33 protein-coding genes and 3 tRNA genes are annotated in these 44094 nt (G+C 43.5%); 6 read left to right on the top strand and 30 right to left on the bottom strand.

Features of this window, described 5'->3' with window-relative positions; all coding sequences use genetic code 11:
* Positions 1 to 219: 219 nt before the first annotated feature.
* From ACT3TU_RS05315 to rimO, 12 genes are all read right to left on the bottom strand, one after another.
* Positions 220 to 1572: a sodium-dependent transporter gene (locus tag ACT3TU_RS05315; protein WP_192523290.1), complete on the bottom strand. Its 1353-nt coding sequence runs from the start codon at positions 1570 to 1572 to the stop codon at positions 220 to 222.
* Positions 1573 to 1852: 280 nt separating this feature from the next.
* Positions 1853 to 2632, bottom strand: coding sequence for an acyl-ACP--UDP-N-acetylglucosamine O-acyltransferase (gene lpxA / locus ACT3TU_RS05310; RefSeq protein ID WP_192523291.1), 780 nt, complete (start codon positions 2630 to 2632; stop codon positions 1853 to 1855).
* A gap of 348 nt (positions 2633 to 2980) precedes the next feature.
* Positions 2981 to 3490 (bottom strand): 3-hydroxyacyl-ACP dehydratase FabZ, encoded by a 510-nt coding sequence (gene fabZ, locus ACT3TU_RS05305; RefSeq protein WP_192523292.1) that lies wholly within the window; start codon positions 3488 to 3490, stop codon positions 2981 to 2983.
* Between the two features lie 61 nt (positions 3491 to 3551).
* Positions 3552 to 4568: a UDP-3-O-(3-hydroxymyristoyl)glucosamine N-acyltransferase gene (gene lpxD, locus ACT3TU_RS05300; RefSeq protein WP_192523293.1), complete on the bottom strand. Its 1017-nt coding sequence runs from the start codon at positions 4566 to 4568 to the stop codon at positions 3552 to 3554.
* 154 nt (positions 4569 to 4722) lie between these two features.
* Positions 4723 to 7146: an outer membrane protein assembly factor BamA gene (gene bamA, locus ACT3TU_RS05295; protein WP_192523294.1), complete on the bottom strand. Its 2424-nt coding sequence runs from the start codon at positions 7144 to 7146 to the stop codon at positions 4723 to 4725.
* A gap of 261 nt (positions 7147 to 7407) precedes the next feature.
* The gene (gene rseP / locus ACT3TU_RS05290; protein ID WP_192523295.1) at positions 7408 to 8784 is read right to left on the bottom strand and encodes an RIP metalloprotease RseP; all 1377 of its coding nucleotides are present in this window, start codon (positions 8782 to 8784) and stop codon (positions 7408 to 7410) included.
* A 68-nt stretch (positions 8785 to 8852) separates the two neighbouring features.
* Positions 8853 to 10061 (bottom strand): 1-deoxy-D-xylulose-5-phosphate reductoisomerase, encoded by a 1209-nt coding sequence (ispC, locus tag ACT3TU_RS05285; protein ID WP_192523296.1) that lies wholly within the window; start codon positions 10059 to 10061, stop codon positions 8853 to 8855.
* Between the two features lie 289 nt (positions 10062 to 10350).
* Positions 10351 to 11160: a phosphatidate cytidylyltransferase gene (locus ACT3TU_RS05280; RefSeq protein WP_192523297.1), complete on the bottom strand. Its 810-nt coding sequence runs from the start codon at positions 11158 to 11160 to the stop codon at positions 10351 to 10353.
* 144 nt (positions 11161 to 11304) lie between these two features.
* Positions 11305 to 12069, bottom strand: a complete 765-nt coding sequence (gene uppS / locus ACT3TU_RS05275) for a polyprenyl diphosphate synthase (RefSeq protein WP_192529121.1) — start codon at positions 12067 to 12069, stop codon at positions 11305 to 11307.
* 221 nt (positions 12070 to 12290) lie between these two features.
* Positions 12291 to 12845, bottom strand: coding sequence for a ribosome recycling factor (gene frr / locus ACT3TU_RS05270; protein ID WP_192523299.1), 555 nt, complete (start codon positions 12843 to 12845; stop codon positions 12291 to 12293).
* 108 nt (positions 12846 to 12953) lie between these two features.
* Positions 12954 to 13679 carry a UMP kinase gene (pyrH, locus tag ACT3TU_RS05265; protein ID WP_192523300.1) on the bottom strand — a complete coding sequence of 242 codons (726 nt, stop codon included), beginning with the start codon at positions 13677 to 13679 and terminating at the stop codon, positions 12954 to 12956.
* Between the two features lie 184 nt (positions 13680 to 13863).
* Complete coding sequence (gene rimO, locus ACT3TU_RS05260) at positions 13864 to 15447, bottom strand: 30S ribosomal protein S12 methylthiotransferase RimO (protein ID WP_192523301.1); 1584 nt, start codon at positions 15445 to 15447, stop codon at positions 13864 to 13866.
* A 416-nt stretch (positions 15448 to 15863) separates the two neighbouring features.
* Between rimO and ACT3TU_RS05255 the strand changes: the two genes are divergently transcribed.
* Positions 15864 to 15948: transfer RNA gene (locus ACT3TU_RS05255), tRNA-Leu, on the top strand.
* Between the two features lie 175 nt (positions 15949 to 16123).
* The gene (locus ACT3TU_RS05250) at positions 16124 to 16636 is read left to right on the top strand and encodes a hypothetical protein (protein WP_192523302.1); all 513 of its coding nucleotides are present in this window, start codon (positions 16124 to 16126) and stop codon (positions 16634 to 16636) included.
* Between the two features lie 6 nt (positions 16637 to 16642).
* Here the strand turns inward: ACT3TU_RS05250 and ACT3TU_RS05245 are convergent, their stop codons facing one another.
* Positions 16643 to 17698 carry a serine/threonine-protein kinase gene (locus ACT3TU_RS05245; protein WP_192523303.1) on the bottom strand — a complete coding sequence of 352 codons (1056 nt, stop codon included), beginning with the start codon at positions 17696 to 17698 and terminating at the stop codon, positions 16643 to 16645.
* 189 nt (positions 17699 to 17887) lie between these two features.
* Here ACT3TU_RS05245 and ACT3TU_RS05240 point away from each other — a divergent pair, with 189 nt between their 5' ends.
* Positions 17888 to 18865: an ATP-binding protein gene (locus ACT3TU_RS05240; RefSeq protein ID WP_192523304.1), complete on the top strand. Its 978-nt coding sequence runs from the start codon at positions 17888 to 17890 to the stop codon at positions 18863 to 18865.
* Positions 18866 to 18901: 36 nt separating this feature from the next.
* Here ACT3TU_RS05240 and ACT3TU_RS05235 read toward each other — a convergent pair whose 3' ends face one another.
* The 9 genes from ACT3TU_RS05235 to ACT3TU_RS05195 all read right to left on the bottom strand — a co-directional run bounded on the left by ACT3TU_RS05235 (position 18902) and on the right by ACT3TU_RS05195 (position 29821).
* A complete protein-coding gene (locus tag ACT3TU_RS05235; RefSeq protein WP_192523305.1) occupies positions 18902 to 20047 on the bottom strand; it encodes a ribonuclease Z in 1146 nt (381 codons plus the stop codon).
* 28 nt (positions 20048 to 20075) lie between these two features.
* Entirely contained in the window at positions 20076 to 20321 is a 246-nt protein-coding gene (locus ACT3TU_RS05230) for a hypothetical protein (protein WP_192523306.1), read from the bottom strand.
* A gap of 93 nt (positions 20322 to 20414) precedes the next feature.
* Positions 20415 to 21083 (bottom strand): glutathione S-transferase, encoded by a 669-nt coding sequence (locus ACT3TU_RS05225; protein WP_192523307.1) that lies wholly within the window; start codon positions 21081 to 21083, stop codon positions 20415 to 20417.
* 299 nt (positions 21084 to 21382) lie between these two features.
* Positions 21383 to 22453 (bottom strand): EamA family transporter RarD, encoded by a 1071-nt coding sequence (gene rarD / locus ACT3TU_RS05220; RefSeq protein WP_192529122.1) that lies wholly within the window; start codon positions 22451 to 22453, stop codon positions 21383 to 21385.
* Positions 22454 to 22754: 301 nt separating this feature from the next.
* Complete coding sequence (locus ACT3TU_RS05215; protein ID WP_444752597.1) at positions 22755 to 23456, bottom strand: IS1 family transposase; 702 nt, start codon at positions 23454 to 23456, stop codon at positions 22755 to 22757.
* Positions 23457 to 23552: 96 nt separating this feature from the next.
* Positions 23553 to 24623, bottom strand: a complete 1071-nt coding sequence (rarD, locus tag ACT3TU_RS05210) for an EamA family transporter RarD (RefSeq protein ID WP_192524100.1) — start codon at positions 24621 to 24623, stop codon at positions 23553 to 23555.
* A 108-nt stretch (positions 24624 to 24731) separates the two neighbouring features.
* Positions 24732 to 27551 carry a DNA gyrase subunit A gene (gene gyrA / locus ACT3TU_RS05205; RefSeq protein WP_192524099.1) on the bottom strand — a complete coding sequence of 940 codons (2820 nt, stop codon included), beginning with the start codon at positions 27549 to 27551 and terminating at the stop codon, positions 24732 to 24734.
* A gap of 305 nt (positions 27552 to 27856) precedes the next feature.
* On the bottom strand, positions 27857 to 28036 hold the full coding sequence (locus ACT3TU_RS05200; RefSeq protein ID WP_192524098.1) for a hypothetical protein: 180 nt from the start codon (positions 28034 to 28036) through the stop codon (positions 27857 to 27859).
* 108 nt (positions 28037 to 28144) lie between these two features.
* Complete coding sequence (locus tag ACT3TU_RS05195) at positions 28145 to 29821, bottom strand: alpha/beta hydrolase family protein (RefSeq protein ID WP_192529373.1); 1677 nt, start codon at positions 29819 to 29821, stop codon at positions 28145 to 28147.
* A gap of 500 nt (positions 29822 to 30321) precedes the next feature.
* Here ACT3TU_RS05195 and ACT3TU_RS05190 point away from each other — a divergent pair, with 500 nt between their 5' ends.
* A complete protein-coding gene (locus tag ACT3TU_RS05190; RefSeq protein ID WP_192524096.1) occupies positions 30322 to 31188 on the top strand; it encodes a methyltransferase domain-containing protein in 867 nt (288 codons plus the stop codon).
* A 67-nt stretch (positions 31189 to 31255) separates the two neighbouring features.
* Here the strand turns inward: ACT3TU_RS05190 and ACT3TU_RS05185 are convergent, their stop codons facing one another.
* The 7 genes from ACT3TU_RS05185 to ACT3TU_RS05155 form a co-directional block, all read right to left on the bottom strand.
* Positions 31256 to 32497 (bottom strand): ABC transporter ATP-binding protein, encoded by a 1242-nt coding sequence (locus ACT3TU_RS05185; protein ID WP_413038384.1) that lies wholly within the window; start codon positions 32495 to 32497, stop codon positions 31256 to 31258.
* Between the two features lie 261 nt (positions 32498 to 32758).
* Positions 32759 to 34447, bottom strand: coding sequence for an ABC transporter permease (locus ACT3TU_RS05180; RefSeq protein WP_192524094.1), 1689 nt, complete (start codon positions 34445 to 34447; stop codon positions 32759 to 32761).
* Between the two features lie 114 nt (positions 34448 to 34561).
* The gene (locus ACT3TU_RS05175; RefSeq protein ID WP_192524093.1) at positions 34562 to 35698 is read right to left on the bottom strand and encodes an extracellular solute-binding protein; all 1137 of its coding nucleotides are present in this window, start codon (positions 35696 to 35698) and stop codon (positions 34562 to 34564) included.
* Between the two features lie 370 nt (positions 35699 to 36068).
* Complete coding sequence (locus tag ACT3TU_RS05170) at positions 36069 to 36809, bottom strand: 16S rRNA (uracil(1498)-N(3))-methyltransferase (RefSeq protein WP_192524092.1); 741 nt, start codon at positions 36807 to 36809, stop codon at positions 36069 to 36071.
* Between the two features lie 32 nt (positions 36810 to 36841).
* Complete coding sequence (locus tag ACT3TU_RS05165; RefSeq protein WP_192524091.1) at positions 36842 to 38455, bottom strand: 3-deoxy-D-manno-octulosonic acid transferase; 1614 nt, start codon at positions 38453 to 38455, stop codon at positions 36842 to 36844.
* Positions 38456 to 38579: 124 nt separating this feature from the next.
* Positions 38580 to 40079, bottom strand: a complete 1500-nt coding sequence (locus tag ACT3TU_RS05160) for a tetratricopeptide repeat protein (protein WP_192524090.1) — start codon at positions 40077 to 40079, stop codon at positions 38580 to 38582.
* 104 nt (positions 40080 to 40183) lie between these two features.
* Positions 40184 to 41824, bottom strand: coding sequence for a cardiolipin synthase (locus ACT3TU_RS05155; protein WP_192524102.1), 1641 nt, complete (start codon positions 41822 to 41824; stop codon positions 40184 to 40186).
* A gap of 459 nt (positions 41825 to 42283) precedes the next feature.
* Between ACT3TU_RS05155 and ACT3TU_RS05150 the strand changes: the two genes are divergently transcribed.
* Together ACT3TU_RS05150 and ACT3TU_RS05145 are read left to right on the top strand one after the other, a co-directional pair.
* Positions 42284 to 42359, top strand: a tRNA-Val gene (locus ACT3TU_RS05150).
* Positions 42360 to 42412: 53 nt separating this feature from the next.
* A tRNA-Asp gene (locus ACT3TU_RS05145) sits at positions 42413 to 42489 on the top strand.
* Between the two features lie 504 nt (positions 42490 to 42993).
* Here ACT3TU_RS05145 and ACT3TU_RS05140 read toward each other — a convergent pair.
* Positions 42994 to 44094: M20 aminoacylase family protein (locus ACT3TU_RS05140; RefSeq protein WP_444752771.1), on the bottom strand; the 1101-nt coding region annotated here is incomplete at its 5' end.

Raw genomic sequence — 44094 nt, 5'->3', positions numbered from 1 at the left:
AAGTATAAAAAAAGGCCTAAGAGTTATCTTAGGCCTTTTTTTATTCACTACATATTGACGCTTATAGTAGATTCATTTTAAAAACGATACAGTGCTATTGGCTATAAATTTTTGCAGCCTCTGTCACGCCTGCGAACAGCAAGCAAGAAAAGATTATAGCAATAGTACATTATTATCATCGTATTCCTTTCATTTTTAACTGATTATACCAATAAGCTATTAGCCCATTAGTGTTGCAATAAATACTGCAATGATCGCTATTGGGGCGACAAACTTAGCAATGATTTGCCATACCTGCCAAGTAGTACCAGATAAATTAAGCTCCTGTTGGATACTACGTTGATCCATTCTCCAAGCAAAGAAGATAATACCTGCAAGACCAGTCAATGGTAATAAGAACTTACTGGTCACCTTATCTAACGCATCAAAGATACCATTACCCATGATGGTAAAGTCAGACCATAGGTTAAATGATAATAATGCCGCGATACCAAGGAGCCAAATAACGGTACTGGCAACGATGGTCGATACCGTACGGCTCATTGGCGTACGCTCTTCTAGGAACTCAACCGTTGGCTCAAGTAACGAGATTGATGACGTAATTGCTGCAAAAGTAATGAGTAAGAAGAACAGCGTACCAATAATGGTACCTCCCGTCATACTACCAAAGGCAATCGGTAAGCTGACGAAAATAAGACCTGGACCTGAAGAAGGGTCAAGACCATTACTAAAGATAATCGGGAAAATGGCTAAACCAGCGGCCAGTGCAATCACCGTATCTAAAATGACAACGGTACGCGCTGTTTTTAGTAGATTAACTTCACGGCCTAGATATGAGCCGTAAGCAACCATGATACCCATACCGATGGATAGTGTGAAGAAAGCATGACCTAGAGCGGCTAACATGACCTCCCCAGTTAGTTTGCTCAAATCAGGAGCGAATAGATAAGTCACTGCCTCACCAAAACCACCATTCACCACGTTATAGCCAACGATGACGAATAAAATAAGACCTAATAGTGGCATTAAAATTTTAGCAGTGGTTTCGATACCGCGAGTCACACCAACACCGACAATCAGCGCAGTGACTATCATAAACACCGTATGCCAAATCGTTAGCGTACCAGCTGAAGCCAACATAGCATCAAAGGTAGCACCAACCGCATCACCATCCTGACCAGAAAAACTACCAGCCCCTGTTTTGGTGATATAGTTAAGTGCCCAACCACCGATCACACTATAGAAGGATAGAATGAGAAAACCACCTAGAATACCTGTCGCGCCCACAATTCCCCAGCTAGGTGATTTACCTTCACTAACAGCAACGTCTGTAAAACTATTGACAGGGTTTTTTTGCCCGCGGCGACCGATTAGCCATTCAGCCACTACTACCGGAAAACCAACCAATGCAATACAAAATAAATAAGCAATAACAAAAGCAGAACCACCGCTCTCACCAACCATATAAGGAAATTTCCAAATATTTCCTAAGCCAACTGCAGACCCTACTGCTGCCAGTATGAAGCCAAAACTAGAGCTCCACTGTGCATGTTCTTGTTTATTGGTAGCCATTCTAACGTCCTCATGCTTTTCTTAATATCGCTCATAATCATCCATGATTATTATAAATAGCGATTAATAATTTTTAACTACTTCATCGACATATCAATGTGACGCGTCCAGCAATATCAAGAAAGAAAAGTTTACAATATCGTAAACGCTCAGTTTCTGCTAAGCCACCAAAAAAGTCAAGTACTGATAAATATAAAAAGCCATAACTATAAGTTATGGCTTTTTATATTTATCAGTACTCGATATGTGTTGTCTTCTTAAGAACATACACTCATATTTTTTAGCGCACCACGCCGCGCTTACTGTTTTGTAGGGAGTCAATGAGCATTTGAATTTTGGGTTCTTTATACAGCAGATCTTCTTGTAATATAATAAGTGCTTGTGTGGTGGTCATTCCAGATCTAAAAATTGTGCGGTATGCCTGACGTAACACGTCAATAGTTTCTTTTGACCAGTCCTTACGGCGCATCCCTTCGATATTAAGGCCATGAGTGGTTGCAGGATTACCAGACACCATCGTAAAGGCGGCCACATCCTTTAATATCAAGCTAGCGCCACCTATCAAACTATAATCATCAACCGTACAAAACTGGTGAATACCAGAATTACCACCGATAATGGTATGATTGCCAATAGTCACATGCCCTGCGACGCCAACATTATTGGCCAGTACATTATGATCACCAATCACACAATCATGAGCCACATGAGTATTGACCATCAGCAGATTATGGCTACCAATCTTGGTCAATCCATCATCTTGTGCCGTACCACGGTGTAAGCTACAAGCTTCGCGAATGGTATTATGGTCTCCAATCTCAAGCCACGTACGCTCACCCGCATATTTCAAATCTTGACAATCCTCACCGATACTGGAGAATTGATAAAACTGATTGTGTTTACCAATTCGCGTCAGCTTGGTGACGACCACGTGCCGATGCAAAACCGTGTGCGCGCCAATAGATACCTCATCGCCGACGATACAGTACGGACCAATAATGGCAGTATCATCAATCTGAGCGGACGGTGAGATGAGTGCCGTTGGATGGATCTGACTCATAATGTGGGCCCTTGTATCATCTGATGCGAATAAATGGTAAAACGAATTCTGCCAGTTTAGTGTTATAAGCAAAACGAAAACCAATGTTGCTTTTATATACGCCAATCTCAACTTATCGTAGGCCTTTGATTTTTATAGAATTTAAAATTTTAATTGTTTTAACTGAAATTTTAAAAACTAAGTAAACCAATACCTTAGAAAAATAAGTTGAGAGTGGGGTTTTATATATCATTATAATGCTTATCGTCAGTTTGAAAGTGACGCTTTAAACACTATAAGCTCTGAAAATTCCAGCTTTTACATATTCTGGACAGGCTTTTTATCAAAAACAGTTAGCACACTATCAGACTACTGCTCTTGACGGGCAATCATAATCTGAGCACTAGCAGCAAGTTCATCTTCGACATGTACCGTACAATCAAATTTATAAATACCACGCTTTTGCATCACGGTTTTGGCACGAATAATCAGTTGATCACCCGGAATGACTCGACGCTTAAAACGAACCTTATCAACCCCTGCAAACAGGTACAAATAGCCATCTTCTGCCGTTAACCCTGCACTGATAAACCCCAGCACGCCCGAGACCTGCGCCATCGACTCGACCATCAACACTCCTGGCATAATAGGCTGATCAGGAAAATGACCATTAAAAAATTCTTCATTAATAGTCACGTTTTTGATACCAGTAATGCATTCACCAGGCGTACAGCCGATAATCTTGTCCACTAACATAAAAGGATAGCGATGTGGCAAGTAGTGCTTTAAAGTATCGTAAGTTAATGGCAGCGTAAGACCTTGTGCGGCCAAGCTTTTAACGTCTTCATCCGTCGAAATATCTATATCAATGCTGCTCATAATATCGCTTCCTTGCTGTGTTATAAATCTTTAAAACTGGTTCTTTACTAATGACGACACACTAACCACGACCAAGCTGACGGAAGCGTACGGCTGCACGTCGCCAGTTGGCCGTTGGCATTGCAACCGTTCCAGAAGAGTACGAACCAGAATTTTTAATGGATTTGGTCACCATAGACATCCCAGACAGAGTAACATCATCAGTGATGTCAATATGACCGGTGATACCGACCGCGCCGCCAATGATACAGCGCTTACCTATGCTAGTGCTGCCAGCGATCCCCGTTTGAGCAGCGATTGCTGTGCCATCACCGATACGCACGTTATGAGCGACTTGTACTAAATTATCAATAATAACATGGTTACCAATCAGCGTATCATCAATAGCACCGCGATCAATACAGGTATGACTACCAATACGCACATGATCGCCGATGATGACGCGACCTAACTGGGCGATACGCTCCCAGCCTGTAACACTAGGATTGCTGGTGGGAGCAAAACCAAAACCTTCCGCACCCACACTCACCCCTGCATGCAGTCTCACGTGATTACCGATGATACAATCATGCCCGATGACCACTTGTGATTTGATAATACAATCATGGCCGATCTTAGTATTTGCTTCGATCACTACATGGGCATCAAGTGAGCTACGCGCGCCAATTTGCACATTATCGCCAATCACACAGAAAGCGCCGACGGTCACTTGCTCACCGATGACAGCACTATCGGCAATCACCGCACTAGGATGGATTGCATTGGCAGGTGACTCATGAGCAAACAGCTGACTGGCGCTAGCGTAGGCTAAGTAAGGGCTTGCTACGACAAGCGCTAGTGCTGTCGCTGGCACTTGGTCACGATACTCTGCGGTGACCAGTACGGCCCCTGCCCGACTGTTTGCTAAACTAGAAACATAGTGTGGATCTGCCAAAAAGCTCAACTGCTTGCTGTCAGCAGTGGTCAGACTACCCACGCTACTAAATTTTTGACGTGACTGTTCAGCGTTGATTTCAGCCTTATTAGTAATAGGCTGACGCTGCTCAATCCGAGTGATAAGTTGCTCAATCGTTATCATAGTTGCTATTAATGTTTTTGTGAATATTATTATGAATAAGGCGGTCGTCAAACTGAGGATTCAGCTTGACGACCTGTTAAAATCTAACTGCTTTTTTAATCTGGAAAAATCCCTAATTAAAAACAGTTATATAAGGTTAAAAGCCATTGTTAACTTAGAAGGTGTTACCAATCTGGAACTGAACTTTTTCAGTTTCATCGCCTTCTTTATCACCAATAGGGACGGCATAACTCAGTGAAATCGGACCAATTGGCGTATACCAAGTTACCCCAGCACCAGCACTAAAACGCATACTATTATCTTGCGTTAATAATGGCACGCCTGTATCGGTGCCATCGTTAGGATTGATAAAGTTACGATCTTCTTTATCCGTGGTATCAAATACCTGACCGCCTTCAGCGAATAATACTGGACGTACTTGGTCTGCCCAATCGCCTTTGAATGGCATTGGCAAGATTAGCTCACTACCGAAGCTAACGAGCGCATTACCACCAATTTCTTCATCTTTATAGCGCAAATCATCATTGATGGCATCATAATATGTCTGAGATTTGGGTCCTAGCGTTGACGCTTCATAACCACGTACCGAGCCATAACCACCGGCATAGAAGTTTTCATAGAACGGTAAATCATTACCATAACCGAGCTTGGTATAACCGCGTGCGACCCAATCTTTATAAATAGGATAGTAGATATTGCCGCGATAAACGAGTTTTTGATAGCTGGCATCACCCAGACCAATCGTTGCATCGACCGTATGACTCATACCTTTGCTTGGAAATACGGGACGATCTAAAGTACTGTAGTCCCAACCAAATAACAGGTTGTAGGTTTGATAGTCGTTTTTAAAGCCTGTGCGTCCAGTCGCTTCACCTTCATCATTGACAAAACTTTCAAACGACCCACCGTCATCAATAATTTGTTGAACGTTTGACACACCTAGGAAACGGCCACCGCGCACTGAGGTTTTGTCAACATTAAGACCGGCACTAACGCGTTTGGTTTCATCAACTGGATAACTATAGTTTAGCGTAGCGCCATAAGCATCCGTCACATAGTTACTAACGTTTCTATCGTCGTACTTGGTTTCACGATAATAAGCGCTAATGCCTTGCGATACACCATTTTCAGTGAAGTACGGATCGGTATAGCCCAAGCTATAAGAATCACGCGTTTCTGAACGTGATAACGCTGCTTTGACACGGTTACCCGTACCCATAAAGTTGTTTTGCGTGAGATCTAACTGGAACGTTACACCGCCACTTTGTGAGTAACCAGCGGCAATCGTTGAGCTACCAGATGGCTGTTCTTCAACCGTATAGTTTACGTCCACTTGGTCGGGCTGGTTCGGCACTGGTTTCACATCAACATTGACGCCTTTAAAGAAACCAGTTCGCATCAGGCGCGTACGTGACAGTTGTATCTTATCGCTAGATGCCAGTGCGCCTTCTAATTGACGCATTTCGCGGCGCAGTACTTCATCTTGTGTTTTGATATTACCGGTAAAATTGATACGGCGAACATAAATAGGACGTGCAGGATCGATAAAATAGTCAATCTCGACCATTTTGGTATCATCATTGATACGCGGTACTGGTCTTATCTCTGCTAAGTAATAACCTTCATTGCCATAACGACTCTTCAATGCTGCCGTGGTTTCATCTAACTTGGCTTGTGAGTACTTTTCGTTAGGCGCAAAGGTGACCAGCTCTTTTAACTCATTATCATCAAAAGTCGGCTTGCCTAAAAAATTCACTTCGCCAAACTGATAACGCTCGCCTTCGCTAAGACTGACTTCGATAAACACACTGCTCTTATCTTCGCTAATATTGAGCACCGCATTATCAACGGCAAAACGTACATAACCGTCATTTTGGTATAGTGCTTTTAGGTTTTCTAAACTGGCGGCCAGCTTTTCTTTGGCATAACGATCAGACTTAGAGAGTAGACGTGTCCATGAGGATTCTTTGACCGCAAAGACATCTTTAATTTCTTCATCACTAAAGTGTTTGTTGCCGATGATGTTGATATCAACTACCTTGGCAGGCTTACCTTCGATAAAGCGCACATCAAGCTTAACCCGATTGCCATCAAGGACGGTTTGCTCTACTTCGATATTACTGTTGTAATAGCCCTGACTGATATACTGCTGCTGTAGCTCGTTGGCTACGCCCTGTAACGTGGCTTGTTTTAGCACATCACCAACTGACAAACCAGCGTTGTCGAGCCCCTGCTCAAGCCCTTCTTTAGGGATGAGCTTATTGCCCTCAAAGTTTACTTCGGCAATGGTTGGACGTTCGACGACATCAAACCGTAGTTTACCGCCTTCGACACGACTTTGAATATCAGCAAAGTTTTCAGTCGCATACAGCGCCTTAATACTGGCCGCCAAACTACTATCATTCACCGTATCCCCTACCGAAACAGGCAGAACCGGATAGAGGCTATCGGGGGTTAGGCGTTGCAGGCCGTTGAAACCGATGTCAGTGACTACAAATTCTGCAGCCTGTACCGGCATGCTCATCATCGCTACAACTAACGGCAACCCAGCCGCGCTCATAAATAAAGGCGTACGCATAAATACTATCCGTCAATAAAAAACTGCTTAAGTTAAGTTGAAAAGCACATATTGTCTCGACCATATCGCGTAAAGTCATAAACTACGCGCGGGAAACTCAGAACACTTTATATAAAATGCATCACAAAATAAACTAAAAATTACGATTAGTACAGAGGCCATGATACAAAGTAGCCCATCTATCATGGTAATGATCAGCGCATGATGGGCGCAAAACCATTAGTATCTCGTGCCTTATCGGCCATATTATCTATTATTTACTCAAAAAAGCCGACTGATATCATTACCAATTGCTAACACCATGAAACCTGCCAGCAAGAGTAAACCGATATTTAACCCAATCATTTGCACCCCTTCTGAGAGTGGCTTACCGCGAATCAGCTCAATAAGATAATATACTATATGACCACCATCTAATACCGGAATGGGCAAAAGATTTAGTACAGCAAGGCTCAAACTAATCAACGCTGCCGTCGATAGCACCATTTGCCAACTGATATCAAAACTTTGCTTAGCAACTTTAGCAATGGTAATCGGGCCGGACAAATTGTCCAAACCAATCATGCCTGACAGCATCTTGCCCATCGAGCTGACGGTCATGACTGCCAACTGTTCGGTCTTCTCAAACGACTTGACCAGCGACTCGCCAGGACCATAAACCACCGTCGTCTTGTATTCATCCGGAATAACAATTTCAGACTGTGCCACCATAGCACCAATTTGTCCATAATCGTTACCCAAATTGTCTTTTTTACCTTGCGGCATAATCTGTAATTGCACAGATTTATCATCACGCAATACCGTAAAATCAAGCAGCGTTTCAGGGCTATCGCGGATAATACGCGTGGCACTAATCCAATCTTTGATTTCTTTGCCATTAATGGCAGTAATCCGGTCACCAACTTTTAAACCTTGACGACTGGCGGCGCCCTCAGGGGTTAAATCACCGATTATCGGTTCAATATTCGGCTGCCACGGTATCATGCCAAAACTGGTTAATGCATCTTTACCTTGTGCTGTACCTTGCATAAACTCTGTGACAGGTGCTTGGTAGGTTTTAGTCGAACTATTGGTTTGTGCGTTTGACTGCAGCGTGACACTGACATTATCTGTCTCACCCATACGCCCAGCGAGACGATAGTTGATACCTTCCCAAGTCTGTACGTCATGACCATCAATGGCAATAATTTTATCGCCAACAGGCAACTGTGCCATCGCGGCAGGGGTATCAGGCAATACTTGCCCAATATTGGTCGCTAACTGTTCTGACGGGGTCATGAACAACACCCAAAATAGCACAATCGCAATCACAAAGTTCATGATCGGGCCAGCCGCGACGATCGCTATTTTCTTGAGCGGATGCTGACGATTGAACGCCAAGTGTTGCTCATCTTTTGCGACTTCGCCTTCACGCTCATCGAGCATTTTGACATAACCACCCAGTGGTAAGGCGGAAAGTCGATAGTCAATGCCACTTTTTTTACTGGTCCAACCAAACATTTTAGGACCAAAGCCAATAGAATACGTCAGTACTTTAACGCCGCAAAGACGCGCCACAATGTAATGACCCCACTCGTGCAAAGCAATGAGCGGCCCTAAGACAAATATTGCCGCAAGCAGCGTTAATAAAAATGTCATGATTGTCTCTCAGTATTTTTCTTAACAGCTTTTATCAATGAACTGGTTCTCAATATTATTAAGAGCTATTACGCTAATTTTGCTACAAGCTTGTCAGTAAGATGGCGTGCTATTTTATCAATCGCTAGAATATCTTCTATATCAGCAGTGTCACTTAACGGTGGTAGCTGTATATCATTTAAGGCTTGCTCATTAATATCAGCAATATCAGTCAGGCGAATATGACCTTCTAAAAATGCAGAAACGGCAATCTCATTGGCTGCATTTAATACAATCGTCGCTTGCGTGCCCGCTTGCATCGCTTGCCGAGCAAGGCTTAAGCAGGCAAATTTTTGCAGATCTGGTTCAACAAATTCCAAAGCACTTAGCGCAAATAAATCTAATGGCTGTGAGCCACTATCGATACGATTGGGGTAGCTGAGCGCATGGGCAATGGGGGTTTTCATATCTGGACTGCCCAGCTGCGCTAAAAAGCTACCATCGCTATATTCTACCATTGAGTGAATGATACTTTGCGGATGAATAACCACATTTATTTTATTTTCAGGCAAGTCAAATAAATGACACGCTTCTATCAGCTCAAGCCCTTTATTCATCATCGTTGCCGAGTCGACTGATATTTTTTGTCCCATCGACCAGTTTGGGTGTTTGACCGCTTCAGTGACACTCGCTTGCTGCATCTGTGCAAATGATTTTTGCAAAAATGGTCCACCAGACGCGGTCAACCACAGCTTGCGTACGCCATGGCTTAGCTCATGAATTTGACTGTGGTCTTGTTGAATAGAGAACGGCAAACACTGAAAAATAGCGTTGTGCTCAGAGTCGAGCGGTAGCAAGGTAGCATGATGCGTTTTGACCGCATTAATCATCACTTTCCCTGCCATCACCAGGGCTTCTTTATTGGCCAGTAGAATACGCTTACCTGCACGCGCTGCTGCTAAGGTAGAAGGCAGCCCTGCCGCGCCCACAATAGCGGCAACGACCGTATCAGTTTGCGAGTCAGTGGCAATATCTACCAACCCTTCTGCGCCGCCTACCACATCGATATCCAGACCAGCCGCACCAAGGCGCTGGGCAAAATCATCGACCGCTGCTGTCGGTACACTGACGCGTTTGGGTAAAAACTGTTTGCAAAGCGCCAGTAACTTATCTAAATGCTGGTAGCCTGATAAAGCATAAACTTCGTAGTGCTGTGGTTGTGCCGCTAGAATTGCTAACGTGCTATCGCCAATCGAACCTGTCGCGCCTAGTACGGCGATACGTTGCGTCATAACCATCGGTGCCTTACCTATGAATGGTACTGTAAAAAACAGCACTCGTATAAAAAACTAAAGAAAAAAGTAAGAGTAAGCCGCAAAAAACATAAAAGCCATTGCTACTATAAATACTATTATATAAAAAAATAAGCGATCTTACCCTTATAGCTTTATCTTGTAGAGGCTAAATAAGGCTATTACCTATTTTGCCTCTATGAAAGACTGAAAAAAAATTTGCGTGCTGTGCTTACATCGACAGAGGCGGAAAAACCGCCATCCGCCTCGCTATAAAATCTTTACAGCGAACGGACTACACCACGATCAAACCTAGCTGCTGTATCGCCCAAAACCCAAGCGCAAATATCGGTGTGGCAGATAATAGCGAGTCGATACGATCAAGCACTCCGCCATGACCCGGTAAAATGGTTCCTGAATCTTTGACATCGGCGCGGCGTTTAAGCATTGACTCAAACAAATCACCAAGAACAGATGCTAAAATCGTTATTGCGGATAACGCCACAAAAGCAATAAGTGGCACGCCAGTTAACTGTAATTTAAAGACACTGATTGCAATCACTACCAGCAAACCTGTGACGAGCCCACCCGCCAGTCCCTCCATACTCTTATTAGGTGAGACATTGGGTGCCATCTTGCGGCGACCAAGCTTGCGACCCACAAAATAAGCGCCACTATCCGCGCACCAGACTAATAAGAACACATAGAGCAACCACCATGCTGACAGTTGCCACAAATAAAACATAGCGGTAATAGAGGCGGTTAATATCACAGCGCCCATCAATGCCAGCTTCTTGCCATACCAATTAGTATGCGTGGGGAAAACTCTGACCCAAGACAAGGCCATTAGCCATATAGCCAGTGAAGCCACCCACCAAAACAGCCAAGTGACTTTAAATATGAGCGATACTAAGGTCAGCACCAAGACCAGTACTACAAATAAAACAGGCTGGCGCCACTTCGGCATCAGCTTGGTCCATTCATGAGCAGCGATAATCACCCCAACCGCTAACAGCGGCGCAAATAAAATAGGGGTTTGGCTCGCAAACATTGCAATACCAACGATAATAACGAGAACAATTGCCGTCTTAATTCGTTGCCACATACTTATTGAGCCTTATTAATAATGAAAAATGCCTGATTAAAAACGCATTATAGCAGTTAATCTACAATAGCCCACTAACAGTGCGTATTCGTGAACGTTCAATATAGCCAATTAAGACGGTTTATTGTGTCACCAGCAAGTTTCTTAATGCATTTTCTGCTCTGTCACTACCTGTTCGCTGGTTTTGCCAAAGCGGCGTTGTCGTCGGGCGAATTCTGCCACCATCGCTGCTAACTCATCCGCTGCAAAGTTTGGCCACAGTGTTTGGGTAAAAAATAGCTCGGCATACGCCGATTGCCACAATAAAAAGTTAGAAAGACGATATTCGCCACCTGTACGTATTAGCATATCCACTTCGGGCGCATCCGCCAATTGCACATACTTACTGAGGCTCTGTTTATCGATATCTTCCACTGATAGCTGGCCTAGCTGCACTTGCTGTGCCAGCTGCTTTGCGGCATGGGCGATATCCCATTGGCCGCCATAACTGATCGCAATGACCAATGTCATGGCTTCAAAATTTGCCGTTTTTGCTTCAGCGTCTGCCATTAATGCCTGCAAATCATCGCTCAGCTGACTGCGATCACCAATGAAACGCAGACGAATACGGTGCTTCTGCATACGAGGCATTTGCTCATGAATGGTTAAGCTTAATAGGTGCATCAATAACGCCACCTCATTTGGTGGGCGTTGCCAGTTTTCACTAGAAAAGGCAAATACCGTTAAGACTTCAATTCCGACCCTAACACAGTATTCGACAATCGGGTCTAGCGCATCTTTGCCTGCCACATGCCCTTGACCAGCACCCAGTTTATTGGCTTTACCATAGCGATTATTGCCATCCATGATGATAGCAATATGACGGGGAAGAATAGCAGAAATCGAAGCGGTTGACGTTGACGGGGACATAGGCGAACTTGCTTATTGTTGAGGTGAGATAATAATAACGCGTGCGATAGCGGTTAAAAAGGACAATACAGACAATTCATAAACTTATCACAATTCAGTCATTTGACCTTGACCATATTATGACAGCAATCTACACAAAACTAAGCAGCCGGTGCATTGGCTGCTTAGTTTTGGCGGTATTACCAATATTTTGTCGGTCTAAATGACAAAAAAACTGATGTTTATACTTCCATTAAATCGCTTTCTTTTTTACTTAAGCGGCTATCAATGGTCTCAATAAACTTATCGGTAATTTTTTGAATATCATCACTGGCACGGCGCTCATCATCTTCTGATATTTCTTTTTCTTTTGCCAAGTCTTTAATATCGTTCATCATATCACGGCGAATATTACGAATAGAAACACGGCTGTTTTCTGCCTCGCCACGTGCCAATTTTTGCATATCTTTTCGGGTTTCTTCTGTCAACGCTGGCATCGGCACACGAATCACATCAGCTGACATTGGGTTCAGACCCAAATCTGCTTCGCGAATCGCTTTATCAATCGCTTGTACCATGGTGCGGTCAAACGGCTGCACAAGTAAGGTACGCGAGTCTTCAACGTTGACGCTGGCTACTTGGTTTAGTGGGGTATCAGAACCGTAGTAGCTGACCATCACGCCTGACAACATACCTGGATGCGCTCGCCCAGTACGGACTTTACTAAAAGTACTCTCAAGCGCTTCTAAGGTTTTTTGCATGCGCGCTTCGCCGTCTTGCTTAATCTCTTTAATCATTAGGTATCCTTATTTATCGCTGTCGACAAATCATTCATTGTTAATTATATAGGTATTCATTATTGGTTGTTTATTCAGCCACATTCAGGGCTGACGTAGCAATAAAAATTAATGATAAACGCGTGTGCCTTCATTTTCGCCCATAATCACATTCAATAAGGCGTTAGGCTTGGTCATATCAAAAACTTGTAACGGTACATTGTGCTCACGGCATAGCGCAATAGCGGTTAAATCCATGACCCCGAGCTTCTGCTCTAATACCTCATCAAAGGTCAAACCATCATATTTGACCGCATCAGCATGTAGGCTTGGGTCTTTATCATAGACACCATCAACTTTGGTGGCTTTTAAGATTAAGCCCGCTTCGATTTCGATACCGCGTAAGCAAGCAGCCGTATCAGTGGTAAAGAAAGGATTGCCTGTACCAGCGACAAAGATACACACTTCGCCGTTTTTAAGATAACGAATCGCATTACGGCTGCTATAGCTTTCAGTTACCTCACCAATGGGCAACGCTGACATCAAACGGGTTTTGATATTGCGACGCTCAAGGGCGTCACGCATTGCCAGACCATTCATAACAGTGGCTAGCATACCCATTTGATCGCCTGTGACGCGACCAACCAAGCCTTCTTTTTGTAGCTGAGCACCGCGATATAAGTTACCGCCGCCGACGACGATACCGACTTGTACACCAAGTCCGCGTAAATGAGCAATAGACAAACTCATTTTATCGAGTACTTCGGTATCAATACCCATGTCTTTGCCACCCGCTAAGGCTTCGCCAGAGAGTTTTAGCAAGATACGAGAATAACTTGGGTTTTTGTCAGACATGGGGTCACCTTGTTAGCATTAAATTATAATTAAAGTTATCGATAAAACACAAATAGAATTTGCCTTTGGATTCGCCTACAGCGTCATACTCAGTGGTAGGCATGTAAAAAGGCTAAATTGCGCTAATTGTAGCAAAAACTGCCCGCTGTTGGGCAATTTTCACTTGAGATAATAGGTTTGCTTTTTAACCTTGATAACTAGCAAATAAGTCATATTCGCTAGCATCATCAATAGTAACCGTTAAGAATTGCCCTACTTTGACGTGGCCGTCAATCTCATCGACATAGACATGACCATCAATCTCAGGCGCGTCAGCGTAGCTACGACAAATAGCGATGCCTTCCTCACTATCAATTTCATCGACCAATACCATTAAGGTTTTGCCAATTTTTTCTTGTAGTTTTTGCGCAGAAATCTCTTGCTGTACGCTCATAAAACGCTCGTAGCGTTCTTGCTTGATATTTTCAGGCACAGGATTTGGCAAATCATTGGCGACCGCGCCTTCGACTTCCGAATAGGTAAAGGCACCAACGCGGTCAAGGCCTGCTTCGACTAACCAGTCAAGCAAGACTTGAAAGTCTTCTTCGGTCTCACCAGGGAAGCCAACGACAAAGGTGGAGCGAATGACGATATCAGGACAAATCTCACGCCACGCCTTGATACGAGCTAGCGTGTTCTCGCTATGTGCTGGGCGTTTCATGGCTTTTAAGATGCGATGACTGGCATGTTGGAACGGAATATCCAAATAAGGTAACAGCTTCTTCTCGCCCATAAGCTCAACGACTTTATCCACATGCGGATACGGATAGACGTAATGCAGACGCACCCAAATACCCAAATCATTCAACGCTTTACACATATCATAAAACTTGGATTTGAGCGGCATACCATTCCAAAAGCTGGTCTTGTACTTTAAATCCAAACCATACGCAGAAGTGTCTTGCGAGATAATAAGTAACTCTTTCACCCCCGCCTTTTTGAGCGCCAGTGCTTCATTCATGACACTATCAATCGGACGCGATACTAAATCACCGCGTAGGCTTGGAATAATGCAGAAAGTACAGCGATGGTTACAACCTTCAGATATTTTTAGATAGGCATAATGACTGGGCGTTAATTTAATGCCCGCTTCATTAATCAAATCAATTTTAGGATTATAGTCTTTGTCCTGTGCCTTATTGGGGCGCGGCACATGCTGTGAAACTGCGGTAATCACTTCATCATAAGCATGAGCACCAGTCACAGCTAGCACCGCTGGATGCATGGTACGGATTTTTTCCGCTTCTTTACCCAAGCAACCCGTTACGATGACTTTACCGTTTTTACTAATGGCCTCACCGATGGCATCGAGCGACTCTTGTACTGCTGACTCAATAAAGCCGCAAGTATTAACCACGACTAGGTCTGCGCCATCATAATCACTGGCAACCTGATAGCCATCACGGCTCAATTCCGTAATAATACGCTCACTATCTACTAATGCTTTTGGGCAACCAAGCGATACAAAACCAATCTTAGGCGCTGTGTTGACGGGCGCATTTATAGTCGCTGAAGTAGTTGAAGTCACCTGACTACTTTGTTCGATACTACGGTTTTGATTGTGATTGGCTTTATGGTGGTAAGGGTCACTGCTATCTGTTGAGCGCTGCGCGGGCGTTGCTGTCGGCTTGGCAGGATTGAAGATAGTAGCAGTGTCCTTTGGGGTGTTAGGAACTGGCTGTGAGGTAGTAACAGTCGGATTAACGGACTCGGTAGAAGTTTTGGGCATGGCTGACCTTGCTAGAGATAAATTGGCTGTGCGCATTGTACGTTTTTTTTGTGATAATCACCAGTTTTGCCGCCCTATAGTGTTGATTTATGGTTAAATATTATATCGAGTATTCCTTTCTCCTAGGCATAGTCAATATTGATGCCTATATTAATGATATGCACACACACTTTGGCTAGGGCGTGTCATCATTTAGACATCTCTGCATCAGAGAACAAACGCAAATTCTTTTAATATCAATAATTTATAATTCTTAGTAAAAATAATCGCTAAAAAATTAAAATTAATTGCAAATAGGGGTTGCCAAATCATTCAAACTCTATATAATAGCCAACCACTGAGACGCACTACCGAATCAGTTAACTGTCTAGATAGCATTTGAGTTTCATTGCTGTTAATGATAGAGTAACGAAAATGGGGCTGTGGCGGAATTGGTAGACGCACCAGATTTAGGTTCTGGCGCCGCAAGGTGTGAGAGTTCGAGTCTCTCCAGCCCCACCATTTTCGGATAGTACATCTTAGACCAAATATCAAAACCTGCCTCTGAGCAGGTTTTTTTGTGTTTAAGGTTTATGTAAAACACTTATCCATAATAAACAGAGAAAGCTAAGACCTATATTATGGATAAAGGCCTGATAGCAATTATTAGAGGTATAAAAATGACTGGTTTAAAACGATGAATAAAGGATTTTGGTTAACGGTAGGTCTACTGCTGCTATTGACAGCCAGTCTTTTGGGTCTTCGCAACCTATATAAACCTGATAGTTCAGCTGACTTGGATACAAACTCGAATACCAAGATTATGATGAGCTTGGATAAATTTAGTGGCTTTCACCACGATGCAGAGATACTTTTAGAAAAGTTAACCGTTCTAAAAGCGGGTATAGAAAGCGCGATTGCTACCCAAGATACCAAACTATTAGCAAGCACTATCAGCAACACTTATAGAATCATAGATAATGTGAATGTTAATCGTCTGCCAACTATCGCACCTTTTGAGGTTTGCGATGAAACATTAGATACAATGAGCCGCTATGCTATTAGCGCTAAGAGTTATTACTCTGGTACTGACAACACCAATATAGATCAGATGAATGAATTAAGAGAGACTTTCAATATGAAATTTGCTCAGTGTCAAAGCATCGTTAATGATAAATCTGTGGAAGCACTCTATCAAGACTATCAGTAATACGCTTTATCTGCTTTGTAACAACGTTAAATCCCTCAAAACCTCCTCCATACTTCGATAGCGCGTCTCTAGCCATTTTGCCAATGCCTTATCGATAATGTGTTGATAGCGATCATATTCTGATGGCAATTTTGGCACAGGCTGTTGGCAATGTTGAATCGCCCAATCAAGCATTGGCTGACTACTTTGCGCTCTCACTCTAAACGGTCGCTTGCCCACTAATATCTCATACAGCATTATTCCAAACGCATAAATATCGCTCGATACCGTTGCACCCTGCCCTTGCCAACGCTCGGGCGCAAGATATGCTGGTGTGCCCGCAGGATTTGAATTACTAGCGCTATCAAAGCGTTGCGCTAAAGCAAAATCAGTTAACAACAAATCAGACGTTATTCTATTATAATTAGTGCCATCCGTTAAAGTCCGTTTGAGCAAAATATTACTGGGCTTAATATCATTATGTAACCAGCCTATCTTATGCAAACGACGAATAAGATAAGCAGCTTGCAAGATAAATTGATGTTTTTGTTGAGCGGTTAATAACAGATGCTTTTGAGCGCTTAACTGACTTGCCAAGCTGCCATTAAGATAATAGGGCATGACAAGTATAATCAGCTGCAAAGACGGCTCTAATATTTGAAGCGTGATATTTTCATAATCTAATAGCAGCGGTGCGATCAGATTATTTTGATGGTTCGATGAAGTATTTATAGATTTTAGAACATCCGCTTCGTCGGTTAAATCAGCCAACTTGTCTGAGTCTTGACTGGCACCACCTTTACTTACATTACTTAAAGCACTTAACTGCCATTTAATCATCACATTACCAAACTGTGGATGCTGCGCGCGTGTTAAACCTTGATAATTATTATTTTTAATATCATAGCTTTTAGCATTCTGATTTTGCTCCCTATTTTTTCCACTATTTTGCTGGCTAAGGCGTTGGTGGGCTAGCTCAGTATAATATCGTGCGGACAACGCTTGAGTAATGATTGGCAATAGCTGCTGAGCATGTGCCTGTAACGCTTGTATATTAGACAGATTACTGGCACTATTTTTCATGGTACTTTTCCCGATACTGTTTTTCATGGTACGGTGACACTGCTACCGCCCAATTTATACCATCTCCAAAAACCAGAATAACGCAAAAAACTGTGCAAGCACTACATCTATTAGGCTTAGCAGATTTAATAACGTTAATCATACTTTTTGGATTTAGTGTTAAACGCCACTTTAACGGTTAGAGTCATTATGTCGCAACTACCCAATTCATCATCTACACAGCCCAATCATTACGCCCTACCCGACCATGTATTAGACTTGCTCAGTCAATATTTACAAGAGCAAGTAACCCCCACTATTGATATTGACCCTGCACAACTGGCCTATCGCTGGGTCGGTGGTCATAACGGACACCTGCAACCATTGGCGGTCAATCTGTTTTTGAGTCTAGAGGACTTGCACGGTATCGAAACGCAAAAATCAAAACTGGTACAAAATACGCGGCAGTTTCTAAGAGGCTATCCAGCCAACCATGTACTAATGACAGGGACACGCGGCGCGGGTAAATCATCACTGATCCGCGCGCTACTACAAGCCTATCATAGCGAAGGTCTGCGCATTATTGAAATTGCTCGTGATGATCTACGGGTGCTTGATAAGATACGCGCTGCAATTAATGCGCTGCCAGCGGATTGTGGCTGCCATTATGTAGTGTACTGCGATGATTTGGCGTTTAATGGTCAGGACGAGAGCTATCGGACCCTAAAAAGTGTGTTGGATGGTTCACTTGATTCAGAACAAGATAAACTATTGGTCTATGCCACCAGTAACCGCCGCCATTTGTTGCCACAGTTTATGAAAGACAATATTAATATTTATAACGGTCAGACCGACGAGGTCAATCCTTATGAGACCGTTGATGAAACGGTATCACTATCTGACCGTTTCGGTTTATGGTTATCGTTTCATCCGATGGACCAAAGCACTTATTTACAAATAGTGCGCCACTATTTATCTATTCAGCCACAACAAACCTCAGATGCGACAAATAATCTTAACAATCATGACCTTGTTGCGGCAAACAATGACCCTCTACCTGATGATATTAGAGCAGCTGCATTACGCTGGGCATCGGAGCGTGGTGGGCGTTCTGGACGGGTAGCCTATCAGTTTAGCCGCTACTGGATAGGGCAATCAAAGCTTGCGGCTGAAGACAGTCAACCTTAGAGCTTAAGCTTCAACATGACTTTCAATTATTTTTAATCACTTTTTATCACCGCGTGCAGAGCCTAAATACTGTACGCGGTTGTTCGTTTGGCCATCACTATCTGTCACTGCACCATTAACCATATATTGGGCAAAGTCTTCTGCCAACCATAGATTTTCATTGTAGGCACTTTGCGCATCCAACCGAAGATGACCCATGTTTGGCGTGGGGCTTTTTGAGTTGTCAAAGCCTTGATAGCGGGCGCTAAAATGGGTCAAAATGAGGTTTTTGATTCCACTGTCTTGGGCAAACTTGCCAATCAATTGCGCACTACTATGCATCGGATCAAAGTCTGGGTTTTTGGCCTGAATTTTTAGTAAAACGTCATGGGTATAGGTGGCTTCATGCACCAGTAAGTCCGCATCAACTACCGCAGCACTTAGGCATTCTGGCGTATCATTATCTCCAGCGACCACTATCCTTGTACGTTGCACCTCATTATCGACATAGTCTGCCGAGCACAGCTGACGACCATCCTCTGTCACCACATCTGTACCTTGTTGTAACTTGCCCCACAGTACATTTGCTGGAACGCCCTCCGCTGCCAATTTATCGGTATTAAGTGTGCGACGGCTAATAGTTTGCGTGATGCCAAAACCATGAGAAGCAACCCGATGAGACAACGCTGTGATATCGATATCAAGCTGATGTTCGTCACTTAAATAGAGACTTATCTGGCTTTCATTATTTTTCTCAGATAGCACATCTTCTATAGCAATGAAATCAACCGCAAAAGGTAAGTGCAACTCGGTGGTCGAGATCACAGCATCGAGCAGCGTTGCAATCGATTTTGGCGCAATGAGGGTCAACGGCTTGCGGCGTCCCGACATTGCCGCGCTCGCTAGCAACCCTGGCAAACCATAACAATGGTCGCCATGGACATGAGTGATGCAGATAGCCGTTAATTGGTGTAGAGAGAGATGGGTATACAATAATTGCTGCTGAGTGCCTTCACCGCAATCAACCAATAGCCACGGACGCGTTTTTTTACTTGAGTTTTTATCTGATTTTTTATTCTGTTGCTTACTTTTTTGCGACGCACCCGATAAATAAGGATTCAAGCATTCAATCGCCAGCGCCGTCACATTGCGCTGTTTGGTTGGCACGCCTGCCGAGGTGCCCAAAAAAGTTAACTTTAGCATGGCCTACCTCTGCTGTTGATCAAACTCGCTATGATAATTGACATAGTAGCGTTCTTTGCCCTTCAACCATTTGTCCACCATTAGCAGTACATTCATTGACCATATTAGACTCATAAGACTTCCAGCCACCATAAAAGCTGGCTACACATAGAATAACCACCAGCAGTTTTTGTGACCAGGCCTTCACAGATACCTGCTGGTTATTTGTTCCTGCCGCGTTAATTTGAGGGTCTACATCGGTACTGCTATTATCTAGTTTATTCAGGTCTGTCATTTTTTATCCTAAAAAAGGTTTTGTCTAATTATAAACAAAACCTTCTATTTTAATATCAAATCGATTAGGGCGTGTTGGTTAAATACGCCTCATTTAGAATTTTACGCGTCCACCTTTTTTTTCTGCACGCTTAAAGGCATCGCGCTCTTCGCAGCGTTTGAGCCAATTTAAGATATTGGTATATTTACTGCTATCCAACCCTGGACCTGCGTTAGCGCCTATGACGGCGAGGTGCATCTGAATATCAGCCGCACTAAAGTCGCTACCTGCAAACCAATGATTGTCTTGCAGATGCTGCTCCATCATATTTAATATAGCTTCCAAGCTATTGCTAATCATGCTTTTTTCGACCTGACTTTGAATTTTTTTACTCACCGGCTTGATCAGCATGGGCGATTGCTCAACGACTTTTGTGAACACCAAACGCATGACCAGTGGCGGCATCAATGATGCTTCGGCGAAGTGCAACCAAAAGGTGTAGGCTTCCCACGCCGCTTCATTATCATCAGCAGGTTTGAATTGCTGCTGTTTATCATAGTGTTTGATTAAATACTCAATGATAAATCCTGACTCTATCAGTACCCGATCGTCCACCTCTAGCATGGGTGCATGACCGAGTGGATGTACTTTTTTTAAACTTTCAGGCGCACGATACGCTTTATTGCGCTCGTAGCACGTCAATTCATAATCGACGTTTAGCTCTTCTAACAGCCACAAAATACGAAACGAGCGTGAGTTTGCTAAATGATGAAGATGTAACATAAACCGTCTCAGTTATAGTTATACCAAACCCAAAAAGTACGATTAGCGGTGTCAAACTCGTTTAGTCTACAGCGCGTAGCACTTGCACTCGTTTTCCTTGCTACTCTAATTTTTGTGAATGGTATTAGTTATCGTGTAAATAAACAATGATATTATATATATGCTTCACTGCATTCTATTGAGCATGGCAGCACAGCCCTTGATAATAGCGTAATTAATGACCCTTTAATACAGAAGCTATGTAGAATAGTGGCGAAAAAATGTCTGCCAAGTCACACTATATGTTGTTGTCAAATATATTATTTTGAGTGCAACACCTCTATCTTTCGGCTCATTTTGTCTATTTTTTGCTGATACTTCTTAATTTTACGAAACCGATGCGCGGCTAACACGCCTTTGATACGGCGATTCTTTAGACGACGGCGCGGCGGAAAGCTACCCACTTGTGGCTCATTGTAACCATGCAAGCGGTCATCACGTTTACGTGCCAAGTAACCAAGCGCACTATCAGCAACAAAAATCATCAGCGCAACAAAAATCATGCCGTACATAAATAATGAGCCACCTTCATCGATATTTTGATGCAAGATAGTGATGGAAAATACAAACAAGAATATCGGCTCAAGGTAGCATAAAGTCCCAAACAATGAGACTGGCAGCTTTTGACTGGCAACCATCGTGAGTGACATCGCAGCAGCACTAATAATGCCCAATAAGGGCAAAAGATACCAAAACTTATCAGTGGCTATTGCTAGCTCAAAACCACCAGTCATATATAACGCAATCACCACCACCGGGGTTAGTAAAACCAAATCCGACACCAACCCAGTGATTGGGGGCACAGCCAGTTTGCGGCGCAATAGGTAATAAGGCGGATAACCCAAACAGACAAACAACGTCGCCCAAGAGATAGTCCCATATTGAAAGACATCATAAGCAATCCCTAAACCTGCACATATCGTGGCAATCCACTGCAATAAACTCATGTCTTCATTATAAAAAAAGCGACCAACCATAATCATAATCATGGGGTATAAAAAGTAACCCAACGTCACCTCGATACCCAAGCCATTGACCGGTGCCCACATAAATATCCAAATTTGTGCGCCCAAAATCGGCGTAGGCAATATAAACAACAACCATTCTTTTGGCGTCTTTAAGGTTTTTAAATAATCAAAAATATGCTGCCACTGCTTTAGTACGCTGACCAATAAAACCAAACTAAATAGCATCATCAACACGCGCCATGACGCTACCTGTGTCCCTGAAAACGGCTGTAACAATAGGCCAAACAAGAATAGCAGAGAGTATAAAAAGTTTGCAGCCACTGCAGCGATAGTACCCTGCGATGTTTGATTGGTGGTAAGCATAACCATAGCCTTAAAAATGAGCGCACATACTTGGCAATTTTAGAAAAAAACAAAAGCCTCCGACGCGAACGTCGAAGGCTTTTTATCCATAAGATATGTTATTTATCTTATCGGCTGCATTATGTCAAAGTCAGAATAGATAAGCAATACATCTACTTAACTGGGTCGTTCTTCTATAGTCAGTTCAAAATAAAAGCGATACGATTGTAGTAAAGTAAGAGGTTGCAAAAAATTTATAGCCAATAGTACGGTATCGTTTTTACCATAAATTTACGGTGGTGTTCTAAAAAGTATGCTGGCATCAGACGTAGCCATAATTGATGTAAAAGAACACCAAATCAAACACTTTAAAATGATTATCAAGCTTTTTTGAGAAGCAACAAGTCTTTCTAACCGCTCGTCTTAATCGGTGTCTAAGGCGACAGTTATTACCCTCTATACCTATGGTATGCTGTTTGCCAACCTGTTTGTGATCACCTTTAAAGGCCGTTATAAAGCTGTCCCAATTATCCATGCTAATAGAGCCGTAGCTTACTTTAAGTTGCTTTAAACGTGCTCTTAGCTTCTTAGCCGTTTTTAGGTCACGTTTGCCCCAAACATAAGCAACAATCTCATTGGTAGCGCGATCATAAGCATAAATAAGCCAAACTTTACGCTTTTTTCGATACACGTAAGTCCAAAACTCATCAACCTCTAAGCGTTCATAGTAGCTCTTCTTAGGCGCGATCTTATAAACAGATGAGCCTATGGTGCTCAATACTTTACCGATACTGACTGAGGCTATAATAGCTATGTCTCTAACACCGCAACCTCTCACCGTCATTAGCCGTATGATGTCTTCTATTTTAGAGTGACAGCCCTTATAAGTTAAGGCATGGTCACCAATGAATTGACGTTTGCAGTCCTTGCATTGGTAGTTCTGCTTGCCATAGCTTTTTATGCCGTTTTTCTTTAAACTGGGACTGTGACAGTCGGGGCAGCTGATATCTATTTGTGTCTTCATAACCTCAAATATATCATCTTGCTTTGGCTGTCACCCTCCTTTATTTCTTCAGCATACTTTCTGACACACCACCAAATTTACTATATTAGGGTCTGTTTACTTTCTATTAAGCTGCTCGATTTTTTGCTGTATTCTATCCATCTTTTTTTGATAACGCCGAATCTTACGAAAACGATGCGCCGTCAATACGCCCTCAATACGGCGATTGATCAAACGACGAGGTGGAGGAAAGCCGCCCACTTGAGGTTCTCCATAACCATACAGATGATTGTCGCGACGACGAATAAGGTAGCCCTTCATACTATCCATAATCATGATGAATAACGCCAACGCCACCATGCCATACATAAATAGAGAACCGCCCTCATCTAAGCTTTGTTTCAGGACGGTAATGGATAATACAAACAGCAGCATAGGCTCGACATAGCTCAAAACACCAAATAATGACACTGGTAACTTACTACTGGCAACCATAGTCAGCGACATCGCCAACGCGCTAAACGCGCCAAGCAGCGGCAATAAATACCAGAATTTAATATCCTGTGCCGCCATACTAAAGCCGCCGCTAAAATACAGCATACTAAGCACGACTGGTGTGAGCAAAGTCAAATCAGACAGCAAGCCTGTGATGGGCGGTACAGAAAGCGTGCGACGCAATAGATAATAAGGCGGATAACCCAAACAGACAAACAAAGTTACCCAAGATATTGAGCCGTATTGAACAATATCATAGCCAATACCTAACGCTGCAAATGACGCGGCCACCCACTGGAGTCGGCTCATATGCTCGTGGTAAAAAAAGCGACCAATCACTATCATCACCAGCGGCAATAAAAAATAGCCCAAAGTGACATCAAGACCAAAACCATTTACCGGTCCCCACATAAACAGCCAAATCTGCCCGCCCAAAATTGGCGTGGGCAATATAAAAATTAGCCACTCCTTTACAGTTTTTAGGGTCTTTAAGTAATCAAAAACATGCTGCCATTGTTTGGTAAAGCTGACCAATAATAACAAACTCAATAGCATCATTAATATACGCCACGACGCTACTTGCGTACCCGACAACGGCAACATAAATAGCCCAAACAAGAACATCATCGAAAATAAAAAACTCGATGATACAGATGCTAACGTTCCTTGAAAGGTTTGATTGGTCGTGGACATAACAACAGCCTTAAAAAATAGAAAAAATAAAAGCCTCCGACGATAACGTCAGAGGCTTTTTCTAGAACAACGAGCAAAAACTAGAACAAAAGCTAACTACTGAGACATTTATTCGTCATCGTTGGTGTTTTCAACGTCTACTGTATGGTCATTGGCAATATCGATAACGTCGTTGACATCAGTGGTTGCTGTGTTGTCAGTCGTTGCATCAATATCTGCCTGCTCTTGACCTTCTACCTCAAAGGTACCGTCTTCTTTCATTGCATCGATTAATGCTTCATCATCGCCTTCTTCGTGTTCAACACGCGCCATGGCAACCAGCTTTTCATCTTTCGATAAACGAATTAATGTCACACCTTGAGTATTACGACCAGAACTGGCGACATGCTCAACGGGCGTACGCACTAACGTACCTTTGTCTGAAATTAAGATAATATCGTCTTCAGGATCAACCTTAGTGGCACGCACTAATGCACCATTTCGTTCACTGGTTTTAATAGCAATTACACCGCCACCGCCACGATTTTGGATATTGAATTCATCGATAAAGGTACGTTTACCAAAGCCTTTTTCGCAAGCGATTAGGATTTCACGTACATCGTCTTCGATAACCACCAATGATTTGATAAACTCATCATTAGCCAAACGCATACCACGAACACCTTTTGCGGTACGACCCATCGCCCGCGCATCGTTTTCATCAAAACGAATGGCTTTGCCACTTGAGGCAAATAGCATAACCTCTTGGCTACCATTGGTGATACGAGCGCTGACCAACTTATCACCCTCTTCTAAGCCAACAGCTATCAAGCCATTAGAGCGAATATTGGCAAATTGCTTAAGCTCTACCCGCTTCACGGTACCATTGGCAGTCGCAAAGAATACAAAAGGTGGCTCAGCGACATTGCTGTCTTCTAACTCTTCGGCCGCATCATCTAATGATATATCGCCTTTCGTAGGTAGCTCTTCTATTATTTTTGGAATTGGCAGTATCGTTGTGACGGTTTCATCACCGCTCAAGCCAATTAGGTTAACCAATGGACGACCACGGGCACCGCGACTGGCAATCGGTACTTCAAAACCACGTAGACTAAACACGCGACCACTATCAGTAAAGCACAGTACGGTCGAGTGCGTAGACGTGACGACTAAATGATCAATGACATCGTCTTCTTTCATCACCGTTGCCGACTTGCCTTTACCACCACGTTTTTGCGCCACATAATCATCGATCGGCTGAGTCTTGGCGTAGCCAGTACGCGACACAGTCATGACTACGGTCTGCTCTGGGATAAGGTCTTCACGGTTGAAGTCCATGCGCGAGTCAATAATATCCGTGCGGCGCTCATCGCCAAAATTATCACGAATCTCAAACATCTCGTTTGAAATAATTGTCATTAACTTATCAAAATCACCAAGAATAGATTCTAAATGAGCGATTTCACGCAATAAGTCTTGGTATTCTTCGGTCAGTTTGTCTTGCTCAAGACCGGTCAAGCGATGCAGCTGCATGTCTAAAATTGCATTGACCTGTTCAAGTGATAAACGATAGCGGCGCTCGCCTTCAATTGAGCCATCAATTAAGCCAAACGGTGCTTTAGGGTCTTCGCCTTCGATAAAGTCAGGACGCACTGATTGGCTACCAGCAGCGGTTAGCATCGCCACAACGCTGCCTGAACCCCAAGTATTATTTAACAAGCTTTCGCGTGCCAAACCGCGGTTAGCAGAGGCTTTAATGGTCGCGATAATCTCGTCAATATTAGCCAATGCAACGGTCAAGCCTTCTAGCAAATGACCACGTACGCGGGCTTTATTAAGCTCATAAATAGTACGACGGGTGACGACTTCTTGACGGTGACGGACAAAAGCGGCAATCAATTGACGCAAGGTCAATAGTTTTGGCTGGCCATTATCGAGCGCTACCATATTGATACTAAAGCTGGATTCGAGCGGGGTTTGTAGGAACAAGTTATTAACAATCACTTCCGCCGTTTCGCCGCGACGTAAATCAATGGCGATGCGCATACCGTCTTTGTCAGACTCATCACGAATCTCACTAATACCTTCGATTTTTTTATCACGAACCAATTCTGCAATACGCTCAATCAGCTTGGCTTTATTGGCTTGATAAGGCACTTCGGTGAAGACAATACGCTCGCGATCACGGTTGACACCCGTGTCGCTCATAGCTTCGATATGGTAGCGACCACGTATATGCAAGCGACCTTTACCGGTACGATAAGCGTCTAGAATACCCGCACGACCATAAATAATGCCGCCTGTAGGAAAGTCAGGACCTGAGATATGCGTCATCAACTCTTCGGCTGAGACTTGTGGGTTCTCCGCATAAGCTAAGCACGCATTAATCACCTCGGTGAGGTTATGCGGTGCCATATTGGTCGCCATACCAACAGCAATACCCGTCGCACCATTAACTAATAAGTTAGGAATACGCGCTGGCATGACGCTTGGCATACGCTCAGAGCCATCGTAGTTGTCTTCCCAGTCGACCGTATCCTTGTCTAAATCAGCAAGCATCTGGTGGGTGAGCTTGGTCATACGTACTTCGGTATAACGCATGGCTGCCGGTGGATCATCATCGATTGAGCCAAAGTTACCCTGACCGTCAACCATCGGATAACGAAGACTGAAATCCTGCGCCATCCTTACGATCGCATCATAAACCGCACTATCACCATGTGGGTGATATTTACCGATGACATCACCGACCACACGTGCAGACTTTTTATAGGGTTTGTTGTAGTCGTTAGACAGCACGTGCATGGCGTACATCACACGGCGGTGTACAGGCTTGAACCCATCACGCACATCAGGCAGTGCACGCGAAACAATCACGCTCATCGCATAATCCAAATAGGATTGCTTTAGTTCATCTACGATGCCAATAGGACTGACCGATTCGCTCATATACACTCCTTCACTCACATTGTTTTTCTAATGTTGAGACGTTTGCTCAAAATACTTATGGGTTATACAAAAATATAGCTGCATCAATGCGCAGCTACTACCAAAATATAAACCCTAAAAAGCACTGCTAAACGTGCAAAACAATAGGAAAATGATGATACGGTTTTTGTTAAAAGTAACGTTTAATAAAAGAAGCTATTTTAGCACAAATTTGCTGATTTAGGGGCATTTGCACATCATTAAAACTAAGCGAATCAGGTCATTAGCGGGCATTTTTTAGACCCTTTATCAAGATTTTACTTGGCTTAACGACATATCTTTTTAGACTGGCTAATCTTGCCGTTTTTACACACAAACTTACCTTCTTTTGAGCAATGCGATACCCCGCCCATTTTGCCCGAGCAAGGGGTATTTTTTGCTTGTGCTGGGCTAATAGGTGCTAAAACAAAGATAAAGGCACATAGTGATAACATCATTGATTTCATATTCTCAGCCTTAATAAGTTCATAAGAGGTGGACAATAAAAAACTGCATCCAGTGGACACAGTTTGAATCGATAGTATGAGTATTTATACGATTACCTGTAAAGCATTTTAAACTGGCTTAAACTCTTGATTAAAGAATTCACGCGTGGCTTGGGTACACGCTGGGCTGACTAATCCGCCATGATAGCTACTATAAAACGCTAGCAGAGGGTTGTCACCTTGTGCAGTTGCATCCGCTTTAACCTTTTCAACGCTATTACTAAAGTTTGTTTGTACACTGCTCACAACATCAGTGGCATTCCATTTGTTCATTGATGCCTGACCAATCATTGTAAAGGTCGATTGATCTGGGCGCGCGTCGGCGTTGTCTTTATCGACATCCAATACCGTAATATTGAGCTTAGCCGCTGAGCTCTTAGCACTGGCAGCCTGCAATATCTCTACCATAGAGCCTGTATTGGTATCAAAATAAACCGTTGGATCCTGATTACCACCACAAATAAGCGTCGGCATGGTTGGTACATAGCCGCGTAAGTCATTATCCTTTAGCGCCTTACGTAGGTTATTTTCAGGATTTGCTGCTGGCAGTCCGTTGCCGTTTTCTGCCCATAATCCATCAGGGTTTTTGGTGGTATCAGCCACAAACGCCGCGCGAAAGTCTGATTTAATCAGGTAGTTATCATCGTCATAGCCGCCTAGTATTGAAAACAGTAAACCTTTCTCCAAGCCAGCAAGAGCAGGATTAGTAGGATTGTTTTGGAACAGCGCATTATTAGGCAGTTTGCCCGTAGCGACTAGCTCACCAAACGGTAATTCATTTGGCAGTTGAGCATCGGCATATTTATCCAAGAATATATCTGATTTCTTACCATAAATATCGCCGTATTTTGCTTGTAAACCAATGCCAAGTAATGGCGCAAACCGTGACGCTCCGATATTGACGTTGCCTCTAAATATTTCATCACCAAATGCCGCTAGCGCATAAGGTCCTGATAAAGGCGCAATAGCAGTGATTGTTTTGTTTTGTGACTCGAGCAATCTAGCGGTTGCCATAGTCACATGACCGCCCTGCGAGTAACCTGCGATAAACAGCTTACCCGAATCATCAATATCGACGTAAACAGTATCATTTGCGCCTTTCTTTCGTTCAATAATTGAGCGCGCACTATCTAAAGCGTCAACCATGTCGGTCGACTGCTGCTGTGCAACCAGATAAGGATGATAATCGAGATCTGAGTCATCGTAACCAGCGTAGTTCGGTGCGACGACGATGTAGCCTTGTGCCGCGAAATTTGCGGCAATTAGATTCGCCTCTTCTACAGCAGGGTTGTTAATATTACCCACTTGTGCAAAGTCATAAGACTTGTCGGTCGTCGTACCATGAGCATATAATAGCACCGGACGATCTCCCTGACATTCATCAGCATCGCCAGTCGGTAGCATCAACGCCGCCGTGGCATTGGTATCTTCGTCTGCAGCACCTTTGGTATCATAGGTGACTTTTTCTATGATTACGCCACACTTAGCAGCAGGTGTTGCCGTGCCGCCAAGACCGAAACTGCTGTCTACTTGGCTGGAGCTAAAGGTTTTGACAAACTCAGATGTGGCTTGCGGCGTGACAGATTCAACGACATTAAAGTCGTTATCATCACCACAAGCAACGAGCAGCAAACTGCTGGCGATGGCCATTGATAATAGGCAACGTGACATCAAAGGTTTCTTGTTGGCACTCATAGATATTGAACGATGAGTAGCGGTAGCGCGGTCAGGTTTGGAGAGAGGCATAGATGCTATCCTTAGCAGTAATAAGTCAGAAATAAGTCAGAAATTTGCTAAATTTTTTGGTAATAGATAAATTTATTTTAGTATAAATTGTTTCTTAAACCTTACTACTTATACCGTAAAATATGTTAAAAAGCTACTGAAAAACGTGCAACTGTTGGCTCCCATCAGGTTAAAAGAAGCATTTCTCTCATAACCATACTGACCTAATAGACATATTATTTAATAGCTTATAGTCAGTGAAAAGTAATATCGCTACATCACGTACTGCAGGTACCGTTTTTTCTTGCTTGCTGTGCCTACGCAGACAGAGGCTGCAAAAAAACCATACCCGCAGTATCGTAGTGTTTTTAAAGTATTTTAACTATAGGTTAAACAATGCAGCGTTATAGTCAGTGATAAATAATATCGATGCATCACCTACTGTAGCGTTTTAGGGTATTTTGACTATACGTAAATAAATGCACACCCCTCCCATTATTTTTAAGACGATGTAAACTTTTATGCAAAACGATATTAAAAACAGCAAGAACGATGAGAATCAAGAAGATAAATTGGTAGAAAAACCATCAGAAAATACGCGTACAGACCGTAGCTTTGATACGATCGCCGACCACTTTGAAAAAAAGGTTTACGGTGGTTTAAAAGGAGACATTCGACTGGCAGTATTGCGCCGTGATATTTTTGAATATACGGAGAAAATGAGTAAGCAGTTGGCTCGACCACTACGTATTTTAGATGTGGGTGCAGGACTGGCACAGATAGCCATTGAGCTTGCTGCTCAAGGACATATAGTAGTCGTTAATGATATCTCAGCCAATATGTTAGAAAAAGCACAAGTAAGTGCCGCCAAAGTTGAGAAAGAAATTGATATAACGTGGTATGTTTGCCCTTATCAAGAGCTACAAGAAAAGCTAAATGCAGAAGATAATGACAAGTTTGATTTAATCATGTGCCATGCGCTGCTCGAATGGTTGGCAGAGCCTGCAGCAGTGATGGAGTTTTTTGATCAGCAACTAACCGATAACGGAACGCTGTCGTTATGCTTTTATAACCCAGCAAGCTTTGATTATCGCAACCTCATCATGGGTAACTTTAACCTGCTCGATAATACGCAATATAAGGCTGATAACAAAAAAAGCCTGACGCCCAATCATCCGGTTGCCAAAGAAGAAGTCGAATCGTGGTTGGCAACCCATCATTATCAAGTGGTGCGCACCAGCGGTCTGCGCGTTTTTCATGATTACTCACCACTTAAACGGGGCGGTCATAACGATCCTGATGCGGTGATACGCATGGAGCTGCGTTACTCGCAATTGGAGCCGTATAAATGGCTGGGACGTTACTTGCATATACTGGCGACTCGATAAGTTAACTTCAGCAGTGCCATACTCTTTTAAAAGTGGATCGACCAGAAAGCGCAACGACTGTCTTTAGCTATTTTATTTCCTCGACTCTCTCTGGTCTATTATACTCTGACCAAGTCGTTGCATTGATGTCTTTTTCGTCAAATACCACGACATGCTCTAGTATCGGCAAGATACCAATGTGCGAGCCAATCTCATGGTTATGGTGGCTGGCAACTAAGGATAAGACCGTCTGCCCATCGTCGAGCTGCAAGCGATATAAGTAGTTGGCACCGCGAAAGACACGCCCGACAACCAATGCTGTTTGCGTGCTTTCATCGTCATGAATGATATCGTCAGGGCGTACCAAGACCTTAATCGGTGTACCATTGGGATAGTCATATTCACAATACTGTGGCTGTCCTGATTCGTCATAGACTTCCATGCGACGATAAATATCACCCAATGCCGTCTCGACATGACCTTCTTTGATGATGCCATCTATCATCGCGCCCTCGCCCACAAACTCAGCGACAAAGGGACTGACAGGTTCGTGATATAGCTCGCTTGGGGTTGCCCACTGTACCAGTTTGCCTTTATGCATCACCCCCACTTTATCCGCTAGAGCAAACGCTTCATTCTGATCATGAGTGACTAATATTGCGGTGGTATTGGTGCGTTTAAGAATATCACGGACGCTCATCGCCAATGATTCACGCAGCACGACATCCAAATTAGAAAACGGCTCATCGAGTAACAGTAGTTTGGGCTTTGGTGCCAGTGCACGGGCCAAAGCCACTCGCTGTTGCTGTCCACCTGAGAGCTCATTTGGACGTTTATCGGCATGTTCAGACAGCTCAACAAGTGCTAGCATCTCAGTCACACGGGCTTTTTTATCAGCGCCAGACCATTTATTCAGACCAAAAGCGATGTTCTTTGCCACGCTTAAATGTCCAAAAAGTGCATAGTCTTGAAATACCATGCCCATGCCACGTTTGGCGGGCGCCACTGCAAATGAGTGGCGAGCGGTCTTGTCAGTTAGGCACTGATTATTTAAGCGAATCGCACCGTCACGGCTTGGTTCTAGTCCTGCAATTGCCCTTAGGGCGGTGGTCTTTCCGCAACCGCTATAACCCAAAAAGCAACCAATCTCGCCTTGTTGTAGCACTAACGATAAGCCATTTACGACAATAGTATTGTCATAACCAACGATTAAATCTTGCACATCAAAATAAGGCTGAGCCGCGATACTTGCCTCATTGTATTGATGAGAGGAACGGTTTGGATTGAGGGTGTTTTGGTGCTGGTCTTTATCAGCTAGGGCTTGAGACATTTGCGCCTTGGTCAAAACTGCTATGGGTGGTTTTTTGAGACTATTGTGGCGCGCCGTGCCTTGAGTCTTTATAGACTTAGGATCTGCCGGATGTCTTGAGTCGTCAATCAAATCAGTGTACATAGACGGTACCAGTTAGCTATTAGTGAATAAAACCCATCGATAAAATGCTAAAAACAACAATAGAAAAATATCATCGAACCATTGAACTACCAGCAGTGCCTTATTTGTAAATGCTTAACACGCCCTAATCAAAGCACCTTAACCTTGCTTATCGCTTTGACGCAATAATATCCACACAGGCAGCAGACCAACCAGCACAATTAATAAGCTTGGCAACGCCGCTCGCCCCCACATGCCTTCACTGGTCATCTCAAACACTCGCACCGCTAGCGTATCCCAACCTTGCCGCCTCGTCATTAACGTGATGGGCATCTCTTTCATCACTTCAACGAACCCCATCAATAATGCGGTCAATACACCAGGGCTGAGCACCGGCAACATGACCTGTCGCCAACGCTGATAAGGGCTGTCGCTCAGCAATTTAGCTGCCGCTTCTTGATTGACCGTCAGGCGCTGTAGCTGGCGATCAACTGGCTGAAAACTCACGGTCATAAAGCGCGTCGATAATGCCAATAACATCACAATGACGCTACCAGACAACACCTGTTTCGAGGTGATACCAAAAGCAATCATTTGGTTGTCGAGCCAAGCGATGGGAATAAATATCCCCACTGCTAATACTGTCCCTGGCACGACATAACCTAAATTGGCCAGGGTGGTCATCAGCTTAGTCAACTTATCAGGATACTGCCGCTTAATCCACGCAATAATAATCGCCAAAAAGGCAATAAAAAACGTGGTCATACTAGCAATCATAAGGCTGTTGGTCACAAAATCGATATAACGTGCATCAAAATCTTGTCGAAAGTTCAACGCCGTCCAATAGACTAGCTGTAAAAATGGAATTAAAAAAGCAACTGCAAAGACTAATGCACACAGCAATGTCATCGCCAGTTTGGCAGGCTTGCTGGCGTCAAAACGCTGACTGCTGCCTTGGGTGACCGAATTACCGCGCTTTGCTTGCCAATACTGCTCAAACAAGACGACGATAAACACCACACCGATTAACAAAGCCGCCAGTTGTGCTGCGGTGGTCAAGCTAAAAAAGCCAAACCATGCCTTATAAATAGCCGTGGTAAAAGTATCGACATTAAAGACTGACACAGCACCAAAATCTGCTAATGTTTCCATGCTGGCCAGCAATAGCCCGCCAATTATCCACGGCAGTGCTTGTGGTAATGCCAGTCGAAAAAACACCCGGCTGCGACTTAAGCCCAGCATCTGACCCGCTTCAATCGCCCGCCTGCCTTGCGATAAGAACGCTTGACGCGCTAGCAAATAGACATAAGGATAAAAGGCCAGCGACAATACCAAACCTGCTCCCCAGACATTGCGTACTGACGGAATCGCGGTACTGATACCTAAGTCGCGCAAACCCGTCTGCAGTGGCCCACTAAAATCGACGATACCGATGGTGACAAATGCCAATACATAGGCAGGTATCGCGAGCGGTAACATCAGCGCCCACGAAAAAAACCGCTGTCCAGGGAAGCGGTACATGCTGGTCACCCAAGCAAGTGTGGTACCGACCGTGCCAGAAATAACCGTTACCATCAACAATAAAATAGCGGTATTTTTGAGCACTTGTGGTAGCACATAATCTTTCATATGCGTCCAGATATCAGCGACTGGCTGTGTCCACGATAGCAGTACAACCAAAATCGGCACCAGCATAAACAACGAAATCAGCCCTAAGACTGATTTTGAGATAATACGCTTGCGGACGGTATGATCTTGACTGACAGTCTGATTGTCAATGACACTGCCATTAACATTATTATTGTCTGGGTCATTTTGACTAACAGACGCATCTGGCGTTGTGATCATATCATTATTACCGTGTCGTACGCATAGAGACCTTACGAGGTGATACCAAACTCAAAAAATACGACTGGTTCTAAGTGTCACTATTATTTTGAGAATGGTATGATTGGCAGTGCTCTATTTATAACCAGCTTTGTCCATCATTTGAATCGCTTGGGTTTGTAGCTCGCCAAATTTCTGTACATTGATATCGTCTTTTTTGAATTCACCCCATGATCTGAGTAACTCTGACTCATCGATACCTTCTTTGACAGGGAATTCTTTGTCAGCACTGGCATATAAACCTTGTGCTTCATCAGAAGACAACCATTCCATCAATTTAAGTGCGCCATCTGGATTGTCCGAATCTGCTACCACACCCGCACCCGAAATATTTACGTGCGTACCAGTCGTACCTTGGTTGGCCCAAAATATCTTCACTGGGAAGTTAGGCTTTTCGTCGAGCAGGCGACCATAATAGTAACTGTTGGCTACACCCACTTCACATTGCCCAGCGGCAATGGCTTCTAACATACTGGTGTCATCACTGAATACGTCAGTGGCTAGGTTATCAACCCAACCACGGATGACCTCTTCGGTTTTTTCTTCGCCCAAGTGCTCCATCATACTGGCCACAAGCGACTGGTTATATACTTTTTTAGAGGTACGTAAACATAGCTTGCCCTTCCATTTTGGATCGGCCAAGTCTGCATAAGTGGATAATTGGTCGGCGCTAACCTTGCTTGGGTCATAAAAGATAGTACGTGCACGCAATGACAGACCAGTCCACTGACCTTTTGGATCACGATACTTTGCAGGAACGTTAGATTCTAATACCGTAGAAGCAACAGGTTGCAGTAACCCTTGCTCAGCGGCTTGCCATAAGTTGCCCGCATCAACTGTCAACAGCATATCAGCTGGGGTATTTTGACCTTCGGCTTGCAGACGCGCCATCAGCGGGCCTGTTTTGTCCGTGACTAAGTCAATCTTGACGCCTGTCTGCTCGGTATAGCGATCCAACAATGGCTTGATGAGCTGCTCGTTCCGTGAAGAATAAATAGTAACCGTTTGATCATCGGCATTTACATTATTATTAGCGGCACCATCATTGGCTACTGGTTGCTCAGTACCAGCTGCTGAAGTTTCTACCTCTGCACTGTCTTCAGTGGTAGATGAGTTACTACAACCAGCCAGCCCCAACATCATGCCAAATACGGCAACAGGCAAGGTAAGTTTAGAAGCAGTTAGTGTGGTGCTAATAGCGTTCAATGACATGGTTTTCCCCATAGTGATGCTACAAAAAAGTGCAACGAATCGTAAGATAAGATGTTATTAAAAATCGCTTGTTATTGGGATGAATAACATCATAATACCCGAAACCAACATACTAGTGGAAATGAGATTAATTATCAATACATTTATTTCACTCTGAAATGTACGTATTGTTTGGCTTAACGATACCTTTTTAAGAAAAATATTCTTGACCCTATCAGCCAAAATATCTATAACAAACTTGCTACTTATTTGACAGGTTATTATATAGGGCGTGTTTGATTCTTCGGCCACGGCACTAATAAAGACAGCGCAAAACTTATCCCAGTAGTACGGTGTTTGTTATTATAGTGAATCGATTATAGTAGCCATTTTACAATAGCCATTGACCTAAGAGGACGTTCACCGCCGCTTCTGTTCGCAAGATACGCGGGCCTATATGCACGGACTCACACCCTTGTGCGGCGAGCAGCTCTATCTCGTAATCAATCCAGCCGCCTTCAGCACCGATACAAACCAGACTGGGCAGCGCTAATAAATCCAGTTGTTGTAAATAGTCCTGTTGTTGTAAATACTGTGTAAATGACTGCTCACTATATGGGTGCGCCACGATAGCGCGATTGGTTATCAGACTAGCAAGCTCGTCTTCAACAAAAGGCTTAAAGCGTTTTGCTAACGTAATATTAGGCGCGAGCGTATCGACACCTTGTTGCAGCCCTTCTAATACGAATTCGTCAAGGCGCGCCAGCATCGGGCTTTGCCAATAGCTTTTTTGCGTACGGTAACTATTGATCAGGATGATATCGCGCACACCAAGTGCAGTCATATCCATTATCAAGCGTCGTAGTACTTTAGGACGCGGTAGTGCTAATATTACGGTTAAATCCAATTTGGGCGGCGGGGCAATTGTGAGCTGGACATCGCACAACTGAATTCGCTCATGGGTGACACCATCTATAATCGCAGTACCTAAATCACCACCCAGCTGACCGATTTTCAGCGTATCACCGACCGTTGCCTTAAGTACTTTATTGACATGATTGATTTGTGATAACTCATCAATATACGCGGTATCTGCCGAGAAGTTTTTAGTGGGCAATAATAGACAGTTCATAGCAGCTCTTGGTTTTAATGTTCATTGAAATCTTAGTCGAAATCTTCATTTAAAGCTTGGTTCGAGTATTGCTCAATGACATCTTCAATCATGGTAAATTGACGAGTCAATACAGCTTGCTGTTGTATTGTCATCTGCGCGCCCGCTTGCCCTGCTTTTTTCGCCCATTCAAGATGACTTAGCCAAGACATTAGCTGCTGATAAATAAGCGCGGTATCGTCCATTTTTACTTTTGCATCAAGGCTTTTTTCAGTCGGTTGAGCTGCTTTGGTCGATTGATACTCTTCCGTTGATTTATAACTGTCATTATGCGGCTGATATAACGCACCGACCTCAGACAGTTTATCGACCACGCTTTGACAAGACTGCGTATGAAGCCCCATTATGACAGGCGTTGCCACACTTGCCGGCTCAACGGGATTATGGCCACCAATATCGACTAACGAGCCACCGACTAGCGCCACATCTGCAAGCTTATACCAAGTCATCAGCTCACCCATACTATCCGCCAAATAGACTTGTGTGGCGGCAGCAATCGACTCTTCTGCACTACGCCGTGCCATTTTTAACGCTGTGTCTTGAATAAGTGCGGCGACTTCATCAAAACGTTCAGGATGTCTCGGTACGATAATCAGCAGCGTGTCAGCGAGCGCTGAATGAGACAGTAGTTGCTGCTGTAATGACAGCGCTATTTCTTCTTCGCCGCTGTGCGTGCTGGCTGCCACCCAAATCGGTCGACCCTCTATTCCTAGGTTTCTGACCATACCGCTATTGTGCTTTTGCATAGCAGTAGACTGGCTATCATTATTGTTTTCAATAACAGTTTCTTTATCGGTAAGCTTAGGGGTATTAATCACCCATTTTAGCGAACCTGCCACGCGTATTTTTGCGCTATTCGCACCCAATTGTCGAAAGCGTTTAGCAGACTCATTGTCCTGCGCAATAATTAAACTCAAGTTTTTCATCATACTGGCGCTGACGGCAGCAATTTTTTGATAACTCTTAAAGGAAGACGCAGACAGCCGACCATTGACCAAGATACTGGGAATACGATGCTCAGATAACTTGGTCAAGATGTTGGCCCATAGCTCTGTTTCTACAAACAAAGCGGCAATAGGCTGTACATGCGCTAAAAACCTCTCTATCACCGCGGGGCTATCGACAGGTACATAACTGTGACTCATCTGACCTTGTGCAATCGCATCAGCGAAACGACTGGCACCGCGAGCAAAACCCGTCTGTGTGGTATTGGTGAGCCATATTTTATAGCCATCAGCCAATAATTTATCCAACAGCGGCGCGACCGTATTGGTCTCACCCAATGACACCGCATGACACCAAATAATGCCCTTGTTAGCCTTCGCATTGCCCTCAGGACTAGCCGTAGACTTAACATTAGCCTGCTCCACATAATTACTATCAAGCGTTGGACATGGTGGATAGCTCTTACCAAAACGCTGCGCAACTTCCTGTTGATAGTTGGCGCGTTTATGTGAGCGCCGCCATACTTGCAATCGATATAACGGCTTAAGTAAGCTTATGGCAAACTGATAATAAAAAGGCGAATGATAAACAGCATGGCTTGGCAACGATGCTGGGTCCGTTGCTTTTGAATAACTATCAGATGGTGTATGAGAAGATGGCATGAATCAGCCCAGATTAGTAATGAATCAGATAATAGGAGAGTGGTGGTAAAAAACGCGCCAATTCTACCTTAATTTGGCACTCAACAATACGCTTTTACCGCGTATCTGTCATACATAAAATACTTTAGACGATAATAAATATCAACACCGCCACCACTACTATTGCAACGAATAATAACTGATAACGCTTGATGCTATGCTGCTCTTGTTTTTGAGTCGTCATCAATGCCTGCGCTTGCTGCCACTGCCTCACGACGCTAGCTGCTTCCGCGTGACCATTTTCTGCCGCTTGCTCTAGCCAGTACTGGCCATTGGCTATCTCTTGCGTCACGCCTACCCCTTGGTAATACATCTTACTTAGCAGACGCTGGGCGCGGCTGTCGTTTTTGCTCGCCGCTTGCTTGACCCATTCAACCCCCGATTCGGTTGCAGAATTTTTATCAACTGCAAGGCCCTCATCAAGTAGTTCGTACATCGCTAGACGCAACATAGCAGCGGTATTACCAACATTAGCCGCCTGTTGTAACTTTAATAATGCTTGCTTTTTTGCAGCCAAATGACTCTCTGAAAATAAGGTTTGCGCACGTGGCTTGGCTTGCTTGGCAATATACTGCTCAAATTGATCTAAAACTTTGCGGGCTTGCTGATACTCAGTTTGACCAGACGTCTGCGCCACTTCTACGTTATCCAACTCTAGCAACAATTGTGTGAAAATCTCTGGCGTAGGCGAGGTTTTTGCTAAAGGTTCTGAAGCTGGTGGCTTTGGTATCGGTTTTACTGATGGCGCACTTTCTGGTTTAGTACTTTCTAAGGGTGTCTGTACTGTAGATAGCTCAGGCTTATTTTGGTTATTTTGTTCGGATAAATCACTATCTATTGATACTTTATTAAGCAGATTTTTCTCTAATGGCTGGTAGTTATTATCCGTTTTGGCTGTTTTTAAATGAGCATTTGTATTTGTGCTTACACTAATATTTGTATCAGTCTCTCTTATCGCCTCTTGAGTGACTGCGGCGACTGGCATAGCTGTAGTAGCCACTTGGTCACTATTCGAATTTGGTAACCTTGAGATAACGGCTTGATACAAACCGCTGGCCACTTGACCACCTTGTACCGATTCAAACTGCCGATCGATATGACCAAATAGACGCAACCCTATCGGCTCTAACGCAAAAAACAGCGAGGTAACGTCAGTATCAATATTGGTATCATTATCAGTAATACCGCGGTAAACGACCGCCATATGCTGATAAAAATCATCCGCCGTCAGTGGCAATGCAGGATAACGCTTCCCTAGCTCAAACTGCCCAAACCAATGCGGGACATGTTGCCACTGCTGTGCCAATACTCGTCCTGCATAAAAGGCCAAAAACACCATAAAATTGCGATAATGCTCATCTGTTAATAGCGCTGCTTCATTCCATATGCCTGCCTTTACCATATCACGGCGTATCTGCGTTAATAAGATATCGATGCGCTGCAAGCTCGTCAGCGACTCATCCAATTGGCAATGGCGCAATTCAGTTTCATAAGCAATGCCACCTGCGATAGCACGATCAGCTGTGAAATCTTGCCAATAGCCTGCTGCAACATAATCAAGGGGCGTTAAGGGAGGTGCAGACATAAGGCAAATCTATCCTTCAAAAAATAAGTCGTTAATAGAGCTACAGAGCAAATCAAAAAACTAATACCGTTCGAGTAGTTTACCTTAACCTAAAATCTAAAGCGCTACAATAACGGACTAAATAAGCGCACCACGTTATCAAATAATCGCTCTGTCTTTTGTCGTTGCTGCCATTCTTCTAAAGTTAAGAAACGACAGCTCTGTAAATACGACTCTTGACACTCCGCAACCTGCGCCACCATTTCTGGGGTATAAATGGCTAAACTGACCTCCATATTCAAATAAAAGCTGCGCATGTCAATATTAACCGTACCAAATAAGCAATAATCATCGTCAATGACCACCGTTTTGGCATGTAACAGACCGCCTTTAAATAAGGCAATAGTCACGCCAGCCTCTAGCAGCTCTTGATAATAGGCTTGCGAGGCATGCTGAACTAAAAAGGAATCGACCTTTTCTGGGATAATCAGTGTCACATCAACCCCACGTTTTGATGCGGTTACCAGCGCACCAGACAACGCCTCATCAGGTACAAAATATGGGGTCGTGATACGAATACGCTTATTCGCACGGTGTAAAACAGTCACTAAAGTATTATAAATCACATGCGCGGTCACTTGCGGTGCCGAAGGAATTAGCTGTGCAATCACTCCTTCCACTACGGGCATCTGCGGAATTACAGTCGACATCGCACCCGTACTAGGCGGCTCAAAAGCCTCTACATCCTCATCCAATACTTTTATTCGACTATTGATGTCATTAATCGTTGGATGGCGTACATACAATTTACGCGTATAGCTATTCACTCGCTGATGCAGCGCATCCAAGTTATCGCTATTTTCAGCGCCAATATCGGTGACCACTACTTTGGCCATCGCGGTTGTGATACTGATCTCGTTGTCGCTGACACTGCGTATCGCTACGTCAATCCACTCACCAACCGCTTTATCTTGCTTAAAGAACTTAGGGTCAACCAAGTTAAAACTGCCGATATAGCCAATGTATTCATCAATGACCACCATTTTGCGATGATTACGCAAATCAGACCGCTTAAATAAAGTCTTAAACAAGCCTACTGGTAGTGATTGATGTACGAAAACGCCAGAACGCTCTAACTTCTTATGTTCTGCACTATTAAAAAAGCTAAAACTACCGACACTATCAATAAGAATATGACATTCTACGCCGCGCTGTGCTGCTGCGATCAATGCTTCTATGACCTCTAAGACTTGTCCTTTTGGATAGATAATATAAAACTCCATCAAAATGGTACGTTGAGCAGCTTCAATATCATCAAGCAAGCGTTTAAAAATAATATTAGGGTGCGTCAATAGCTGCATGTCGTGGCCTGGAAACACCCCAAACCCTGTCCAGCGAGTCCCTATCTGACTCACACCGCGGTAATGCTCAGGCAGTAGTTCCTGACCTTTATCAAAAATCAAACGCTCGCGCTGTGCCATCTCATTCATCAGCAACCGTGCTTGATTCATGCGCTGACGGTAGCGGCGCCCAATCATCGGCTCACCGACCAACACATAAGCAATCAACCCAAATAAAGGTAAAGTGAACAAAATAGCTATCCACGCAATTGCCACGCCAACGTTTCGCTGCACCGAAACAATACGTAAGGTCAGCACAATCATCAGAATAATATGAAATATTAAACCCAACCCGGCAAAGTCAGTCCATGACCATGCCGCCATTTGCTGCTCAGTAGTAGATAAAGCTTCTATGTTCGCCTCCAACAATCAGTACCACCAAATATTCTTAGCTCAGTATAGTAGCTTTTAGCCACCATACAATAGGTAACAGCAATAAGTATATTCACAGCAACACTGATAAAAGTCTGACTCTAGTTACTATGGATAAAGGAGTTTGAGAAGTATTTATAATTATTTTCTCATATTATGAAAATACTGTTTGACAGCCATGTGTAAATGTATATAATACACACCCACAGCAAGGGGACTTAGTTAAGTTCTACTTTGTTGAAAGTTAGTTTGAAGGGTGACAGCTTTAGACGTTATGACTTTTAAGAAGCTTTGATAGCCTAATTTAGGTTTAAAGTTTTTAGAAAATTCCCTTTAAGGAATTTTCTCTTGTGGATAAATACCTATGTCATGTAGGTGCTGAGTTTTTAGAATTTACGAAAATGTAAATTCTCTTGCGCTCGGACGAAGGACTGCTTCGTATATCCTCGCTCAGGGTGATTAGCTCAGTTGGTAGAGCGTCTGCCTTACACGCAGAATGTCGGCGGTTCGAATCCGTCATCACCCACCACTCTTTTAGCGAGTGCGCCTTTTTATAGAGGTGAAATGCTAAAGACGACCTAAGCAGCGGTAGTTCAGTTGGTTAGAATACCGGCCTGTCACGCCGGGGGTCGCGGGTTCGAGTCCCGTCCGCTGCGCCATATTTAAAACTTAGTTTTAATACAAAAGTTTCAACCTCAAGCATTAAATTGTTTGAGGTTTTTTTGTGTCTGTATTTTCTCTTAAAGCCTTTATTTATAAGGGTTGGGTGTTTCACCTATGTTGATCTTTACGAAACGGTATACTCTTTAACAATGCATGAGTTATAAATTTTCGCGCATACGCTCTATCTTTTGAAAATCGGTGACCAAGTACTCAGTGACCAAACGGTGACAATTTTGTGACCAAGATTGTAAAAAGTCGGTTGTGGTAACTGATCTCTATAATTTATGTTTACTGACAAATTCAGTAGCTTACAACCTCAATCTTAAACTAAGCTTTAGAAAATATCGAAACCTTTCTACGCATTTTTCTATTGCGATATTATTAATTTCGTTTAAAACAGCACTACATAAAGCCTTAAACTAAGATTGGAATCCAACAAGGGTTACAACCTTAAAGTCATAACCCCTTCCTTGAACGAAAATCATAAAACGTGGTTACTATTAATTGAGCCGATCATTTACCAAAGTTACCCAGTAATCTACACCTATAGATAAGATGTCGTCGTTAAAATCGTAAAGTGGATTATGCAATGCCGTACCACCGCATTCACCCTCGCCATTACCAATCAAAATGTAGCAGCCGTCAATCTCACGTAACATAAATGAGAAATCCTCACTAATTGTGTATCGTTCACAGTTACCATTTACGTTATCAGCGCCAACCACTTTTTGAGCGGCGCTCACTGCATGAGTAGTCTCAACTGGAGCATTGATTGTAGATAAGCAGGTACTAGCAAAGTGATACTCATAATCGACTCCTGCCGACATACATTGACCTGATACAATACGTTCAATTGCTTTTTCAATTTTTCCCAATGCTGAATCGGTAAAGCTACGCGTGTCTCCAGTGATAGTTACTTGTGAAGGAATGACGTTCACAGTCCCATTGGTCTCAAAGTTGGTCACTGAAATGATAGCTGTTTCATCTATAGCACTTAAGTTACGTGAGACGATGGTTTGTAATGCAGTCACCACTTGTGCACCAACGACGATCGGATCTGTACCCATATGTGGTAATGCAGCATGACCACCAGTGGCATTGATGACGATTTTGAAACTGCTTTCACTGGCCATCAAAGAGTTTGGTCGAGTTATAAACTGTCCTGCTGGAACACCAGGTATATTATGCATACCATAGATTGCATCCATCTGCCAGCGAGTAAATAGTCCATCGGCAATCATCGCCTTTGCCCCTGTACCACGTTCTTCGTCAGGCTGAAAAATAAAATATATGATACCATCAAAGCTTTTATTCTCTGACAATACTTTAGCAGCACCAAGTAGCATGGCGGTATGACCATCATGTCCACAAGCATGCATAACACCATTATTCTTTGAAACATGGCTAAAAGTGTTTTGCTCATGTATTTGCAGCGCGTCCATATCGGCACGTAAACCAACAGAGCGTGTACTAGCGCCATTTTTTAAAATACCAACCACGCCCGTACCGCCAATATCGCGATGTACTTCTAGTCCAAAAGCCTCTAGCTTGTTTGCGACAAATTCTGAAGTTTTGAACTCTTTAGTACTCAGTTCAGGATA

Origin of the sequence: Psychrobacter sp. AOP3-A1-26, assembly GCF_052378235.1 — a bacterium.
GTDB lineage: Bacteria > Pseudomonadota > Gammaproteobacteria > Pseudomonadales > Moraxellaceae > Psychrobacter.
The sequence above is the reverse complement of the archived record's forward strand: the minus strand, read 5'-3'. Positions and strand labels throughout refer to the sequence as shown.

What these genes read in the sequence shown, in the direction of transcription:
- ACT3TU_RS05170 (WP_192524092.1), bottom strand. Translation starts at nt 36,809, where the DNA reads ATGAACTGTCTATTATTGCCCACTAAAAACTTCTCGGCAGATACCGCG.
- ACT3TU_RS05225 (WP_192523307.1), bottom strand. Translation starts at nt 21,083, where the DNA reads ATGTTACATCTTCATCATTTAGCAAACTCACGCTCGTTTCGTATTTTG.
- uppS (WP_192529121.1), bottom strand. Translation starts at nt 12,069, where the DNA reads ATGTCCCCGTCAACGTCAACCGCTTCGATTTCTGCTATTCTTCCCCGT.
- ispC (WP_192523296.1), bottom strand. Translation starts at nt 10,061, where the DNA reads ATGGTTATGACGCAACGTATCGCCGTACTAGGCGCGACAGGTTCGATT.
- lpxD (WP_192523293.1), bottom strand. Translation starts at nt 4,568, where the DNA reads ATGATAACGATTGAGCAACTTATCACTCGGATTGAGCAGCGTCAGCCT.
- ACT3TU_RS05190 (WP_192524096.1), top strand. Translation starts at nt 30,322, where the DNA reads ATGCAAAACGATATTAAAAACAGCAAGAACGATGAGAATCAAGAAGAT.
- lpxA (WP_192523291.1), bottom strand. Translation starts at nt 2,632, where the DNA reads ATGAGTCAGATCCATCCAACGGCACTCATCTCACCGTCCGCTCAGATT.
- ACT3TU_RS05315 (WP_192523290.1), bottom strand. Translation starts at nt 1,572, where the DNA reads ATGGCTACCAATAAACAAGAACATGCACAGTGGAGCTCTAGTTTTGGC.
- ACT3TU_RS05215 (WP_444752597.1), bottom strand. Translation starts at nt 23,456, where the DNA reads ATGAAGACACAAATAGATATCAGCTGCCCCGACTGTCACAGTCCCAGT.
- ACT3TU_RS05185 (WP_413038384.1), bottom strand. Translation starts at nt 32,497, where the DNA reads ATGTCTCAAGCCCTAGCTGATAAAGACCAGCACCAAAACACCCTCAAT.
- ACT3TU_RS05160 (WP_192524090.1), bottom strand. Translation starts at nt 40,079, where the DNA reads ATGTCTGCACCTCCCTTAACGCCCCTTGATTATGTTGCAGCAGGCTAT.
- ACT3TU_RS05245 (WP_192523303.1), bottom strand. Translation starts at nt 17,698, where the DNA reads ATGAAAAATAGTGCCAGTAATCTGTCTAATATACAAGCGTTACAGGCA.
- frr (WP_192523299.1), bottom strand. Translation starts at nt 12,845, where the DNA reads ATGATTAAAGAGATTAAGCAAGACGGCGAAGCGCGCATGCAAAAAACC.
- rimO (WP_192523301.1), bottom strand. Translation starts at nt 15,447, where the DNA reads ATGCCCAAAACTTCTACCGAGTCCGTTAATCCGACTGTTACTACCTCA.
- ACT3TU_RS05250 (WP_192523302.1), top strand. Translation starts at nt 16,124, where the DNA reads ATGAATAAAGGATTTTGGTTAACGGTAGGTCTACTGCTGCTATTGACA.
- pyrH (WP_192523300.1), bottom strand. Translation starts at nt 13,679, where the DNA reads ATGTCTGACAAAAACCCAAGTTATTCTCGTATCTTGCTAAAACTCTCT.
- ACT3TU_RS05165 (WP_192524091.1), bottom strand. Translation starts at nt 38,455, where the DNA reads ATGCCATCTTCTCATACACCATCTGATAGTTATTCAAAAGCAACGGAC.
- ACT3TU_RS05200 (WP_192524098.1), bottom strand. Translation starts at nt 28,036, where the DNA reads ATGAAATCAATGATGTTATCACTATGTGCCTTTATCTTTGTTTTAGCA.
- rseP (WP_192523295.1), bottom strand. Translation starts at nt 8,784, where the DNA reads ATGACATTTTTATTAACGCTGCTTGCGGCAATATTTGTCTTAGGGCCG.
- gyrA (WP_192524099.1), bottom strand. Translation starts at nt 27,551, where the DNA reads ATGAGCGAATCGGTCAGTCCTATTGGCATCGTAGATGAACTAAAGCAA.
- ACT3TU_RS05240 (WP_192523304.1), top strand. Translation starts at nt 17,888, where the DNA reads ATGTCGCAACTACCCAATTCATCATCTACACAGCCCAATCATTACGCC.
- fabZ (WP_192523292.1), bottom strand. Translation starts at nt 3,490, where the DNA reads ATGAGCAGCATTGATATAGATATTTCGACGGATGAAGACGTTAAAAGC.
- ACT3TU_RS05280 (WP_192523297.1), bottom strand. Translation starts at nt 11,160, where the DNA reads ATGTGGCAACGAATTAAGACGGCAATTGTTCTCGTTATTATCGTTGGT.
- ACT3TU_RS05230 (WP_192523306.1), bottom strand. Translation starts at nt 20,321, where the DNA reads ATGACAGACCTGAATAAACTAGATAATAGCAGTACCGATGTAGACCCT.
- rarD (WP_192524100.1), bottom strand. Translation starts at nt 24,623, where the DNA reads ATGTCCACGACCAATCAAACCTTTCAAGGAACGTTAGCATCTGTATCA.
- ACT3TU_RS05175 (WP_192524093.1), bottom strand. Translation starts at nt 35,698, where the DNA reads ATGTCATTGAACGCTATTAGCACCACACTAACTGCTTCTAAACTTACC.
- ACT3TU_RS05180 (WP_192524094.1), bottom strand. Translation starts at nt 34,447, where the DNA reads ATGATCACAACGCCAGATGCGTCTGTTAGTCAAAATGACCCAGACAAT.
- bamA (WP_192523294.1), bottom strand. Translation starts at nt 7,146, where the DNA reads ATGCGTACGCCTTTATTTATGAGCGCGGCTGGGTTGCCGTTAGTTGTA.
- rarD (WP_192529122.1), bottom strand. Translation starts at nt 22,453, where the DNA reads ATGCTTACCACCAATCAAACATCGCAGGGTACTATCGCTGCAGTGGCT.
- ACT3TU_RS05235 (WP_192523305.1), bottom strand. Translation starts at nt 20,047, where the DNA reads ATGCTAAAGTTAACTTTTTTGGGCACCTCGGCAGGCGTGCCAACCAAA.
- ACT3TU_RS05195 (WP_192529373.1), bottom strand. Translation starts at nt 29,821, where the DNA reads ATGCCTCTCTCCAAACCTGACCGCGCTACCGCTACTCATCGTTCAATA.